Annotated in this window: 58 protein-coding genes, 2 tRNA genes and 8 pseudogenes (2 of these 68 only partly in view); 43 read left to right on the top strand and 25 right to left on the bottom strand. The window is 53.2% G+C overall.

The features are described 5' to 3' along the window. From BJF97_RS22480 to BJF97_RS22440, 9 genes are all read left to right on the top strand, one after another. Positions 1-20 carry the final stretch of a cytochrome c peroxidase gene (locus BJF97_RS22480; RefSeq protein ID WP_032694790.1) on the top strand. 1,375 nt of this gene lie to the left of the window's left edge, so 20 of the gene's 1,395 nt are visible here — the last part of the coding sequence; its start codon lies off the left edge, out of view; it ends in the stop codon at positions 18-20. A gap of 7 nt (positions 21-27) precedes the next feature. Beyond that, entirely contained in the window at positions 28-669 is a 642-nt protein-coding gene (ccmA, locus tag BJF97_RS22475; RefSeq protein WP_032694815.1) for a cytochrome c biogenesis heme-transporting ATPase CcmA, read from the top strand. Further along, complete coding sequence (gene ccmB, locus BJF97_RS22470) at positions 669-1,325, top strand: heme exporter protein CcmB (RefSeq protein ID WP_086074038.1); 657 nt, start codon at positions 669-671, stop codon at positions 1,323-1,325. The genes ccmA and ccmB overlap by 1 nt, the downstream gene beginning before the upstream one ends. 96 nt (positions 1,326-1,421) lie before the next feature. Next, positions 1,422-2,159, top strand: a complete 738-nt coding sequence (locus BJF97_RS22465; RefSeq protein ID WP_014839270.1) for a heme ABC transporter permease — start codon at positions 1,422-1,424, stop codon at positions 2,157-2,159. Beyond that, positions 2,156-2,359 (top strand): heme exporter protein CcmD, encoded by a 204-nt coding sequence (ccmD, locus tag BJF97_RS22460; RefSeq protein WP_014839269.1) that lies wholly within the window; start codon positions 2,156-2,158, stop codon positions 2,357-2,359. The genes BJF97_RS22465 and ccmD overlap by 4 nt, the downstream gene beginning before the upstream one ends. Next, on the top strand, positions 2,356-2,835 hold the full coding sequence (gene ccmE, locus BJF97_RS22455) for a cytochrome c maturation protein CcmE (protein WP_014839268.1): 480 nt from the start codon (positions 2,356-2,358) through the stop codon (positions 2,833-2,835). The genes ccmD and ccmE overlap by 4 nt, the downstream gene beginning before the upstream one ends. Continuing rightward, positions 2,832-4,769, top strand: coding sequence for a heme lyase CcmF/NrfE family subunit (locus BJF97_RS22450; RefSeq protein WP_032694791.1), 1,938 nt, complete (start codon positions 2,832-2,834; stop codon positions 4,767-4,769). Before ccmE ends, BJF97_RS22450 begins: the two co-directional genes overlap by 4 nt. Beyond that, complete coding sequence (dsbE, locus tag BJF97_RS22445; protein WP_032694792.1) at positions 4,766-5,323, top strand: thiol:disulfide interchange protein DsbE; 558 nt, start codon at positions 4,766-4,768, stop codon at positions 5,321-5,323. Before BJF97_RS22450 ends, dsbE begins: the two co-directional genes overlap by 4 nt. Continuing rightward, on the top strand, positions 5,320-6,375 hold the full coding sequence (locus BJF97_RS22440) for a cytochrome c-type biogenesis protein CcmH (protein WP_032694793.1): 1,056 nt from the start codon (positions 5,320-5,322) through the stop codon (positions 6,373-6,375). The genes dsbE and BJF97_RS22440 overlap by 4 nt, the downstream gene beginning before the upstream one ends. On the opposite strand, the gene BJF97_RS22435 is transcribed toward BJF97_RS22440, so the two are convergent. From BJF97_RS22435 to speB, 7 genes are read right to left on the bottom strand one after another with little or no spacing between them, the layout of a single operon-like run. Continuing rightward, the gene (locus tag BJF97_RS22435; protein ID WP_014839264.1) at positions 6,372-7,304 is read right to left on the bottom strand and encodes a 2-hydroxyacid dehydrogenase; all 933 of its coding nucleotides are present in this window, start codon (positions 7,302-7,304) and stop codon (positions 6,372-6,374) included. The two genes, BJF97_RS22440 and BJF97_RS22435, sit on opposite strands and share 4 nt — an antisense overlap. 5 nt (positions 7,305-7,309) lie before the next feature. After that, the gene (locus BJF97_RS22430) at positions 7,310-8,038 is read right to left on the bottom strand and encodes a class II aldolase/adducin family protein (RefSeq protein ID WP_014839263.1); all 729 of its coding nucleotides are present in this window, start codon (positions 8,036-8,038) and stop codon (positions 7,310-7,312) included. After that, positions 8,039-9,559, bottom strand: coding sequence for an amino acid ABC transporter permease/ATP-binding protein (locus tag BJF97_RS22425; protein ID WP_032694794.1), 1,521 nt, complete (start codon positions 9,557-9,559; stop codon positions 8,039-8,041). It lies immediately after the preceding gene. Positions 9,560-9,583: 24 nt separating this feature from the next. Further along, positions 9,584-10,387 (bottom strand): ABC transporter substrate-binding protein, encoded by an 804-nt coding sequence (locus BJF97_RS22420; RefSeq protein WP_025107316.1) that lies wholly within the window; start codon positions 10,385-10,387, stop codon positions 9,584-9,586. Positions 10,388-10,396: 9 nt separating this feature from the next. Continuing rightward, positions 10,397-11,473: an isopenicillin N synthase family dioxygenase gene (locus tag BJF97_RS22415; protein WP_009652534.1), complete on the bottom strand. Its 1,077-nt coding sequence runs from the start codon at positions 11,471-11,473 to the stop codon at positions 10,397-10,399. Between the two features lie 12 nt (positions 11,474-11,485). Next, positions 11,486-12,334 (bottom strand): sugar phosphate isomerase/epimerase family protein, encoded by an 849-nt coding sequence (locus BJF97_RS22410; RefSeq protein WP_032694795.1) that lies wholly within the window; start codon positions 12,332-12,334, stop codon positions 11,486-11,488. 10 nt (positions 12,335-12,344) lie between these two features. After that, entirely contained in the window at positions 12,345-13,295 is a 951-nt protein-coding gene (speB, locus tag BJF97_RS22405) for an agmatinase (RefSeq protein WP_014839259.1), read from the bottom strand. 116 nt (positions 13,296-13,411) lie between these two features. Between speB and BJF97_RS22400 the strand changes: the two genes are divergently transcribed. From BJF97_RS22400 to BJF97_RS22390, 3 genes are all read left to right on the top strand, one after another. Next, entirely contained in the window at positions 13,412-14,323 is a 912-nt protein-coding gene (locus BJF97_RS22400) for a LysR family transcriptional regulator (RefSeq protein ID WP_004135102.1), read from the top strand. A 296-nt stretch (positions 14,324-14,619) separates the two neighbouring features. After that, positions 14,620-15,024, top strand: a complete 405-nt coding sequence (locus tag BJF97_RS22395; RefSeq protein WP_014226465.1) for a hypothetical protein — start codon at positions 14,620-14,622, stop codon at positions 15,022-15,024. Continuing rightward, a complete protein-coding gene (locus BJF97_RS22390) occupies positions 15,021-16,784 on the top strand; it encodes a hypothetical protein (protein ID WP_032694796.1) in 1,764 nt (587 codons plus the stop codon). Before BJF97_RS22395 ends, BJF97_RS22390 begins: the two co-directional genes overlap by 4 nt. Positions 16,785-16,945: 161 nt before the next feature. Here the strand turns inward: BJF97_RS22390 and BJF97_RS35720 are convergent, their stop codons facing one another. Continuing rightward, the gene (locus tag BJF97_RS35720) at positions 16,946-17,092 is read right to left on the bottom strand and encodes a hypothetical protein (RefSeq protein WP_223226782.1); all 147 of its coding nucleotides are present in this window, start codon (positions 17,090-17,092) and stop codon (positions 16,946-16,948) included. Positions 17,093-17,159: 67 nt separating this feature from the next. Between BJF97_RS35720 and evgA the strand changes: the two genes are divergently transcribed. The 10 genes and pseudogenes from evgA to BJF97_RS22345 all read left to right on the top strand — a co-directional run bounded on the left by evgA (position 17,160) and on the right by BJF97_RS22345 (position 30,162). Beyond that, positions 17,160-17,789 carry an acid-sensing system DNA-binding response regulator EvgA gene (gene evgA / locus BJF97_RS22385; RefSeq protein ID WP_032694797.1) on the top strand — a complete coding sequence of 210 codons (630 nt, stop codon included), beginning with the start codon at positions 17,160-17,162 and terminating at the stop codon, positions 17,787-17,789. A gap of 2 nt (positions 17,790-17,791) precedes the next feature. Next, positions 17,792-20,971: a response regulator gene (locus BJF97_RS22380; RefSeq protein WP_032694798.1), complete on the top strand. Its 3,180-nt coding sequence runs from the start codon at positions 17,792-17,794 to the stop codon at positions 20,969-20,971. Between the two features lie 456 nt (positions 20,972-21,427). Then, complete coding sequence (locus tag BJF97_RS22375; protein ID WP_032694799.1) at positions 21,428-21,946, top strand: helix-turn-helix transcriptional regulator; 519 nt, start codon at positions 21,428-21,430, stop codon at positions 21,944-21,946. A gap of 102 nt (positions 21,947-22,048) precedes the next feature. Then, positions 22,049-22,567 (top strand): fimbrial protein, encoded by a 519-nt coding sequence (locus BJF97_RS22370; RefSeq protein ID WP_032694800.1) that lies wholly within the window; start codon positions 22,049-22,051, stop codon positions 22,565-22,567. 46 nt (positions 22,568-22,613) lie between these two features. Then, positions 22,614-23,291 (top strand): fimbrial biogenesis chaperone, encoded by a 678-nt coding sequence (locus BJF97_RS22365; RefSeq protein WP_032694801.1) that lies wholly within the window; start codon positions 22,614-22,616, stop codon positions 23,289-23,291. 11 nt (positions 23,292-23,302) lie between these two features. Then, positions 23,303-25,804 carry a fimbria/pilus outer membrane usher protein gene (locus BJF97_RS22360; protein ID WP_032694802.1) on the top strand — a complete coding sequence of 834 codons (2,502 nt, stop codon included), beginning with the start codon at positions 23,303-23,305 and terminating at the stop codon, positions 25,802-25,804. 17 nt (positions 25,805-25,821) lie between these two features. Next, complete coding sequence (locus tag BJF97_RS22355; RefSeq protein ID WP_032694803.1) at positions 25,822-26,835, top strand: fimbrial protein; 1,014 nt, start codon at positions 25,822-25,824, stop codon at positions 26,833-26,835. 967 nt (positions 26,836-27,802) lie between these two features. Further along, positions 27,803-27,889, top strand: a pseudogene (locus BJF97_RS34950) (type VI secretion system contractile sheath small subunit); the annotation flags it as partial. A 117-nt stretch (positions 27,890-28,006) separates the two neighbouring features. After that, positions 28,007-29,581, top strand: a complete 1,575-nt coding sequence (gene tssA, locus BJF97_RS22350; protein WP_032694804.1) for a type VI secretion system protein TssA — start codon at positions 28,007-28,009, stop codon at positions 29,579-29,581. 101 nt (positions 29,582-29,682) lie between these two features. Continuing rightward, complete coding sequence (locus BJF97_RS22345; RefSeq protein ID WP_032694806.1) at positions 29,683-30,162, top strand: hypothetical protein; 480 nt, start codon at positions 29,683-29,685, stop codon at positions 30,160-30,162. Between the two features lie 307 nt (positions 30,163-30,469). Here BJF97_RS22345 and BJF97_RS34390 read toward each other — a convergent pair. The 17 genes from BJF97_RS34390 to BJF97_RS22265 all read right to left on the bottom strand — a co-directional run bounded on the left by BJF97_RS34390 (position 30,470) and on the right by BJF97_RS22265 (position 40,816). Continuing rightward, a tRNA-Leu gene (locus BJF97_RS34390) sits at positions 30,470-30,572 on the bottom strand. Continuing rightward, complete coding sequence (locus BJF97_RS22340; RefSeq protein WP_070083006.1) at positions 30,563-31,753, bottom strand: site-specific integrase; 1,191 nt, start codon at positions 31,751-31,753, stop codon at positions 30,563-30,565. The genes BJF97_RS34390 and BJF97_RS22340 overlap by 10 nt, the downstream gene beginning before the upstream one ends. Next, a complete protein-coding gene (locus tag BJF97_RS35200; RefSeq protein ID WP_047683674.1) occupies positions 31,714-31,920 on the bottom strand; it encodes a hypothetical protein in 207 nt (68 codons plus the stop codon). Before BJF97_RS35200 ends, BJF97_RS22340 begins: the two co-directional genes overlap by 40 nt. Positions 31,921-31,962: 42 nt before the next feature. Continuing rightward, positions 31,963-32,529 carry a 3'-5' exonuclease gene (locus BJF97_RS22330; RefSeq protein WP_070083005.1) on the bottom strand — a complete coding sequence of 189 codons (567 nt, stop codon included), beginning with the start codon at positions 32,527-32,529 and terminating at the stop codon, positions 31,963-31,965. 1 nt (position 32,530) lies between these two features. After that, positions 32,531-33,388, bottom strand: a complete 858-nt coding sequence (locus BJF97_RS35715) for a hypothetical protein (RefSeq protein ID WP_406818086.1) — start codon at positions 33,386-33,388, stop codon at positions 32,531-32,533. Positions 33,389-33,668: 280 nt separating this feature from the next. After that, positions 33,669-34,355: a hypothetical protein gene (locus tag BJF97_RS22315; protein WP_070083004.1), complete on the bottom strand. Its 687-nt coding sequence runs from the start codon at positions 34,353-34,355 to the stop codon at positions 33,669-33,671. After that, positions 34,352-34,684 (bottom strand): hypothetical protein, encoded by a 333-nt coding sequence (locus BJF97_RS22310; protein WP_032693613.1) that lies wholly within the window; start codon positions 34,682-34,684, stop codon positions 34,352-34,354. Before BJF97_RS22310 ends, BJF97_RS22315 begins: the two co-directional genes overlap by 4 nt. Then, on the bottom strand, positions 34,685-35,476 hold the full coding sequence (locus BJF97_RS35190) for a hypothetical protein (protein WP_228706695.1): 792 nt from the start codon (positions 35,474-35,476) through the stop codon (positions 34,685-34,687). It lies immediately after the preceding gene. Further along, positions 35,469-35,693, bottom strand: coding sequence for a hypothetical protein (locus BJF97_RS22300; RefSeq protein WP_070083003.1), 225 nt, complete (start codon positions 35,691-35,693; stop codon positions 35,469-35,471). Before BJF97_RS22300 ends, BJF97_RS35190 begins: the two co-directional genes overlap by 8 nt. Next, a complete protein-coding gene (locus BJF97_RS22295; RefSeq protein ID WP_070083002.1) occupies positions 35,690-36,172 on the bottom strand; it encodes a class I SAM-dependent methyltransferase in 483 nt (160 codons plus the stop codon). The genes BJF97_RS22300 and BJF97_RS22295 overlap by 4 nt, the downstream gene beginning before the upstream one ends. After that, a complete protein-coding gene (locus BJF97_RS22290) occupies positions 36,169-36,366 on the bottom strand; it encodes a hypothetical protein (protein ID WP_070083001.1) in 198 nt (65 codons plus the stop codon). The genes BJF97_RS22295 and BJF97_RS22290 overlap by 4 nt, the downstream gene beginning before the upstream one ends. After that, complete coding sequence (locus BJF97_RS22285; protein ID WP_070083000.1) at positions 36,366-36,893, bottom strand: hypothetical protein; 528 nt, start codon at positions 36,891-36,893, stop codon at positions 36,366-36,368. Before BJF97_RS22285 ends, BJF97_RS22290 begins: the two co-directional genes overlap by 1 nt. Positions 36,894-37,025: 132 nt before the next feature. Next, positions 37,026-37,853 (bottom strand): YfdQ family protein, encoded by an 828-nt coding sequence (locus BJF97_RS22280; protein ID WP_070082999.1) that lies wholly within the window; start codon positions 37,851-37,853, stop codon positions 37,026-37,028. 56 nt (positions 37,854-37,909) lie between these two features. Continuing rightward, positions 37,910-38,281: a hypothetical protein gene (locus BJF97_RS22275; protein WP_001515608.1), complete on the bottom strand. Its 372-nt coding sequence runs from the start codon at positions 38,279-38,281 to the stop codon at positions 37,910-37,912. 486 nt (positions 38,282-38,767) lie between these two features. Beyond that, a tRNA-OTHER gene (locus tag BJF97_RS34380) sits at positions 38,768-38,893 on the bottom strand. A gap of 841 nt (positions 38,894-39,734) precedes the next feature. Next, positions 39,735-39,968 (bottom strand): hypothetical protein, encoded by a 234-nt coding sequence (locus BJF97_RS22270; protein ID WP_049099514.1) that lies wholly within the window; start codon positions 39,966-39,968, stop codon positions 39,735-39,737. A gap of 173 nt (positions 39,969-40,141) precedes the next feature. Further along, entirely contained in the window at positions 40,142-40,816 is a 675-nt protein-coding gene (locus BJF97_RS22265) for a LexA family protein (protein ID WP_049099515.1), read from the bottom strand. Positions 40,817-40,903: 87 nt separating this feature from the next. Between BJF97_RS22265 and BJF97_RS22260 the strand changes: the two genes are divergently transcribed. The 21 genes and pseudogenes from BJF97_RS22260 to BJF97_RS22165 form a co-directional block, all read left to right on the top strand. Beyond that, entirely contained in the window at positions 40,904-41,104 is a 201-nt protein-coding gene (locus tag BJF97_RS22260; protein WP_049099516.1) for a YdaS family helix-turn-helix protein, read from the top strand. A gap of 65 nt (positions 41,105-41,169) precedes the next feature. Further along, positions 41,170-41,601: a hypothetical protein gene (locus BJF97_RS34375; protein ID WP_139134449.1), complete on the top strand. Its 432-nt coding sequence runs from the start codon at positions 41,170-41,172 to the stop codon at positions 41,599-41,601. Between the two features lie 42 nt (positions 41,602-41,643). Continuing rightward, positions 41,644-42,192 carry a YmfL family putative regulatory protein gene (locus BJF97_RS22250; RefSeq protein ID WP_049099518.1) on the top strand — a complete coding sequence of 183 codons (549 nt, stop codon included), beginning with the start codon at positions 41,644-41,646 and terminating at the stop codon, positions 42,190-42,192. Positions 42,193-42,364: 172 nt separating this feature from the next. Continuing rightward, on the top strand, positions 42,365-42,544 hold the full coding sequence (locus BJF97_RS22245) for a DUF4222 domain-containing protein (RefSeq protein WP_064349867.1): 180 nt from the start codon (positions 42,365-42,367) through the stop codon (positions 42,542-42,544). Next, a pseudogene (locus BJF97_RS22240) lies at positions 42,534-43,444 on the top strand (conserved phage C-terminal domain-containing protein). Before BJF97_RS22245 ends, BJF97_RS22240 begins: the two are co-directional and overlap by 11 nt. Further along, positions 43,441-43,899, top strand: coding sequence for a hypothetical protein (locus tag BJF97_RS22235; RefSeq protein WP_048258063.1), 459 nt, complete (start codon positions 43,441-43,443; stop codon positions 43,897-43,899). Before BJF97_RS22240 ends, BJF97_RS22235 begins: the two are co-directional and overlap by 4 nt. A 178-nt stretch (positions 43,900-44,077) precedes the next feature. Beyond that, positions 44,078-45,031 carry a phage N-6-adenine-methyltransferase gene (locus BJF97_RS22230; RefSeq protein WP_070082998.1) on the top strand — a complete coding sequence of 318 codons (954 nt, stop codon included), beginning with the start codon at positions 44,078-44,080 and terminating at the stop codon, positions 45,029-45,031. Beyond that, on the top strand, positions 45,024-47,006 hold the full coding sequence (locus BJF97_RS22225) for a DNA cytosine methyltransferase (protein ID WP_070082997.1): 1,983 nt from the start codon (positions 45,024-45,026) through the stop codon (positions 47,004-47,006). The genes BJF97_RS22230 and BJF97_RS22225 overlap by 8 nt, the downstream gene beginning before the upstream one ends. Further along, positions 47,003-47,218, top strand: a pseudogene (locus BJF97_RS35525) (SOS-response repressor and protease LexA); the annotation flags it as partial. The gene BJF97_RS22225 and the pseudogene BJF97_RS35525, both read left to right, overlap by 4 nt. A 257-nt stretch (positions 47,219-47,475) precedes the next feature. Then, positions 47,476-47,874, top strand: coding sequence for a RusA family crossover junction endodeoxyribonuclease (locus tag BJF97_RS22215; protein WP_070082995.1), 399 nt, complete (start codon positions 47,476-47,478; stop codon positions 47,872-47,874). Positions 47,875-47,963: 89 nt separating this feature from the next. Next, complete coding sequence (locus BJF97_RS35185; RefSeq protein ID WP_228706694.1) at positions 47,964-48,740, top strand: antA/AntB antirepressor family protein; 777 nt, start codon at positions 47,964-47,966, stop codon at positions 48,738-48,740. A 72-nt stretch (positions 48,741-48,812) separates the two neighbouring features. Next, positions 48,813-49,866, top strand: a pseudogene (locus BJF97_RS22205) (DUF968 domain-containing protein). Between the two features lie 18 nt (positions 49,867-49,884). After that, positions 49,885-50,712: pseudogene (locus BJF97_RS35520) on the top strand (antitermination protein Q). 209 nt (positions 50,713-50,921) lie between these two features. Continuing rightward, positions 50,922-51,111, top strand: a pseudogene (locus tag BJF97_RS35515) (TrmB family transcriptional regulator). 149 nt (positions 51,112-51,260) lie between these two features. Continuing rightward, positions 51,261-52,332, top strand: a pseudogene (locus tag BJF97_RS22195) (DNA-methyltransferase). A 276-nt stretch (positions 52,333-52,608) separates the two neighbouring features. Then, positions 52,609-52,998 carry an HNH endonuclease signature motif containing protein gene (locus tag BJF97_RS22190; RefSeq protein WP_070082994.1) on the top strand — a complete coding sequence of 130 codons (390 nt, stop codon included), beginning with the start codon at positions 52,609-52,611 and terminating at the stop codon, positions 52,996-52,998. 241 nt (positions 52,999-53,239) lie between these two features. Next, positions 53,240-53,663: pseudogene (locus tag BJF97_RS35170) on the top strand (tellurite resistance TerB family protein). 67 nt (positions 53,664-53,730) lie between these two features. After that, a complete protein-coding gene (locus BJF97_RS35710; RefSeq protein WP_442910105.1) occupies positions 53,731-53,811 on the top strand; it encodes a DUF3927 family protein in 81 nt (26 codons plus the stop codon). A 1,125-nt stretch (positions 53,812-54,936) separates the two neighbouring features. Beyond that, complete coding sequence (locus BJF97_RS22175) at positions 54,937-55,326, top strand: phage holin family protein (RefSeq protein WP_004139418.1); 390 nt, start codon at positions 54,937-54,939, stop codon at positions 55,324-55,326. After that, the gene (locus BJF97_RS22170; protein ID WP_014228560.1) at positions 55,316-55,594 is read left to right on the top strand and encodes a phage holin family protein; all 279 of its coding nucleotides are present in this window, start codon (positions 55,316-55,318) and stop codon (positions 55,592-55,594) included. Before BJF97_RS22175 ends, BJF97_RS22170 begins: the two co-directional genes overlap by 11 nt. Further along, on the top strand, positions 55,594-56,020 hold the 5' portion of the coding sequence (locus BJF97_RS22165; RefSeq protein ID WP_025108061.1) for a glycoside hydrolase family 19 protein. It continues 200 nt past the right edge of the window; the window shows 427 of its 627 coding nt (coding positions 1-427); it begins with the start codon at positions 55,594-55,596; its stop codon lies beyond the right edge, outside the window. The genes BJF97_RS22170 and BJF97_RS22165 overlap by 1 nt, the downstream gene beginning before the upstream one ends.

Raw genomic sequence — 56,020 nt, 5'->3', positions numbered from 1 at the left:
CGTATCAGCCGGGGCAATAACGGGATGATGAGCGAAAGTTCCCGGAGCTGGCTCAGGGCCATTAAACTGCACTGCGAACGCGATGGTCGGACGCTGATGAAAGATTTTTCATTCAGCGTTTCGGCGGGCGATTGGGTGCAGATAGCCGGAGGCAACGGTGCGGGGAAAACCACTCTCCTGCGCCTGCTTACCGGGCTGGCCCGCGCTGATGCCGGAGAAATCTACTGGCAAGGCCGCCCTCTGCATCGCGTTCGCGATAGCTACCAGCAAAACCTGCTGTGGATTGGCCATAAGCCGGGAATCAAAGCCAGGCTGACCGCCATGGAAAACCTGCGCTTTCTTCATCAACACGATGATATCGCCCAGTGCCGGGAGGCCCTTAAGCAGGCCGGGCTTGCCGGCTTCGACGATATTCCTGTTAACCAGCTCTCCGCCGGTCAGCAGCAGCGCGTGGCGCTGTCGCGCCTCTGGCTGACCCGCGCCCGCCTGTGGATCCTCGACGAACCTTTTACCGCCGTCGATACGGAGGGCGTCGAACGCCTGATTCAGCGCATGGCGCAGCACACGGAGCAAGGCGGCATCGTCATTTTCACTGCCCATCAATCAATTAGCGCGGCATCCGACAGGATTCGACGCATTGCGCTGCGCGGCGAGAGGGCGGAACCGTGATGTGGCGGATTTTTTGCCTTGAACTGCGGGTCGCGTTTCGCCATCGCGCGGAAATCGCCAATCCGCTGTGGTTTTTTCTGATTGTCATTACGCTGTTTCCGCTCGCCGTTGGTCCGGAGCCGCAGCTGCTGGCGCGGCTGACGCCCGGCATTATTTGGGTCGCTGCGCTGCTCTCCTCGCTGCTGGCGCTCGAGCGCTTGTTTCGCGACGACTTACAGGACGGCAGCCTTGAACAGCTGATGCTGCTGCCTTTGCCGCTGCCGGCGGTGGTCGTGGCTAAAGTGATGGCTCACTGGGTGGTCACCGGTGTGCCCCTGCTGATCCTGTCGCCGCTGGTGGCTCTGCTGCTGGGCATGGACGTCTATGGCTGGAAAATTATGGCGCTGACCCTGCTATTAGGGACGCCGACGCTGGGGTTCCTTGGCGCGCCGGGCGTGGGGCTCACCGTCGGACTTAAGCGCGGCGGCGCGCTGTTAAGCATTCTGGTTCTGCCGCTGACTATTCCCTTACTTATTTTTGCTACCGCCGCGATGGATGCGGCCTCCATGCATCTGCCCGTGGCGGGGTATATGGCGATACTGGGCGCGCTGCTGGCGGGCAGCGCAACGTTAAGCCCCTTTGCGACGGCGGCGGCGCTACGCGTCAGTCTGCACTAGCGCGGTTTTTGATGGATGGCGCTTATCAGGTTTGCGGCGCCAGGGATTCAGCCCGGGCTTATCAATGGATTTAACTTTATTTCTAGTGACTGAAATATGAGGAAAACAGGGATTCAACTGACGAATCCGCCGCGGCTTTATCAGCTCTGCGGCAGGGTCGCTCCGTGGCTGGGCGGCGCCAGCGCGCTGGTACTGCTCGCGGGCTGGGTCTGGGGATTTGGCTTTGCGCCCGCGGACTATCAGCAGGGCGAGAGCTATCGCATTATCTATCTGCATGTTCCGGCGGCAATGTGGTCTATGGGCATTTATGCCCTGATGGCGGCCGCGGCGTTCTTCGGCGTGGTCTGGCAGATGAAAATGGCCAATCTGGCGCTGGCGGCGATGGCGCCCGTGGGGGCGGTGTTTACTTTTGTGGCGCTGGTGACTGGTTCCGCGTGGGGTAAGCCAATGTGGGGAACCTGGTGGGTTTGGGATGCCAGATTAACCTCTGAGCTGGTTCTGCTGTTTCTCTACGTCGGCGCGATAGCGCTGTGGCACGCTTTTGACGATCGCCGTCTGGCCGGGCGCGCGGCGGCTATTCTGGTGCTGATTGGCGTGGTGAATTTACCGATAGTTCACTACTCGGTTGAGTGGTGGAACACCCTGCATCAGGGCTCAACGAATATGCAGCAAAGCATCGCTCCGGCGATGCGCGCGCCGCTGCGGCTGGCGATTATCGGCTACCTGCTGCTGTTTATCACGCTGGCCCTAATGCGCATGCGGAATCTGATTTTGCTCATGGAAAAACGTCGCCCGTGGGTCAGTGAACTGATTTTAAAAAGAGGTCGTCGATGAGCAGCGCATTTACAAGCTGGAGTGATTTCCTGGCCATGGGCGGCTATGCCTTTTACGTCTGGCTGGCGGTGGCGTTGACCGTTCTTCCGCTGGCGGCGCTGGTCGCGCACAGCGCGACCCTGCATCGTGTCATTCTGCGCGATATCGCCCGGCAGCGCGCCCGTGAAGCCCGCAGGCGCGCGGCGCGGGAGGCGACATGAATATTCGCCGCAAAAACCGGCTGTGGGTCGCCCTTGCGGTGCTCGCCGGGCTAACGCTGACCACCGCGCTGGTGCTCTATGCGCTGCGTTCCAGTATCGACCTGTTCTATACGCCTGGCGAAATCCTCTACGGCAAGCGCGAAACGCAGCAGCGGCCCGAGCGGGGTCAGCGTCTGCGCGTCGGTGGGATGGTCGCGCCCGGCAGCGTGAAGCGGGATGCGAATTCGCTGCAGGTGAGTTTTAGCATCTATGACGCCGAAGGTTCGGTGGACGTCAGCTACGAAGGCATTCTGCCGGACCTGTTCCGCGAAGGGCAGGGCGTGGTGGTTCAGGGCGAGCTTGATGCGCACAACCGGATACAGGCGAAAGAAGTGCTCGCCAAACACGATGAGAACTACACTCCGCCAGACGTGGAAAAAGCGATGGAGAGCAACCATCGTCGCCCGGATAGCGCCTACAGGGACACATCCTTATGATGCCTGAAGTCGGCAACGGGCTGCTGTGCCTGGCGCTTGGCGTCGCGCTACTGCTTTCCGTCTATCCGCTGTGGGGCGCGGCGCGGGGGGACAGGCGAATGATGGCCTCTTCCCGGGTATTTGCCGTTCTGCTGTTCATCCTCATTATGGGCGCCTTTGTGGTGCTGATTAACGCCTTCATTACCAACGATTTTACGTTGAGCTACGTGGTCAGTAACGCCAATACTCAGCTGCCGGTCCGGTACCGCGTGGCCGCAGCCTGGGGCGCACATGAAGGTTCGCTGCTGCTATGGGTGCTGCTGATGAGCGGCTGGACAGTGGCGGTAGCGCTGCGCAGCAGGCGAATGCCGCTTGATATTGTCGCCCGGGCGCTGGCGGTAATGGGAACGATCAGCGTTGGCTTTCTGCTGTTTATTCTGTTCACCTCCAACCCGTTTGCCCGTACGCTGCCGGAATTTGCCATTGAAGGGCGCGACCTGAACCCGCTGTTGCAGGACCCCGGGCTCATTTTCCATCCGCCGCTGCTGTATATGGGCTATGTGGGCTTCTCGGTGAGTTTTGCCCTGGCGATAGCCGCGCTGTTGAGCGGGCGGCTGGATAGCACCTTCGCTCGCTTCTCTCGCCCGTGGACGCTGGCGGCGTGGGCCTTCCTGACGCTCGGTATTGTGCTGGGCTCCGCATGGGCTTACTACGAGCTCGGATGGGGAGGCTGGTGGTTCTGGGATCCGGTGGAAAACGCGTCGCTGATGCCATGGCTGGCCGGCACCGCGCTGCTGCATTCGCTGGCGGTCACTGAACAGCGCGCCAGCTTCAAGGCGTGGACGCTTCTGCTCGCTATCTGCGCATTTTCGCTCTGTCTGCTGGGGACCTTTCTGGTGCGTTCCGGCGTGCTGGTCTCGGTTCACGCTTTTACCTCCGACCCGGCGCGCGGCATGTTTATTCTGGCCTTTATGGTGCTGGTCATTGGCGGCTCTTTACTGCTGTTCGCCATGCGTGGCTATAAAGTCCGCTCTCGGGTAAATAATGCGCTCTGGTCGCGCGAGTCGCTGCTGCTCGGCAACAACGTTCTGCTGATGGCCGCTATGCTCACGGTGCTGCTGGGTACGCTGCTGCCGCTGGTGCATAAACAGCTGGGCCTCGGCAGTATTTCGATTGGCGAGCCGTTCTTTAATACGATGTTTAGCTGGCTGATGGCGCCGTTTGCGCTCCTGATGGGCATCGGCCCGCTGGTGCGCTGGGGGCGCGATCGCCCGCGTAAGCTCAGGGGGCTGCTGGTTATTGCCTGCGCAAGCACGCTGGCGCTGTCGCTTCTGTTGCCGTGGTGGTTGGGCGATAAGATTGTCGCCATGACGGTGGTCGGGCTGGCGATGGCCTGTTGGGTCTTTGTGCTGGCGGGAGTAGAGATCGCTTTGCGGGTTTCACGCGGCGCCAGGATGACCCTCAGCTACTGGGGAATGGTCGCAGGCCACCTCGGGCTGGCGGTCACCATCGTGGGTATCGCCTTTAGTCAAAATTACAGCGTGGAGCGCGACGTGCGCATGCGGGTGGGCGACAGCGTCGATGTCCATGAATATCGTTTTTCTTTCCGTGAGGTCAAAGAGGCGATCGGCCCAAACTATCGCTCCGCCGTCGCGGTGATTGGCGTCATGCGACGCGGCGAACCGCAGGCGATACTGAATGCGGAAAAGCGCTTTTACCACAGCAGCAGCGCCATGATGACCGAAGCGGCGGTTGACGGCGGATTTACCCGCGATCTCTATGCCGCGCTGGGCGAAGAGCTGGGCAACGGCGCCTGGGCCGTACGCCTTTATTATAAACCGTTCGTACGCTGGATTTGGGCCGGGGGAGTGCTGATGGCGCTGGGCGGGCTGTTGTGCCTGTGCGATCCGCGCTATCGCCCGCGCCGCGGATATCCTGGCGCGGAGGCCAGATGAAGCGCTGTACGTTGTTGATGCCGCTGGTCATTTTTATGGCTATCGCGATGCTGCTGCTGTGGCAGCTGGCGCGTAATGTGGAAGGGGACGATCCCAATAGCCTGGAGTCGGCGCTGATCGGAAAACCGGTACCGATTTTCCGTCTTGAGGCGCTGGAAGATCCCGGGCAGCATTTTCAGTCGGATGCGCTGGCCCAGGGCAAACCGCTGCTGCTTAACGTCTGGGCGACCTGGTGCCCGACCTGTCGCGCAGAGCATCAGTATTTGAATCAGCTTTCCGCGCGGGGGATCCGCGTGGTGGGCCTGAACTACAAAGACGATCGGCAGAAAGCAATTGGCTGGCTGAACACGCTGGGCAATCCCTACGCGATGAGCCTGTTTGACGGCGACGGGATGCTCGGGCTGGATCTCGGAGTCTACGGCGCGCCGGAGACGTTTTTGATCGATGGACAGGGGATCATTCGCTACCGCCACGCGGGGGATCTTAACGATCGGGTGTGGGAGCGCGAATTCAGGCCGCTGTGGGAGAAGTTTAGCCGGGAGGATGCGCCATGAGATTATTACTGAGCGCGCTGCTGCTGCTTTGCGCAAACGCGCTGGCCGCTATTGATGTCATGCCGTTTAAGGACGAGGAGCAGGAACAGCGGTTTCGCCTGCTCACGGAGCAGCTTCGGTGCCCGAAATGCCAGAACAATAGCATTGCGGATTCCAGTTCCGCGATCGCGGCCGACCTGCGGCAGAAAGTTTTTACGCTTATGCAGGAAGGAAAAAGCGACAGCGATATTGTGGACTACATGGTGGCGCGCTACGGCAACTTCGTCACCTACGATCCGCCATTAACCCCGCTGACGATGCTGCTGTGGGTCGTGCCGGCCGCTGCGATCGCCATGGGCGGTTGGGCTATATTGGCCCGCTCCCGCCGCCGCGTCAGGCCAGGGCTGGAGACGTTTTCTGACGGCCGGGCGCCGGAGGATAAATCCGCCGGGCCGTGGATTTTTATACCTGGCGCGGTGCTTGCGCTGGTGGTAGGTGCGGTCAGCTATAGCCAGACCGGCCACTATCAGCAGGTGCAACGCTGGCAGCAGGCGGTGGCTCAGACGCCGGCTCTGTTGGCGCGGGTGCAGGATCCAAAGGCGCAGCCGCTTGATGAAGACGAGCTGCGGCGTCTGGCCCTCGGGCTACGCACGACGCTGTGGCAAAATCCGGATGCTTCTATTGAGGACTGGCTTATGCTCGGGCGTCTCGGCAGGGTCCTGGATAACGCCGCTATGGCGACTCAGGCCTATGCTCGCGCTTACGCGCTGGCTCCGGATAACGATCGCGCGGCATTTGGCTATGCGGAGGCGCTGCTGCGGGTATCTGACCCGCGGGGCGGTGCGCTGGTGCGCCAGCTGATGGAGAGCCAGCGCGTTAACGACCGCCTGCTTAATCTGTACGCGCTCAGTGCATCAGAGCAGGCGCATTTCAGCGAGGCGCTGACGGCGTGGCGGTTGCTGCTAAAACGATTACCGCCAGACGATAGGCGCCGGGCGGTCATTGAGCATCATATCAACCAGACGGAGCAACGGTTAACCCACGGACATCCCGCCGTTGACGCGCAAGGTTAATAACCGCTCCGTTTGTTCACCAGGTTTTTCAGCGGCAGCGCTTGCTGCTGCCGCCGGATGTTGTCCAGCAGCTGGCGGGCAATCACCTCCGTCTGCGCGATGGAGGCCATATGCGGCGTGATCGCCACCTGCGGGTGTTGCCACAGCGGGTCTTCCTGGGGCAGGGGCTCGACGGGGAAGACGTCCAGCACCGCGCCGGACAGCTTGCCGCTATCCAGCGCCTCGAGCACGTCCTGATTCACCATATGCTCGCCGCGGCCGCAGTTAATCAGCGACGCGCCGTCGGGCAGCTGCTGCAGTAAAGGATGGGCGAGGATGCCTCGCGTCTGCCCGGTTAACGGCAGGACGTTGATCAGCGCATCCAGCTGGCCAAGGAATTCGCCAGCCTGCGCCTCTCCGTGGTAGCAGCGCACGCCGGCAAGGGATTTTTCGCTACGCGCCCAGCCGGAAACCCGATACCCCAGCGCGGCCAGCTGCGAGGCGATATAGCCGCCAATTTCGCCGAGGCCCATGACGCCAACGTGATAATCGGCCGCCGCTCGCTGCGGATACATCTTCCAGACGCGCTCGCGCTGGTGGGCCAGCGCCCGGTCAAAGCGACGCTGAAACCACAGCACGCCCCACAGCGCGTATTCAAACATACCGTGACGAAAATCTTCATCCACCACCCGGCAGAGCGGAACGTCGCTGGCGAAAACGCTGGCGGGCAAATGGTCTACGCCGGCAGACGCGGCCTGGATCAGCTTCAGCTGAGGCGAGCGCGCCAGCAGCTGCGGGTCGGGAAACCAGCAGCAGGCGTATTGCGCCTCGCGGGCGGCGGGGTCCTCGGGCAGAACCGCTTTCACTTCCGGGAATAGCGCGAACGCGGCGCAAAGCTCCCGGGTGTACTGAGGATCGTTACAATCCACGACGATGGTGAACTGGGTCATAGGCATTAGCTCTTATAAGAAGTATCAAGGCGGTCCAGGCGCCGCAGCCACGCCTGCCACACCAGCTGGCGTTCATGTTCAACCCCCATCAGCTGCTCACCGGCGTGCCGGCTCAGCGGTTCAGGTATCGTATGGATGGGGCCGAGCGGCGCCAGCTGCGCGGCGGCCATCTGGATCTCGCAGGCGCGGTTCAGGTAGTACATGATGTAAAACGCATCGGCGACGGTGCGCCCGACCGACAGCAGCCCGTGGCTTTGCAGGATCAGGGCGATGTTCTCGCCGAGCGAGCGCTGGATCCGCACGCGTTCATCGAGATCGAATGCGACGCCTTCATAAGGATGGTAGCCGACGCGTTGATAAAATTCGGTGCTGATTTGGTTAAGCTGCAGCAGCCCGTCTGCGCAGGCGGCAACGGCCATCCCCGGCAGCGTGTGGGTGTGGATCACGCAGTGGGCGTCTTCCCGGGCCATATGGACCGCGCTATGAATGGTAAATCCCGCCGAGTTTGCCGGGGCGCTGCCCTCGACGACCTTGCCCTGCATATCGACCACGATTAAGTTGCTGGCGGTGACTTCGTCAAACATCATGCCAAAGGGGTTAATTAAAAACCGCGGCTCGCCGTCGCCGGGCAGGCGCACGGAGAAGTGGGTATACAGCGTGTCTTCCCAGCCGAAGAGCGCCGCCAGACGATAGGCGGCGGCCAGCTGCTGGCGTAGTTCCCGTTCAGTTGCCATTTATTGCACTCCCATAAATTCACGAATGCGGGTGAGGGTCGGATCGGCGGCATCGCTGCGAATGCGCTGCGGCGGCATATCGCTCTGCACGACGCCGTTTTCCATCATCACCACCCGGTCAGAAATTGATAAGGCGAAGTCCATCTCGTGGGTCACGATAATCATCGTCATGCCTTCGCGGGCGAGGGACTGAATGACCTTCAGCACTTCGCCAACCAGTTCAGGGTCCAGCGCCGACGTGGGTTCATCAAACAGCATGATGTCCGGTTTCAGCGCCAGGGCGCGGGCGATGGCCACGCGCTGCTGCTGGCCGCCGGAGAGCTGGTACGGGTACTTTTCGGCGTGCGCCAGCAGACCGACGCGATCCAGCAGCCACAGCGCCTGCTCTCTGGCGGCGGCGCGGTCGAGCAGCTTGTGATAGAGCGGGGCGAGCATCACGTTATCCAGCACCGTGCGGTGGGGAAACAGGTTGAAGCCCTGGAACACCATGCCGATGCGGCGTACGCCCGCGCGCATTTGCTGTTTATCAACAATGGAGGCGCCCTTCAGGTAATCCTCGCCGTAAAGAATGATCTCGCCGCCGTCGATGCTTTCAAGGGCGTTAATGGTGCGGATCAGGGTGGTCTTGCCGGAGCCGGACGGGCCGATGATGCTGATTACCTCGCCGTTTTCCACTTTCAGGTCGATGCCTTTCAGCACGTGGTGCTGGCCCCAGGATTTTTCGATGGCGTGCAGATCCAGCGCCGGCGGGTTGCCGCTGGCGGCCTGCGCTTTTTGCGTCTGTACCGGCGGCTTCAGATTCTGGCGTAGGGTTTCGCATTCATGCTCGTTGAGCGTTTGCGGGCGCTTACGCTGAATATCCAGCAGGTTTTCCAGCGCCCGGAACAGCCAGCTAAACACCGTGACGACCATAACGTAGTAAATGGCGACCGCCAGCAGCGTCTCCATGACGAGAAAATTCTGCGCGTACAGGCGCTGGCCGGTCAGCAGCAGCTCCGGCAGCGAAATAACCGACAGAATCGAGCTGAGCTTGATGATGGTGATGTATTCGTTAATCAGCGTGGGCAGGGAAATACGAAACGCCTGCGGGATAATAATTAAGCGCTGAATCCCGATAAAGCTAAAGCTTAAGGCATGCCCGGCTTCGCTTTGCCCCCTGGCGACCGAAAGCAGGCCGCCGCGATGGATTTCCGCCATGTAGGCCGCTTCGGTCACCGTCATCGAGACCAGGCCGGCAATAAACGGAACGCCGAGCAGCGGTTGGGTGGCCGGAAACAGCTGCGGCAGGTTATAGACAAAGACCAGCAGGACCATCAGCGGTACGCTGCGGAAAAACCAAATATAGAGTTCGACGGGAACCTTCAGCCAGCGCGGGCCAGAGAGCTTCGCGCAGGCTAAAAGAAAACCTAATATCAGGCCAATAAACCAGGACAATGAACTGACGACAACCACGGTGACACACGCCTGCCAGAATGCCCCAACGCTAAATAATGAAAAAAAGTATCCCCAATCGAACTCCATAACGACTCCCGTTTAATTATTGTATTAATTGATGCTTTCTAAGTTGTATTTCTTGATGATGGCGTCATATTTGCCGTTGGCTTTAAGGGTGGCTAACGTTGATTTAATGGCCTCGGCCAGCTCGGTGTTGCCTTTGGCGACGTAAATTCCCAGCGGCAGCGGATAGACCAGACGGTTCGAGCTAATGGCCAGGCGGCCGCGGCTTTTCTCGACGATAATTTGCGCCGCCGGGGCGATTTCTAACTGGGCGTTGATATTTTTCGACAGCAGAGCCTGGGAGGCTTCCGGCGCGGTCGGGAATTCCTGAATACTAATGGCCGGTTTGCCGTTTTTCAGGCAGTACTCGTCGGAGTGCGTTTTCAGGCTGGAAACCCAGGCGGTACCCGCCTGCAGACCTACCTTCACGCCGCACAGTTCGTCTTCCGTTTTTGGCTGAATGGCGCTACTTTTCAGCGCAATAATGGACGCGCCGGACAGGGCGTAAGGGATGGCGTCCGCCTGCTTCTGGCGCTCGGGCGTCACGTACATCCCGGAGATCACCGCATCGTATTTCTTACCGATACCTAAGATCAGACTGGTGAATTTCGTGTCGATAAGCTGCGGTTTTGCCTTCAGCTGTTCGGCGATCAGCGCCGCGAACTCCGGGTCGATGCCGACAATATTGTTATTGCTGTCATAGGATTCAAAAGGCGGATAGGTCACCTCCATCCCGACTTTAAAGACGCCCTCGGTCAGCAGCTCAGCGGCCTGAGCCAGCGGGGAAAAACAAGCGGTGACGGCGATGGATAAAGCCACACGGCGCGAGATTTTTTTTAGCGTTTTGTTCATCATTTATCCTCACGGGTTATTTACGGTTTTTTGCTGTGCTTGTTTTTTCAGATGGCCAAAGGTGTTAGTGCCGCGGGCGCGTTCGGGGAGCTGGAGCTCGCCTCGGGTGACTTTCTCGCGCAGGTAGCGATAGGTCTGTAACGCCTGGCTCCACATATGCTCACCAATGCTCAGTTCTTGATACTCGCTGGCTTCGCCTGCCTCAAGGAAGCCCGGCAGCGGGCGAATCAGCGTGTGGTAGTCGCAGGCGAAAAACAGCGGGAAGGAGTAGCGTTCCTGCGGCACCTTGCGTACGCGGTGTGCGGTTGCAACAAATGTGCCAGCGCTCAGGACTTCCAGCATGTCGCCGATATTAATCACGAAAGCCTCTTCTCCGGTCGCGTTCTTCAGCGGCGGGGCGTCGATCCAGTCGCTATCTTCATTCAGCACTTCAAGACCCGGCTGGTCGGCGAGCAGCAGGGTGAAGCATTCATAGTCGGTGTGTGCACCAATACCGGGAACATCTTCGGCGCTGGCGTCAAAGGGGTAGTGGATCAGACGCAGCTTTGACGGCGGGCAGGTAACCATCGACCTGAAATAGCCCTCCGGCAGGCCAAGGGCGAGAGCGAAGGCGTCAAACAGGCGATGCCCAAGGGCGAAGACCGCGTCATAGTAGGCCAGCACGCGGGATTGAAATTCCGGCACGTCCGGCCACTCGTTGGCGCCAATCAGCGGCGTTTTCGCCACGACGAACGGGTGGTCGTCGGCGGCCTGAAAGCCGATATCAAACGCCTCTTTGTGATCCGGCTTGCCGGAGCCGTAAATCTCTTCCCCTTCGGGAACGTAGCCCTTATGGCTTTTCGACTGTCCGATGTAGTACGCCATCTTGCGCTCCATCGGCAGGGCGAAAATCTCTTTGGCCGCCGCGCGGATCCCGGCAATCAGTTCAGGCGCGATGCCGTGGCCGGTAACGTAGAAAAAGCCGACTTCGCGGGCCGCCTGGCCGATGGCGTCGGCTACCGCCTGGCGTCGGACGAGATCGTCGCAGGCCAGGTCGCTGATATCGATGGTCGGTAATTCAGTAAACGAACTTTTTGCAGCGGTCATTTCTTCCGTTCCTTATTCAGTTTGCGAGGTGAATTCAACAAAATGCTGCTGTTCACGCTGGGCCATCCAGGCGTTCAGCGACCACAGGTCGGCGACCGGAACGTTGGTAAACGGCAGGTGATGCAGGTAGCCATCGGGGCCAAATTCCGGCGTAAGCGTGGTGTACTGGTAGCCGCGCCGGCGCTGCGATTGCCAGATCTGTTCCCAGAAGCGCTGCTGAAACCGCAGGGCCGCCCGATATTCCGGCGCGGCGGGGTGCGGCACCTGCGGCCCCTGGTCGTACCCGGCGCGGGCCTGAATATGTTGGACCCGTTCGATAAAGGCGCTGAAGTCATCGCAGGGGTCATCCAGCAGGCGTTCGCTTACCACGATCCAGTGGCTGATATCGGCGGTAAAGCGCAGCTGCGGCAGCTGTTGAATTATCTCCAGCGTTAGCCACGGGCTATACAGCGACGTGGCGCGATGGGTTTCAAAGCTGCAGAACAGCTCATATTCGGTGGCGAGCTCATGCGCTCTGCCGAGAAAATCCACCTGCTGCGCCAGCGGCCAGCGGTCGTTACCGGCCAGCAGATTGACGAAGCGCGGATTAAGCGCTTTTGCCGCCGCAAAACGTTCTTTTAAGCGCTCCAGATGCTGCGCGGGCGTCTCGGCCTGGGCCGGAATAACGCCGCCGCCGCTGAACACAATGGCGATATACTCAAGCGCGGACGCTTCGATGCGTTGGGCCAGCGCCCGCTGCTCTTCTCGCGTCAGCGGAACCCGCGCTTCAATGCCGCAGCAGCCGACGCTCCGGAGTTCGCTGACTGTTTGCTGCCACGGAGTGGTTACGCCCCACAGCGTGCGAAAGACGTTAAGCTGCATGGTTTTTCCTCTATGGATATTTCACGCCCGGGAGAACGCAGAGCATTTCATACAGCAGGTTGGCGGCCAGCTGGGACGTGTTGCCGCTGACGTCGTAGGGGGGCGAGACCTCGACCAGGTCGCAGCCAATCAGGTTCAGGCCGCGGCAGCCGCGCACGATTTCCAGCGCCTGAATCGACGTCAGTCCGCCCACTTCCGGGGTTCCGGTGCCGGGGGCCCAGATCGGGTCGAGGCTATCAATATCGAAGCTGAGATAAACCGGGCCAGCCCCCATTTGCTGGCGCACTTCGGCCATTAGCGGGGTCAAAGATTTGTGCCAGCACTGCTCGGCCTGAACCAGACGAAAACCGCGATCGACGCCCCACTGGAAGTCACCGGCGGCGTAGCCCTGCGCGCGCTGGCCAATCTGCACGACGCGTTTAAGATCCAGCAGCCCCTCTTCGACGGCGCGGCGGAAGGTGGTGCCGTGGGCAATCTTTTCGCCGAACATCTCATCGTTGGTATCGGTGTGGGCATCGACGTGAATCAGCCCAACCGGACCGTGCTTTTTGGTCAGCGCGCGCAGGATCGGCAGGGTAATGGTGTGATCGCCCCCCAGCGTCAGGGGGATAAGCGGAAAACTATTTAAACCGGTGTAGTAATCCTCGATAATCTGCACCGATTTGAGCAGGTTGTAGGTATTGATCGGTACATCACCAATATCTGCCACCGACAATGAATCAAAAGGCGCGGCGCCGGTGGCCATGTTGTACGGGCGAATCATTACCGATTCGGTACGAATATAGCGCGGTCCGTAGCGCGTTCCGGAACGCTGTGAGGTTCCGATATCCAGCGGGATGCCGACAAACGCTGCATCAAGTCCCTGTAAATTTTCGATAAATGGCAGGCGCATCATCGTGGCGCGGCCACCAAAACGCGGCATCTCGTTGCCACCCTGCGGTTGATGAAAGACGTTATCCATTTCAGCTCCTGAATCTGACAAACAAAACTCAACAGCAGGGATAGTGCGAAAGATGTGCTGGACTTTAAATCGTCTGCCGCAAATACTTAGTTCATTTATTAGTGAACTAAGACGCTATGCTTAACGACGCGACGCTTAACATTCGACAGCTCCAGGTTTTTGAGGCGGTGGCCCGTCTTGAGAGCTATGGCCGGGCCCAGCAGGAGCTGGGGATTTCCGTTTCCGCGATCAGCAATGCGATGTCGCAGCTGGAAGGCCAGCTTGGCTTTAGCCTGTGTCAGCGCGGGCGCGGCGGCTTTGCGTTGACCGAAAAAGGGCAGCATTTTTTACAGCAGGCGATCCGCGTGCTGAGCGAACTGAATGAACTGGAGCGCCAGTCGGCGCTGCTGAAAGGCGAGCATAGCGGCACGATTTGTATCTCAACGCTCGATTCCATCGAGACGGAGACCGCGCTGTCGCTACCGGTCGTGCTGCGCAGCTTTAGCGATAAGTTTCCTAATGTGCATATCAAGCTGATTATCCGTACCCCGGCGGAACAGCTTAACGGCGTATTGAATAACCATATCGATCTCGCCATCGGCAGCTACAACTCGCGGGTGCATAACATCATCAGCGAACCGCTCTATCGCGAGCAGCACTGGCTCTACTGCAGCGACCTGCATCCCATGTTCTTCAGTCGACAGCTCGATAAAGAGCTGATCAGCCAGTGTCCGCTGGTGACGCGCAGCTACTGGAATACCAGCGATCTCCGGCGGCGCGGGTTCAGCAAGGGCAGCGCGACCGTTGAAACCGTCGATGCGCAGCTGCTGCTCATCCTCTCCGGGAAATATATCGGCTACCTTCCCGAGCACTACGCCTGGCCGTGGATTAAGGAGAATCGCCTGCGCGTACTGCTGCCCAATGAGTTTGGTTTTCAATCTCCCTTCTCGGCGATATGCAAGCGCGGGCGCAGCAACGAACCCTACCTGAAGGAGTTTCGCAATCTACTCAAGAAGAATACGGTGGCCAGACCGAAGTGGAGTGAATGAGATTCGTATTGAATGAGTAACAGCTTATGCCTGATTTGAATTGTAAAAAGACCGCTCAATATCAGGCATATAAAAGGTAATGTGTCATTAATCATATGGGTGTGAGAAAAAGCTTAGATAAAAATATCGTCCTGCACCTGGATAATTCCCATTCCCAATCTGGTTAAAAAATGACCTTTTTGTGTGTTTTTTCTGAATTAATGTTAAATCCAACGCCTGACGTTGTTTGTTAAAATTTTTTCTGCTGCAATCGACAAATATATTTTTGACGTATTTTTTTTCTAATGGATGGGAAGATGATAAGAAATAGCTTATTGGCATTGGTGTGCATTTCTGTAGGTTTATTACAGGGGTGTACTAATGGTAAAAAACCGCAGAGCGCACTCATAAAAAAAGATGTCATTCAAAATGAACAGCCCGCGCAGGTTCCTGCTTTACAGCAGTGTATCCAGGATGCCGACGCTTTAGTTAAGCTCGATAAAAAGTTTCAGCAGGATTCAAACGAGCTGTATGGTTTAATCAATGACGCTAAGTTTTATGCTTCTGTTTCAGACCAAACCTCCGCCAGCGTAAAATCAACGATTACACCGCTTTTTGAATACAAGATAAACGATAAGTGTAATAGCATTTCGCAGAAATTAATTAAAGAGTTTGAAAGCCGGGCAAGAAAAGCTGAACTCAAGGATGGGCTGGCCAGATGATGGACGCTAAGGGGAAACTGAATATATGCAATCTACGAGGTCCTGCGATTGTATTTGCTCTTTTTACCCTTATTGTTGTGTTTCCTGCTCGTGCTGAGCGGGGAGACTTCCTTGATAATATATCGAAACTCGAAATAAACAATCCGCCGGCCTCAGGCGCCGCCAGCGGGGAGTCGGTCTCGTCTAAGCAAAATAACGATAGCCCTGATAAAAAAACGCCTCAGAAGCAGGACGTCGTCAGAAAAAAAAGTCATCAGAATAAAACAGAGAGTACGATTAACGCTCTGCGGAAACAGAATGCGGAGCTGAGCGCTGCCGCCAAAGCGGCGGAGAAAAAGCGCGCTGAAACGACGCGCGAACTGTCGGCGCAGATCGCCGAGCTGAAGGCTCAGAGTGAACAGCGTGTACGGAAAGAGAGCGGCGAAACTGCCGCCGTGAGCGCGCTGAGCAAAAAGAACGCCGAGCTGGCCGCCGCTGCCGAAGCGGCGCAGAAAAAACTGGATGAGACCACCCGCTCGCTGACGGCGCAGATTGCCGCATTGACGGCACAGCGTGCACAGAACGAAAGCGGGCAGACCACCGCGCTTGATGCGCTGAGCAAAAAGAACGCCGAGCTGGCCGCCGCTGTCGAAGCGGCGCAGAAAAAACTGGATGAGACCTCCCGCACGCTATCTGTGCAGATTGCCGCGCTGAAAACGCAGAAGGAGCAGAGTGAGAACCTGCAGAAATCGACGATCAATACGCTGACGGGAAAGAATCTGGAACTGCGCGCCGCTGCCGAATCTGCACAGAAAAAGCAGGATGAGACCACCCGCGCGCTGTCGGCGCAGATCGCCATGCTGAACAAGCAGCGCGCGGAGAGAGAAGGTCAGCAGAAAACCGCGCTTGATGCGCTGAGCAAAAAGAACGCCGAGCTGGCCGCCGCCGCCGAAGCGGCGCAGAAAAAGCAGGATGAGACCACCCGTGCGCTGTCGGCGCAGATCGCCATGCTGAACAAGCAGCACGCGGAGAGGGAAGAGCAGCAGAAAACCGCGCTTGATGCGCTGACCAAAAAGAACGCCGAGCTGAACGCCGCCGCCGCAACCGCGCAGAAAGAAAATGATGTTTCAGTCGCTGCTTTAAACGATAAAAATAAAAAATTACAGTCTACGCTCGATAGCCTGGCCATCAAGCAAAGTGATTTAAGCCTTGCGGATAAAAGTCATAAAAATGCCTATGCGCTCGGCGTTTTCTACCTTACCCAGGCGCTATCCGATGTGAATAAAATGGCCGACAATAATGTCAAGCTGGCGCCTTCAGCGTTGGTTTCCGGGTTTAACGACGCTTATAATAAAAAACTTAAAATTAAAGAAAATGAAATAGAAAGTATCGTTAACATGCTTAACGAACAACTATCGTCTAAGTACGTCGATATTGAAAAAAGAATCATGGCTAAAATCAAAAACAAGAAATATGAGATTTTGCCTAATGGTGTCTATTTTGTGGTTGATAAAAAAGGAAAGGAGTCGTACAAGTCGAATGAGACTTTGTCTATGAATATCCTTGAGAAGAAGCTTGATGGTACGCCGATACTCAATACGATGAATTCAAAGATGGTTTACGATAAGCAAATCGATCCGCTAATGGCCAAAGTATTATCATCCGGATTAAAAGGCGGAACGGTCACGCTATATGGACAGGCCGGCTCGCTGTATAGCACCACGCCAGCGGACCTGAACCCGGATACCTTAATCTCCATTACCTTCGAACTCATTCCCTGAGCGATCGATAGCGGCTCCCCGCCGACTTGCGTATCCGCAAAGCCATCGCCCGCATACCAGGGGGGTAGTCAGATGTCCGGGACGGACATCATGGCTGCAACTATCGCCTGGCGGGCAGAATATTGCCCATCCCGCTTTCAAGCGATCGCTTCCGGCTGCAGTCAATCCAGCTGCATGAGGTTTGACTCAAAGACGGTGACGCCCGAGGCCTCCCCGGCGTAATGCGCCGCTTCGTCATACGGGGCGAGGTGTGAAAAGCAGGTGTGGTGAGAGAGGGCGGTACAATAATTACCAATTAATAAACCCACCGGCGGCACCTTTAGGATATCATCCTGTGTATGTCGTCTCCGCAAAATCACCGTTTTCAGGTAGCCTATGAGTGAGCATCTATCTCGTACCGCCGTTATTGTGGATGACCATCCCCTGGCGCGTATGGCCATACGTGGCGTGCTGGCAAAGCAGCACATTACCATTATCAAAGAGTATGAAGACGGGGCTACCGCCTTAAAGGCATTGACCAAAATGGCGGTGGATATTGTCGTTGTGGATGTTGACATTCCCGATATAAATGGCGTTGAGCTGGTGGAGAAACTCAGAGCGCAGCGCTTTAGCGGCACGTTGATCGTGGTGTCGGCAAAGAACGATCGCTATTACAGTAAACGCTGCGCGCAAGCCGGCGCGAATGCGTTTATTAGTAAAAAACAGGATATGGACAATATTCTCGCCGCGGTTAACGCGGCGCAAAACGGCTATAGCTATTTTCCCTTTTTCCTCGAAGAACCGTCGGCGGCGCTAACGGATAGCCAGCGTCTGGAGTCCCTTTCCGCGCAGGAGATGAAGGTCATGAGCTATATGCTCAGCGGCCTGGACAACTCGCAGATCGGCGAGGCGATGTTTATTAGCAGTAAAACGGTGAGCACATACAAGACGCGATTAATGGAAAAGTTAGGCTGTAAATCACTGATCGAACTACTCTCTTTTGCCCATCAGAATAAGCTGACCTGAAGATGGTACTACGGTTTGCGATCCTCCTTGTCCTCTGGGCCGTCAGCGCGCGCGCCGTATATGCCCAGAATGAGCCGCCCGTTGAGCTGGAACTATCGGGGTATAGTTATATTACGCCGGTACCGGTTTATTTGAGTGAGGATGACAAGCGCTGGCTGCTGCAGAAGAGAGCGCTACGCGTTGGGGTTTATCAACCGGGACAGCCTCCGCTGGTGCAAACCACCCTCAGCGGACGCTACCGGGGAATGAATGCGGACTATCTGACGTTGATTCATTCCTCGCTGAATATTCGTATTATCGTGCTGGGCTACGTAAATCGCGCCGATGCGATTCGCGCGCTACGGGCAGGCGAGATAGATACGGTGTTAACCGGTCTTGAAACGCTTCCCTTCGCTGAAGAGGGGATCCAGCTCTCCGGGTCACTGGTGCATTCATGGCCGGAACTGGTGACCTCTTTGGGCAACGTGATGGGCCCTTTGCAAAGCCCGCAAAGTACACGCGTTGCGGTTGTTGATGGCTATCCTGATGCCGATTTTATTCATCAGTCGTTCCCTAACGCCGAAATAGCCAGTTACGCCAGCTATCAGGAGGCGCTGAACTCCGTTGCTAACGGACAAAATAGATGGTTTATGGGTGATTCGCTGACCACCAGCACCTGGCTTTCCCAGGAGTTCAGTCTGGCGTTGAGTACGGTTAAATATTGGCCTTCGCCGCAGAAAACGAGCCACTTTTTATTCTCAGAGAAGCAAAAGCGTTTGCTGAACATCGTCAACAGAACTATCAGCGCAATAGATGAAAATCAGCACGGGCAAATTGCTCAGTCGATGATCGATAAAGGCAATCTCTCGTTTCTGCTCGAACCGCTCAATCTCACACCTCGTGAAAAACAGTGGCTAAAAAAGAACAAAACGCTGCGAGTCATTATTAATCCGTGGTTTGCGCCTTACACCATGGCCGACAATAATCAGGAAGTACGCGGGATAGTCGGGGATATACTGAATCTGATTAGTCTGCAAACCGGTATGCAGTACGAAACGGTTGTCGTCAACTCGCATGAAGATATGCTTTCGGAGATGAAAAAGGGCAACTGGCATATTGTCCAGGCGGCGACCTATGACCTGAGTCGCCAAAGCAATCTCTCCTTCACTCATCCTTTTATTACCACCCAGTTTGTTACCGTTGTCAGAAAAGAGGACGCTCAGGCGATAGCGCTAAAGGCGGGTGCGAACGTGGCCATCAGCGCCGATCATACGTTACTGATGCAAATGAAAGCCCGCCATCCGGATATCCATTGGCAAGAAGTGGAAAACTCCAGCGTGGCATTGAATCTTGTGGCAACGGGAAAGGTGGACGCGGCGATTTCTAATCAGCTAACCGCACGTTATCTCAGCGAGCATTATTATCCCGATCGGCTGACGTGGCTGCCGCTACCCGAGGCGCAGCCGGCGGCAATCAGCTTTAGCGTTCCCCGTTCGGAACCGGAATTACGGCAGATTCTTGATAAAGCGCTTGATGATATTCCACAGAAAGAAATTTTACAGATAGTCAGCAAATGGATACGTCTGCCGGACGTCAGAATAGACACCTGGGAGCTGTATAACCGGCCATTCTATCTGGTCGCGGCTCTCGCTTCACTGCTGGTGCTAAGTACCTTACTTTGGGTGGTCTATCTGGCGCGGGAAGTGCGGAGAAGAAAAGAGTCGCAGCGTTTGCTGGAAATGGAAAAGAATAAAGCGCAGAAAGCGAATCAAGAGAAACGGGAATTCCTCTCCCATATGAGCCATGAGATCCGCACCCCGGTCAGCGCCATTGTGGGATTTCTGGAGCTCCTGCAGCTTCCAACGACAAGCCTCAGCCCAGAGGATAAAACGTCGGTTGAACACGCTGCGATGGCTTCACGCTCGCTGTTGAAACTGATTGGCGAGATCCTCGATCTGGAAAAGATAGAGTCTGGTTTGCAGGATATAGTGCCGAAGTGGGTGCATGCTGATGCGCTGATAAGAGAAAAAATATTACTTTTTACCGCGCTTGCGGCGCAGAAAGGGATAGCGCTGCGCTACGACTCGCAGCTGGATCCAAAAGAAGCGATGCAGCTTGATCCGCAAATGTTGGGACAGGTTCTGACGAACCTTATCGGGAATGCGGTGAAATTTACTCATCATGGCCGCGTTCAGGTATCGGCCAGCAAGCGCGATCGCACGCTGACGATCTCCGTAAACGACACGGGGCCCGGCATCAGCGGTGAAGAACAACAGTCGCTATTTATGCCCTTTAGCCAGGGGAAAGCGGGGGAGCTTCATCGCGGCTCAGGACTGGGACTGGCTATCGCAAGGGCATTGATGAAGCAGATGGGCGGCTCGATAGTTCTGCAAAGTGAACGCAATCGGGGGACCAGCGTGACGCTGAGCCTTCCGGTGCAAACATCATATGATGCCATCCCTGAAGTCGTTGAAACCGGGCCCATGACTACCGTTATCGGCACAGCGCTGCGGGTATTAATTGCCGACGATCACCCCTCCAGCCGTCTGCTGCTAAAACGTCAGCTGGCCTCGCTTGGCGTTGCCGCGGATGAAGCGGAAAACGGTGAAGAGGCATTACGCTATCTTCAGCAGGACCGTTACGATTTATTGATTACTGACCTAAACATGCCCCTGATGGACGGTATTGCGTTGACCCGGGAGGTGAGAAGATTTGATAGCAATCTTCCCATTTGGGGGGTGACCGCGACCGCGCAGCAGCATGAGCGCGAGCGCTGTGTTGCGGCCGGAATGACCGATTGTCTTTTCAAGCCGATTACCCTCGCGCAGATCTCTCGGCTGCTGGCCGGAGTGAACCAGATTCAGGCGGCGGTATTCGATGAGAAGCGGCTGGCGGTGCTGGCGCATGGTAATCGGGCGCTTATGCTTGCGGCGCTGCATGATGCACAGCGGGAAAATCGTCTCGATTTAGCAGCAGCCCGAGCGGCCGCACGCGATGAGAACTATCCGGCAGTGGGGCAACATATTCATCGCCTCAACGGCACTGCCCAGCTGCTGGGGGGCAATGAATTAATCAATATCGTCCAGCCTCTCGAAGCGCGGCTGCCAGGCGCTATTTCAGCGGCGGAACTGTTCGATATTTTAGACCGCATCGAAAGCGCGCTCAATGAGCTGGATCGGGCCATCGATAACTTCCAGCCATAGCCACTTTTCCTACAGTTGTAGGCGCTTCCTGACAAAATATTAAGCCACCGCTGATGTTGCTCTGTTGTTAACCAAGTAAAATTAGCCCTGTTCGGATGCAATATATTTCGTTAACGGTTAACGGAATATTGTCTAAGAAAAATCTAAATAGATGATTATAACAAGTTCTGGCTATCAAAATCCACAGGTTATTAAGTTGTGCCTATGGTTGGTAGTAGCTTTAAATTCCGTATTTTGATTTCATGTTGGTGTTTTGATTTGATTTTTAAGCGTTGAGGTGGATTAATGATCTATGAATTATGAAAAGGTAGTAGAAACGATCGTTTTTAACGACTTAGACGAAATCCATTACTTTTGTGCTGTTATAAAAATTTAATTTCTGTAAATTTTACACCGAAACACGAGAGGGTTTCTGACGCTAAATAACAAAGAGGATTATGCCGAAAAGGTAAGTTTATGAATTTGTCAGATTCCGTTTTTTCTGATGATTACTTCTTTATCGTCGGCATCAGTGCGTTGTTAACGCCGGGGTTGATTGATGAAAATTACTCTATTATAGATATTGAGACGACAAGCCTGTCAGAGGTAAGAAAACATATCTTTCCCGGCAGGAAAGTTATTGTTTTTATCACCAACGATCTTGATTACTATGCATTAAAGCATATGGCAGATTTTGTTTTTATTGACAAGAAGTGTCGGTTGAATGAGATTCTATCAGGTTTACTGGTCAAGAACTCTCAATATAATTATAGAGTGAAATACTCGCTATCTCGTCGAGAGAAAGAAGTACTTTCTTGTATGCAAAAAGGACTTGATGTCAAAGAGATTAGCCGGCAGTTAGGGATGACGATGAAGACCTTTTATACACATCGGCGCAGCCTGATTTTTAAACTACAGCAAGGTAATCGTATTTCGCTGTATCAAAATATCGTGCGCAGCGAACTCTACAAGCAGAGTGTTTATGAATATGGCTAAATAGCCTGCTTCTTTCAGCATTTTTATGGAGGTAAAAGTCACAAGGATTTTTTATTACTTATTTATTTTTTTACAACTGGATTAACTACCTGGAATTTAAATATGAAAAAGATCGCACTGATTTCTGCTGTTATGTCTCTGGCCGTATTTCAGACGGCAAATGCCGCTGATGGGGTAATTAACTTTACCGGCAATATCACCGGTACCGCGTGCGTGGTTGATACCACGGCTATCTCTCAACCTGTTGATCTCGGCACCATCTCGACCGCGGCTTTCGCCGGAGGGAATGGCGCGACGGCGGCGGCGAAGCGTTTTAACATTGTGCTGAAATCCTGCCCGGACAGTATTTCCAGCGCCAGCGTCCGCTTTGATGGTACAACGAACGCGGCTAACCCCTCCATTCTGGCCCTGAACAATGGACAAACCGCAGCCAACGTCGGCGTCGCGCTCTATGAGCAGGACAGCGCAACGCTGATTCCGGTTGGTTCCGCCTCGACCAGCGTGAATCTGCAGGAAGATGTCAACAACACCCTGACTTACTTTGCTAAATATATGGCAACGGGCGCCGTTGGAGCAGGCACGGCAAACGCTTCGACATCGTTTACCGTGACTTACCAGTAAAAGCAGGGCCCTCTGTGGCCCTGATTTATTCTCTCAGGATCTTTTCATGTTTCAGAAAGTATTAAAAAAAATCGCCGTGAGTTTATTTCTCATTTCTACAGCAGCCATCAGTGGCGTGGAAATAGGCGGTACCCGGCTTATTTATAATGGTAGCAGTAGTCAGGCGGCCATCAGCGTGAGTAACCCGGATAATACGCCGTATTTAATTCAGTCATGGGTCAGTAACAGTGAAAATAGTGACGATGGTGACAGCGCTTTTATTACCACACCGCCTTTATTTAAACTCAACCCGCATGCGCAGAACTCCGTTCGCGTGATGTTAACCGGTAGTGCGCCGCCTCAGGATCGGGAAAGCGTGTATTGGCTGAATATTAAGTCAATACCCTCGTCGTCGGCGGATGCGAAAAACGAGTTGCTGATTGCGGTAAAAAGCAAGATGAAGGTTTTTTATCGCCCGACGGGATTAAAAGGCGACGCTTCGCTGGCGTATCAGCAACTCACTTTTTCAGCCGCCGGTGGGAAGCTGACCGTGCATAATCCGTCGCCTTATAGTGTGTCGCTTTACGATGTCAACGTTAATGGCAAAAAATTAGCAAAACCTCCAATGGTTTTACCATTTCAAACGCTATCGCTCTCTCAGTCTGCGGTAACGAGTAGCAAAGTATCGTGGCGTGCGATCAATGATTTCGGGGGCATCACGGCTGAACATAAATTCAACATTTAGGCTAACTATTCATGCTCCAGGTCAATACGCTGTCAGGTTGTGCGAAATTAACTCAGTTATCTTTGCTTTTTTATTTGTGTTTACGCATTCCGGCCGGGCTGGCTGACGATTATTTTGTACCAGATTTTATTGAGACTCGTGGACATATTCCTCGGGACATAGATATCTCCCGATTTAGCAAAGCCGACGGCCAGGTTCCCGGTGTTTATCATGTCGATATTTATCTCAACGGGAACTACGTCGACTCACGAGACATTACATTTATCGGTAATGAAAATGATTTATCGCCAGTTTTGACGAGAGCCGATCTTACCCAATGGGGCGTAAAGCTGAATGCGCAGCCCGGTTGGATGGCATTGGAAGACACGGCGACAGTTGAAAATATCAGCACGCTCCTGCCCGGCAGTCAGCTTAATTTTCAGTTTAATGGCATGCGGCTTGAACTCTCGATCCCGCAGGAGTATATCCGGCGGGATCCTCAGGGCTCGGTATCGCCGGAGCAGTGGGATGACGGGTTGAATATGCTGTTTGTGAATTACAACTTTTCTGCGGCGAATAACCGTGGCAACGGTGAGTCGCGCAACGACAGCTATTTAAACCTGCGTAGCGGTATTAATGTCGGTCCCTGGCGGCTGCGTAATTATTCAACGTATAACAACAGCAACGGGATGACCCGCTGGAACACCATTGGTACTTCGCTTGAGCGGGATATCAAGGCGTTGAGAAGCCAGTTTAGCGTGGGCGATGGTTATACCCAGTCCGGGGTCTTCGACAGCGTGAATTTTCGCGGCGCGCAGCTCTATTCAGATGACTCAATGCTGCCGGAAAGCGTGCGCGGATTTGCCCCCGTAGTACGTGGTATCGCGCAAAGCAACGCTCAGGTCACTATACGTCAGGGCGGGAATATTATCTGGCAGTCGTATGTTCCACCTGGGCCTTTCGTGATTGACGATCTTTACCCCACCGCCGCCAGCGGCGATCTCGACATCGCGGTACGTGAAGCGGACGGTTCCGTGCATCAGTTTATCCAGCCGTTTTCCGCGGTGCCGGTGATGCAGCGCGAAGGGCAGTTCAAATATGCGCTAGCTGTGGGGAAGTATCGTGCGGCAAGCCTCGGGGACAAGGAGCCGACGTTCCTGCAAAGCACCCTGAGCTATGGCTTGCCGAGGGATACGACGATATACGGCGGAACGTTGGCTTCTCAAGATTACTGGGCCGGCGCATTAGGGATGGGGAAGGGGTTTGGCGATTTTGGCTCGCTCTCTTTTGACTCCACGTTTGCTCGTTCACAGTTGCCTGAGAAAACGCAAGAAGGGGTGTCGCTGCGAGCGCAGTATGCCAAAGATTTCGCGACGACAGGTACGTCTTTGAGTTTGACCGGCTATCGCTACTCCTCATCGGGCTTTCGTGATTTTCAGGAAGCAAACGGCGATGTGAATCCGTTTCGCATCTCAAGTGATGCGGCCCGGCTTGATGACAGCTGGCGCTATCAGCGTAATAAACGCAGTAAGGCCCAGATAACGCTGAATCAGGGGCTTAGTGAATGGGGTAACATGAACCTTTCCGCCTGGCAGCAGTATTACTGGGGGGGCGATAGCGAGCGTAGCGTTAACGTGGGATACAACACCAGCGTAAACAATATTAATTACGGCCTGAACTACAGCTATTCGAAGGGACCATGGCGCAATGACAACGATCGTATCCTCGCGTTTACGATGCAGATCCCGCTTTCGCGTTTCCTGCCGGACAGCTGGATGACCGTTTCCGCTAACAGCAACAAGAGAGGCGATAGCGTTTCGCAGATGGGGTTATCCGGTTCAGCACTGGAAGATAAAAATCTGAGCTGGAACGTGCAGCAGGGCTATAACAGCAAAGATTCTGATGCGATGGGAAGCGCTTCTGCCACCTATAAAGGTCGTCACGGGGAATATCAGCTGGGCTACAGCTATTCCCGCGATAACCGGCAGGTTTCTGCTGGCGCGATGGGCGGGCTGGTGGTACATCCCTACGGCCTCGCCGCGACTCAGCCTCTCGGTGAAACGTTGGCGCTGGTAAAAGCCGATAACGCGGGCGGAGTGAAAGTGGCAAATAATAGTGGTATTTACACCGACAGCAAAGGTTTTGCCGTGGTGCCGTACGTTACGCCGTATCGGCAGAACAGCCTGTCGCTGGATACCGCGACGTTAAATCACAATACCGATGTGCTCGATGACACGCGTACGGTAGTGCCCACGAAAGGCGCTTTGGCGCTGGCGGATTATCCCACCGTCACGGGTTACAAAGTCATGCTGCAACTGAGCGGAAAAGCGATCCCGTTCGGGTCAACTGCCCAAATCAAAAACCGCGATAACGTCACCGAGGGCATTGTTGACGATCGCCAGCGGGTCTGGCTAAACGGCGCGCCGGATAACGGTACCGTGGAGGTTAGCTGGGCGGGTGAAAGCTGTCGCGCGACCTATCAGATAGCCCGACTCTCTGACACCGTGCACCACGTCACCGCACAATGCTATTGAGCCGGAGAGAAATTAGAATGAAACCTGTTTTAGCCACCCTGATTTTTGCTGCGCTGGGGCTGTTTTCCCGTACGGCCTGTGCCTGGGATTGCACCACGACGACGCCTTCAACGACCGTCTCGCCGCAGAATATTACGCTATCGCGCGATCTTCCCGTTGGCGCGGTTATCGGCACGCAGCTCGTGACGCCGACGATCAATGCGTTCAGCTGTTACAACTCCGCTGATGGTGTGATCTCCAATCAGACCTTAGGCGTGATGGCGAACGGCACATTTGATTCGATGGTGAACGGCCGGCGCGTGTATAAAACCAACGTTGCCGGTATTGGCTATGCCATTTCGGGTTCAACGACGAAATGCGCCGGCGGCAGCGCGGCGGTGACCGGGAGCAATACTATTCAGGGCGACGTAAATACCGCTAAGCTCTGCGGGAACAGCAGCGGAATGATCAGCCCGACGTTGAACGGCACCGTGACGGTGACGTTTTATAAAACCGCAACGGAAACCGGATCAGGAACGATAACGGCGCAGACGGTCGCTGCGCTGGTGTTGCTGAATAACTCAGTGCTGTGGCAATACCCCGAGGCTGAAGTCAGTATCAACGCATTCACGGTGACCACTCCGGCCTGTAAGCTGATGACGACATCAGTGCCCGTGGATATGAGAGAGGTGGATAAAAGCGCATTCAGGGGCAAAGGCTCCACGCCCGGGGATGCCTACACCCAGTCGTTCAACCTGCCGTTGACCTGCAACGCCGGCACGCAGGTTAGCGTTAAGATGGAGGGGAGTATTTTTGATGCCAGCAGAGGGGTCATCAATACGACCGGCGGCAATAACGCAGCCACGGGCGTGGGGATTCAGCTGCTTTATAACAATCTGCCAATGACCTTGGGTTCCGATGTCGCCGTTGGAGCTTCCTCTGCAGGCGGTGGGTTCAATGTGCCACTCAAGGCGCGCTATTACCAGACCGGGGATAAGATAACTACCGGTACCGCTAACGGGGTGCTGTCCTTTACCATGACGTATCAATAGCGATAGTGCCGCTTCAGACATCGTTGCGCCCTGTATAGGGGCGTGATTTCATCTTTGGCGTCGTGGCATAAATTCTTTCACCGGTTAATGCTTTTCCTGCCTGGCGTGGGTGAGAGGACGGCTTTCTGTTCCTGTTTATCGTTGTTATCCGCTGCTGAACTCCCTGGTGTTGGCTGCAAAATGCAGACCGGATGTCGTCGCGGGCGTCATCAGCGGCCAGGCTGTGATAAATTTCATTAAGGAATATTATTCCGGGAAGACGGCGAAGCAGATATGACATTATTGGTGACTCCATGACATCGATAGATCTACACTGGATCGCTTCCCGGTGAGCCACTGCTAGCAGCGCTGAAATGGTAGTGTAAAGGGAGGCGAAAAGTATACTTAAATCTTCTGACTTAAATGCCTATGTTTCTCTTGGTTAATATCAATACCTTTTCCGGGTTAACCATCGTTACCCATCATTGAAAATATATTATTTGTGAATTTTATATTAACCTTGTCAGTCATTAATTATAACCATATTAATGCCCTGAGCTGGGCGGCTTACAGCCTGTAAACCATAAAAAAATAATTTTTTTTCACACTTCGCTATTCGCGATTTTTTCAGTGTCAGGAGTGATCTTTATTTCCGCTGCACATTGATTTGCATCAATCAACTCTGTCTATTCAGATATGAATTTAATTCATATTCCTCTGCCAGGTATACACTCAGCCTTTATTGTAAGCAAAAGGTTGTTATTACATACCGGCTTTGTTTGTCTGATGCGTTTTATTTTTACATTTGCCTTAAGATATCTGAGGAAAGTCTTATAATGGACTTTGGGGCCGGCAGGTTGATATTTTTTGGCGCTTTGCTCTACTATATCCTGGTCATCACACGCCGTTATCTTTAACACATTATCCCTCACGGGAAGGGACCGCTATGGCTGATATGTTCCAGAATGAGGTGCCCAGGGCACGCATTTTCAGAAAAGAGTTCGAAAAAATCCTGAAAGACCCGGCGCTGACGCAGGAATTACGCGACGAAATCAGCGCGCTGGCCCCGCAATAAACGGCGTGCGTTATTTAATGGATTAACCGGGAATATGCTGGACGCGCAGGTGGCTGATTCCGTGGCCCGAACGGCGCTGGCAGCCGGCCCCGCGCTGACCGGAGAGGAGATGTACTGATGGCCAATGTTTATACTCTGATTTCAGTCTGTCAGGCCGCTGCTGATGCGCTGGCGGTACAAACGCAACAACGTCTGCTGTTGTGGAACAACTGGCTGCAGCCGCTGTCAGCCGATAAACCCGCGGGGGACGATCCCGGCTACGATGATGATTTCCAGCTGATGCGCGAAGAGGTGAACAAGATCACCGGTGCGGATAGCGATCTGATTTGTAGGTTGGCCGAAAAACTGCTCACCACCGTGACCAAAGATATTCGCGTTGCCTCATATTACGCGTGGGCGCGGCTGCACCGGGATGGCGAAAGCGGTCTTGCGGACGGACTGGAACTGCTGGCCGGGCTGATGCAGGGTTTTGGCGAACAGCTGCACCCGCTGCGGGAGCGCAGCCGAAGGGCCGCATTTGACTGGCTCGCCGGACAGCGGATGCTTGACAGCCTGTCGCTGTACCCCGAGGCCGGCAGTACTGATGCCTTGCGTATCAGCGGCGCATTATTGCTGATGGAGCAGGCGCAGGAGGGGACTGTCCCCGATGCGCTGTGCGGCGTCCTCGAGACCCGTCTGTTGAAATCGGGCGGGCCGGATGCCGTCGTGCCGCAGAACGTCAGCGATGTTTCGCCCTCTCAGACAAACAACTATACGCCGGCGCTGAGCCCTATCACCTCTGGCCAGGAACTGCTGACCCAGGCGCGTATCCTGGCGAAATATCTCGGTGACCAGCCGGAGGGCTGGCTGGCCGCTCACCATCTGATGAAAAGCATCCGCCACGACACGCTATATCAGCTGCCGCCGCTATCAGCAGAAGGCAGAACCCGTATTGAACCGCCGAAGCCGGACCAGCGGGCATTGCTGAAGCGGTTGTATCTCCAGCAGAGCTGGACGGAACTGCTGGAACAGGCTGACGGGATGTTTTCTCGTGGCGCGAATCATCTGTGGCTGGACCTGCAGTGGTATATCCACCAGGCTCTGCTGAAGGCTGGGCGGGAAGCGGAAGCCGCTATTATTCAGAATGACCTGAAAGGGCTGCTGACCCGGCTGACGGGGCTGGAAGGACTGGCATTTAACGACGGCACGCCGTTTGCCGATGAGGTCACGCTGAACTGGATACAACAGCAGGTGCTGGAGAACGCCGCAGGCTGGCGGGATGATACTGCCGCCAGCGCCGCTACCGCATCCGGCGATGACGATATTCTGCTGCTGGAGCCGGAGGCCCTCGCGGTTGCCGACAGCGACGGCCCGGAGGCGGCGCTGGCCTGGCTGCAGAACCGCCCGGGTATCACCAGCGTGCGCAGCCGCTGGCTGCTGCGCCTGCTGATGGCGCGTATTGCCGAGCAGACTGGCAAAAATGAGCTGGCGCAACACCTGCTGGCGGAACTGGGCGCGGATGCTGCCGGAATTCCGCTGGCACAATGGGAGACAGGTCTGCTGTTCGAAGTCAAAGCCCGCCACCTCAGGCTGCTACGCATGAAGGCCGGGCGCAGTGAAACCGACAAAAACCGCCTGCAGTCTGCTATGGATCGCCTGCTTGCCGAGCTGATTGCCATCGATCCCGCCCGTGCCGCAGTGCTGTGCGCTTAATCTGTTTACGAAAAATAAGGTGGCGGGAGAGGCGATGAAAAAAAGAGAATGCCGCTCAGCGCATATCTCACAACGTATTAAAAGTTAACGGGGGCGATAACGTGTCGGCCAGAGAACGTTTTTTTAAGAAAGTGCAGCAGAACTCCGAGAGCACACCGCCCGGCAATAAAACCGCTGAGGCAGAAATTCAGGCATTCCGCCGCCGGATGGATGCGCTGGTGCAGCAAATCAGCCAGTGGTTTGCGGGTTCCGGCATTGAGGTCATTCTATCAACAAAGCATATTCATGATCTGAGCACGATCGGCTATAGCCTGAACAGCGGTATATGCCGTTATGACATCACCACAATCCGGCTCCAGAACGGCGATCGTCACGTCAGCATCGTACCTGAACAGCTCTGTCGAGGTGCGGAAACGGGCTGCATGACAATGCGGGTTAATGCCCCCGGAATCACTCAGCTGTTTTACCTGAGCATGGCGCCGGAAACGGGCTGGTTTATCCGCCGCGAACAGCAGAGCGAAAAAGAGAATGTCATCATGACGGAAGAGCTCTTTTTCCATGCCGTTGATTGCCTTGCCTGAATAGTCGCAGCGGTTTCTCATATTGTGCAGGCAACCGTTGCCTGACCCATTACAGATATTCAGGCTGTCTGCTCTGAAGGCTTCATGCTTGTGCTTTTAGCCGCAATGAGCTTCTTAATGAGTTTTGCCATTTTAGGACCCGCGTTTTTTGGCTCTTTTCTCCTGGAGCCCAAAAAGGTACCACAAGGCTGCGGTTCTCAGTCATTCCCGCCAGACCGATACAGACACAAAAAAGCCCGCAGGGCTTGCGCCATGCGGGCTCTCAGGACTTCATCGGATGACTCTGGTAATCACCGATGGAGAATTTTGGTGGAGCTGGCGGGAGTTGAACCCGCGCCCGAAACTTTATAACCTCATGATAAACAATGATAAAAAAATTTAGCGTTTTGCTGCGGATCCTTTACGGCTCCTTTGAGGTTCCACCGCTGACCAGCTTGGGTCGTTTTTCAGTGTTGCCGTCATACTCCTTCAGATAGCGTCCATAATGCCTGAACAACATTTCTGGCCCTTTATGTCCCATCTGTGATGCCAGCCAGAACAGGTTAGCGCCTCGACTTATATGTCGGGTCGCGAACGTATGCCTGGTCTGGTATGGATTGCGGTACCTGATCCCAGCTTTACGTAAAGTTGGCACCCAGGCTTTCTTTCTTATCGCATCGGCACCCGCCCATGGTTTTTCTGTCTTAGGATCCTCAAAGATCGTTGCATCTTTCATAAAGGTGAAAGGCTTCTGAGAAGTCAGGGCATACAAGGCTTCTTCGGTTAACTCAACTTTACGTGTTCCAGCTTTAGTTTTCGTGCCCTTAATTATCCCCACTACGCTGGCATTTTGCACATGCGCTGTTTTGCCGATAAAGTCGATATCACGCCAACGGAGGGCGCAGAGTTCAGAACTACGTAGCCCGGTTTCAATTGCAAAGCGGAATATGTTTTCCCACTGCTTGTTACCTGCGGCATGCAAAAGCGCTTCAACCTCGGCCGGCGAAAGCGGATCAACAATATAATCACTTTCATCCTCGGTTTTACTGCTCTGGTAGCGCGAGGCTGTCACCAGTGAAACAGGGTTAATCTGCAATACACCATCAGTCACAGCTTCATCCAGTGCTGAGCGTAGGAATGAAAGTTGGTTCCTAATCGTCTTTAATGTCGTTTTCTGACTCTGGATCCATGTTTTTAAAGCAGCAGGTGTTAATTCGCTGGCAGGAAAAACGTGAAGTGATGCCAGAGCATTTAAACATTTCTTATATCCGCCGATTGTTGAGGGGGATAATTTTCTTGTTTCACAAATTACAAGATATTCATCGAGATAATTTTTTACCGTTTTTCCTGTTGAAGCATTACCAAATATTTTAAGTCGTGACGAACGGGGAAAGTGTTCACCATAATTGAATGTACCCCGCTCAATTTTATTGTGAATTTCGCCGAGTGTTCGCTCGGCGTATTTAATGTTTTTGCTATTAACTTCAAGGTTTGATAAAGGTTCCCGGCATTTCACCCCCTTATAGGTAAAGGTAATATTGATAGTTTCCCCAGTACTATGTTTCCTGATCGTTACGCCGCGCGGGAGTTTAGGCGATTTTGTCGAGCCCATTTTGCAACCTCACTAAGATCTATCCATCTTTCCTTAACGCCTTCGACCTTTAGCACCTGTACCCCTTCACGCCATACGCCGCGCTGGATGCGCTTATTTATGGCATCAGGGGTTTCGCCTGTCTCTTTGCAATAAGTTGAGATGGGAACACAATCGAGGCTCAGCATAGATTTCTCCATTGCCCGGCTGCACCCGGGCGATAAGGGTTGTTATTCGTCGCTTGTAGGCAATAGTTTCTGCCAGATTGCCGATACATATTTTGCTTGGTGGCGGGCATCGGCCAATGCGTTGTGGGCTACACCATCAAATGGCATATTGCTTTTGGGGTCAAAACCAAGTTGTGTACCGAGCAACACCATGGTGCGCACGTCGCTGTCGTTCCAGAATAACCACGGGCAGGTTTGGCCGGCGCGGTCGTAGGCTGAGCGTAAAATCACATTGTCGAAGTTGGAACCATTACCCCAGACTTTCATATAACGTGGGTTGTCAGAGTGGCGGCTGATAAATGAACTCAACTCGGAGAGAGCAAATGTAATGCTTCTGGTATCGTCGGTACAAATAGCTGCTCGGGCCTCTGATGATTGTTTGAGCCACCACAGGATAGTGTCACCGTCAGGTGTCGCACCCTGATCCATAGCGCTGGCGAGGTTAACGGCCACATAGAACTCTGCGCCCAACTCACTGCTTTGCGGGTCGAAGAATACAGCGCCGATCGCGACAATTGGCGCAGTAGGCTTGTTACCCATTGTTTCGAGGTCGATCATTAAATGGTTCACGTTAGTTATTCTCCTGCGGTGCGGCTGCAAAATACTCGACACCTTTAATCCAAATTTCTTTTATAGTCGTCCAACTGACTGGCACTTTTATTTCAATTCTGCCGCTGCCGTCGCATGTTTCGCACTCATCATCACCAAAACACTCCGGGCAGTTTACAAACTGTGTTTCTGAAAATTCACCAGATAGCACACCCTTTGCGCCGTTCTCAGCGGTTAGCCTCATCGGCACCATCACGTAACCACCCGGAATTACCGGAGAGTTGCCGCAGCGCGACTCGGTATTTTTTTTAAAGGAATCCAGTGCTGGCGCGGTCTGGATGCCGCAGCGCGACTCGGCATTTTCGGCACCCTGCAGCATGGCGGCGCGGCGGTTTACTACCTCGATTAACGCCTCTTCGGCATCACCCAGGCAATCAGCAATACCGCGGCGATCGCCGTCGAAGTCATTCATGTCGAGGCGTATACGAGCAACCTTCTGCAATGCGTCCAGCACATCATCCGGCACTAACGGCTGCTGCGCGTGGCGATAGAGCGGCGCTATGTTTCGCTCTAAGTCGGTAATGACGCTCCATATTGGGACTGACTCGACGCCTTGTTTCGCCATATCACGATAACTGTCGGCATACGCCAGCACAGGATTGCGATCCGGCTCGCTGCCCGCTACCGGCTGCGCTGGCGGCATATCTGGACCTTTGCGAATGGCTTTTGCCAGCTCGATAGGGTCATCGTAAAGCCAGTCTCCGGTCTGAGGGTGATTTGACTCCGCCAGTCTGGCTGACCACTCAAGACCATCTCTATGTCCCTGTAGGTAGTCGAGTGGCAAATACTCAGGCTCGCTGTCCATTGCGGCCAGCGCCATGCGGGCTACTCGCTTGAGAATCTCTACATCGGCGAGCCCCAATGTGTAGCCGGCTTTTAAATCAAAGACAGCCTGAACATTCTCTTCTCTGGTTAATTTGCTGGTCATTTCTTTGCTCTCCTGCGGCGCTTAGCGTTGCGACGCTCTGCCGCTTTTCCCGTATGCCGATTGGGGTCTGGGTAACGTTGCGGTTCAAGCTCTTTAATAGGGAGGGCCTCAGCAGGTTGGTAAGCTGCTATCGAGCCAAGAGCGATCGCGATTGATATTGATGATTTACGCATCACTCAGCCTCCCACTTGATGCCAGCGGCGGTGAGCGCCTCTTTGCACTTCTCGATAGCCTCATATGCTGATAGCGGGTCATCGAAATCAGTTTGATGCGGCAGCTTCACAGTGACAGTGCTGGATTCCAGGCCTTCAGCAGGCTTAGTGCTCCAGCCGTGCCACCACATGAAGGCGCAATATGCCGCTACGTCTCGCGGATCACCTTTTTCGATGTGTTCCCAAAGTGATTGCAGGCAGTCGTCATACCAGTCATCTTTCATCCAATCGGTTGAGCGGCCATACTTCTGCTCGGCCTTATACAACTTATCAGCCAGCGCACTTGCGAACCGCAAAACCAAATCGGTTGTTTCAGGGTTCACGCCCTCCGGCACTACCACCGGAACTGGCTGCGCGTGGCGATAGAGTGGCGTTATCTCGACCTTAATCCCATAGCCATTTCGGATGTTCTCTACACTTTGAGGGTTGGTTTCAACATAAGTCACCCCGGTTTCTGGCGTGTGGATTTGCCACGCCACCGGCTCGCTGTCCATTGCGGCTTTGCGGCGTTCCTGTAGCTCGCGCAATGGCTTTATCGCATCTGACATCAGGTAAGCAGAATTAGTCCCGTTAAGGCGGTAAGCGGTCTGCTGCAACTCGATGATTAACGTTTGCAGCTCTTCTTCTGTTAACTGGTTATTGGTCATTGGTTAGCTCCTTCAAACATCATGCCGCCATCGCAATCAGGGCACTTCCCCGAATCCACATCGTTATCGTCATAAAGGCGACCATATAAACAGTTACCTGTGCGGCACTTCAGCGCCTTCGTCTTTTCGGTGGCACGAATTACACTCCCAAGCCTCTCCAGATACCCCCTTTTAATCAGTGATTCAGCCATAGCTCCAACCTTTACTGGCAGTATCTTATCGCCATCCCAGACACCATCCTTGCGGCCTGGCCAAAGATGAATTTCCCAGTCATAAATGACAGCCGGTTTGATATATTCGCGTTCGCGCTTGTTAAGTGGCTTATCCATCTACTCAGCCTCCCACTTGATGCCAGCGGCGCGACGAATAACCATCCTGAGAGCATATTTAACTCTGTCGGTCAATGCATCATATTCATTGCGCCCATCCCATCGGACAGCTCTGCCGTCCCACTTGAATTTCTCAGATAAATACGCGGCTACAGGAGCCATAATGTCGTGCTCTGCATCATCTGGCAGCTTCACGGTGCGGGACTCCATCTCTGCCAGCCGGCGCTCAGCCAATTCCGCGCGAGCATCAAGCGTCACGTTAGCGGCACAGAGTTTTTGCTCTGCTTCTTCCAGCTCGGCTATGCGCTTCTTAGCTTCCAGCAAATCCGAAACACCCTGTTTAGTGGTGAACATAAGTTGAATAGCCAACGCCTTCCAGGTGACAGGCTGAAGCCGCCCACAACCATTTGGGCATGGCTCCGGTTCACTGTTACCAGTGGTAATTGTGTCTGCGGTAACACTGATGATGTTCTTCGTCTCAACGAACGAGCACTCACTGCAGCGCAATATGCCGGGAGCAATGCCAGAAGACTCCGACTCGGCGTTGCGCTTTTCAGCCGCATCCAGGTCTTCCCCTAATTTCTGTGCCATCTGGAACCAGTTAGCGCGCTGCTCTTCCTTAAACTGCAGCGCCTCTACCAAAGCAAGAACATTATCGGGACATACCGTAAGCTGATATTCATTGAGCGCAGAGATCCGAGTATCAAACGGCATTACTGGCGCTTCCCCTGCATGTTTTGCTTTTTCCGCCGCCGCTTTCATCTCCTGGGTAAGTCTGGTGATATCAGTCATGGCTGGTTTCCTCGAATAACACTTCCCCCTCAATTCCACCGACCTGATAAACGATCGAACAATCTTCCCGATATTCCATCGGTGCAGCGCTCCAGCCTTCCCCTTTGGGATCGTCATCGTCACCAACTTGAACAAAACCGCCAGTAACAATGCGGGCCGGGTACATTTCGCCCTCAGTCCAGTATCCCTCGGTGTCTTTGATGCATTTTATTTTCATATCGCAGCTCCTTTCGCGAAGATTACCCAGTGCGTTTTGTCCGCTTTCCCCGTGCGTTGCCAGATAGCTGGTTTCTCATTTGTCAGCGCCAGAATCTGGCTAACCGGTATCTGGGTTTCGTTCCATTTGAAAATAAGCACGCCTTGTGGCCGCAGTACGCGAAATGCCTCTTTGAAACCTTCGCGCAGGTCATCGCGCCAGGTGTCTTTGCTAAGACGACCGTATTTCTTACCCATCCAGGCGTTTTCGCCCACTCGTTCAAGATGTGGCGGGTCAAATACGACAATGGGGAAAGAGGCGTCAGCGAACGGCAGTGCGCGGAAATCGGCGATAATGTCCGGGGTGATAACCAGGCTACGACCGTCGCACAGAGTGTGCTGTTCGGCGCGAATATCGGCGAAAACTGCGCGCGAGTCCTGTTTGTCGAACCAGAACATACGGGAGCCACAGCACATGTCGAGAATGGTTTGCTCGGTCATTTTTTTATTACTCCGCATAACTTTTCTATTTCCGCCGACAGCGCTGTGTTCTGGTCCATTGCCTCTGTAAGAGCGACAAAGGTAACATCCAGCCTTGACGCTATGTCTTTCATCAATTGGGCCGCTGCTGGTGGTAGTTCAGGTGCCGCCGTGTATGCTGCAGCAACCAATTCTTTCACTTTCACATGTGCCATCAGCGCCGCTCCATCAGTTGGTTGAAGCGGTTCATGAACATGCCGTAAGACTGACCAGGGCGGACGGGATTAATTACAAATTGGTCGGTGGGAATAATGCCGTCGAGCATCGGCCAGTGGGTGCCGTCGTCGATCTCAAAGTCGCGACGTTCGCTGGCCAGCATCACAAGGTCGGCATACTTCACGGTCGGGTGCTGCTCAAATGGCAGGCCAAATTTTTGACGGATAGCAGCATCAACCCGATCCTCAATGGTGCGGTAGTCCGGGAGCAGGTGTTTAAGCGGTGCTGGAATATCCTGTAAATAAGCCTCTGCGGCATCGTGCAGCAGTGCTTCAAGTGCAAACTCCTGTGGTACCAGGTGACTGGTTAACACGCTGTGCTGACCGACGCTGTAGAACTCCGGAAGATGGCCAGCAAAGCGGCAAATATTCGAGAGCGCGTTAGCGATATCTTCGATCTCAATGGCATCCAGCTGGATATCGAGATAGTTAAAGTGCTTGCCTGTGAACGTTTGAATAAAGCTCATCGTATTTCTCCATTTAGTTGCGATCTGCACAGCGCTGATTTTTGGGTGTAGGAATCCCTCGCCAGGTGGCGATTAATTTCAGGATTACGCTTTAATAAATCCCCGCGGCGCCGGGGATTTAATGGAGTGCAATCAGGCTTTGAAGTTGCCGATAAAGGTTTCCACAGGCTTACCGTCGAACTTACCAGTCAGCAGGTCGCGGAACTCATTGGCGATCGCTTCTTCCTGGGCTTCCAGTTGGACAATACGCAGAACGAACACCGGGTCGCTACTTTTCAGCAGACTGTTGCGCAGACTGAAACGACGTTCGCCCAGGCCTTCATAGGGTACACACTTAAACTCAAACGCTACCGGCATAACCTCTTTACTGCTGGCTTCAATACTTTGCATCAGCGATTTCTTACCGCTAAAGTCACTATCTTCATGGTCGGCTTGAGTTGCCTGTTGGATAGTGACGCGGCGGACAGCTTGCGCAGCTTGGGCGATCGTCATCGTGTTGCCGCCAGCATCAAAGGCCAGCAGATAATCGCTCCAGTCTTCGAGCCACTCAGCGATTTGCTTCTGATTCAGGTGATCGCCGTTGATCGCCAGTAACGCGCGGAAGGGCGCTGTTTTCTTTAGCTTGATCGAGGCGACGTTATCAGCATGACCTGGCTTGTCCAGCGTGCCGATATTGAAGATAGAACGGGCCAGCATGTTATCGGCATCAATAAAGCAACGTGCTTTTTCTTCTTCCTGGGCATAAGCGACAGAATAGCGAACGAAATCATCAATGCTAGTCGTGTCCATGGCACCGCGGAAACGGAAACGCTCAAGAGCAAAACGCTCCAGGCTTTCAATGCTGGTATTCTGCGGTAGCAGGGCGGTCGGACAGGCCAGGCCGGGGATATCGTTCAGGTGATAACCGGAAAGCACCAGATCTTTAACCTGCTGAAAAGTACCGCTGTCTAACTGAGACATAAAAATTCCTTATTAACTGATTAGCGAAGTGGTATCAGTGAATTTGTACGTGCGGTTCACTGAGCCGCTTTAAGCTTTCCGTCCACCGCGCCGGTGATACCGAAGAGTTGCCCCTGATCCTCCTGCAGGATTGTGAGCTTGCCACCTTTGTTAACCCACATTGGTGTTTCGGTGGTGTCCTCCTCCGACGCTTTGCCGCGGGGAGTTGGGGTGCTGTAGTTCAGCTTGTGCTTAATCTTGACGCGCTTCTCTTCAACAGAGTTGCCCATACGCTCAAAATCAAAGGTGAGGACAACCTTGCCTTTGTTGCCGTTGTTCAGAACGCCGAGCGCGGTGGTATTAAGAGCCGCCGCAATCTTGTTCATGAATACGCCGGCGTCCAGTTCACCCAGGAAATCGGGCACTACTGTCATGCGATCATTACTCATGGTTTTACCCTCTCGAAAGGCGGCTGCCACCGCCGGGAATTTCTCCGTACACAACACAGAAGAGCACCTGCGGTTAGGACGCCGCCCGGGTGGATTGGGTAATGAGCCCGTCGCCCGGTGATGCTCTTTTGTATTGTGTAAAAAGGGCGGTTATCCATCAGAACGTTATCCTCTTCCTCCTTTGGATAGTGGAAAACTGGATAACCGCCAAGACTACACACAGCACAGTTAACTAGGTTGTGGCGGTGGTGCCTCCACCTGCCGGATTAAGCCATAACCGGCGACGTACACTGCCCGGAAACGCATTCCATGAACGGGTTGGCTCGCCACGTGCGCATAGCCGCAATTACCACAACGAAGAGAGCACTGCCGGTGTCCGAATCGAACGGACCTTTTCCCTGCCCATCACCAGATATAGAACTATCCTGGCGTCTGGAATCGAACCAGACTCTGTGCCTTGCTCGTCAATGCCCTCATCGTTGTGCGCTGTGGTGACGGGATTTGAACCCGCATAACGTCCGGCCGGCCGCATGAGATAACCTGTGTTGCGAACATTGGTTAGTGCTCAACTCCCCACATAAGGGGCGCTCTATCCATTTGAGCTACACCACAACGGAAAGAGCACTCCGATCTTCTACCAACGCCCCGTCGTAGCTTTTCGGCGCATCCACATGGCGCTTGGGTTGCAGCCTCGTGTGGCGGGAGTGCTCTTACCTGTTGTGCCCGGACTCTTCCCGGGGGTCACACCTTTTCGCCGCGCTGGTGGGGCGCACGTCGTGCCTGAAACACTTAGCTTGCACATTCCGGTTGTTCTGAGAGCGCATGGATCAAGGGAACTCTCAGGTCGCTAACGCTGCATGTGCCATACAACGGTCGTGAATATTGCCGTTCACAACTGGAAGCGCACTCCTTCAGTTACAAACCAGTCCCCACGACGGATGAAGATGGAATGCGCTTTCAGTTGTGTTGTGGTGGCCGGTACTGATCTCCGGCATTCGGTTTGGTTGTGCCAATATCCCGCGCGGATTAAATGTCCGTTGCACATCAGCCTGTGCATTCACCACGGTGATTACGATTCATCTACCCCGGTCCGGCGGCGCCACCTCGCCGGGGCAGATGCAAAGGACCGTTACGCGATCATTCGGCTTGTTGGTCTGGCCGGAAGTATCAAGTCCCGACATCGCGGATTCTGCTTCTCCGCCCCGATTTCACCCCCGCTATTGTTTAGCGCGCAAACCGAGAAAATCGCCTTCAACGCTGTCGGCTTTCGCCATGTTCGATCAGGAATCTTCGGGCGGGGCGCCGGCGACCAACCGGCACAACCCCTACAGTATTAATCCAGGGCTACTGGACCCCCGACGCCGTGGGCTAAACGGCTGCTGTATGTCGGGTGAGTTTCTGTTGCTGGTGGTCAATCCAGCTCCGTAACCCCTCCCGAAGACACCTGAGGTAATTAAATTGCCTTAGCCGGCAGGCCGAGGACGCTACGCATTTCTTTTTGAGTGCGAATGGCTATGGCGATCGTTAGGTCAATATCTCCGCGGTAAGCTGTGCCATCTTCACAAATAATAAGAGTGATTGATTTTTGGCCTTTCTTGCTTACCTCGAAGCGATGCGCTTTACGGACTACATGACAGCCGTTTGCTAATGCGTCCTTTATAAGGTTTTCAATGCCTTTGCTCGCCATGTTCTGTTCCTATTTGGTTTATCTGTTAGCGAATCATCCCGGTCTTCATATGCCCCGGGCGGCTACTTCGTGGGCGTCCTGCCTGTTCACTGTTTCTTTTAGGTACATTATGTACCGTTGAGGTACATTGTCAAGTGTAAAAAAACCCGCCGAAGCAGGTTTAATAGTCTTTGTTATGTTTTCGTTCGGTATCGTCTTGGTTTACCGGAAAAAATTACGGTACCAATGATAGAGCAATTACCATTGATTTTGATGTAAGGTTCTGGCCAGTTTGAGTTAAGTGCTTTTAGATAGCGTTGTCCTGCATCTTCAATCAACCGTTTAAATGTAGTCTCACCAGAATCGTGCATTAAGGCGATCACATCATCTCCATGCACTGCTGGAACTTCGGGATCAACAAAAATCATATCACCGGGCCTATATTCGTCGATCATTGAGTCGCCAATAACACGAAGAATATAAGTCATCGGCCCACAAGGAACAGGGCATGGATAGTTTTCAGTGCTATTCAAATCAACCTCAGCATAGCCAACTTCGGTCCATGCTCCTGCTTGTACCCAGGATATAACCGGAACCATGGTGATATTTCTATATGTATCAGAGACATCGGGCGTTTTAGCAACATTAGTGGTTTGATGTTCCTGATCTAACCACCCAGTAGGTAAGTCAAAACACTTTTCAATGTGCCTTGCCATTGCATCGCCGATGTTTTTAGTGGCGCCATCTCCCATGAACCGGCTGGTTTGAGTCGGCTCGCGATCAATCATATTGGCGAAGTAAATATTACCGCCAACACCATCACGCAATTTTCTGGCGTTTAACCGCCTGATTTCCTGGATTGTTTTCATATTGAAATTAAACCGTGTGTACCTCCTAGGTACAAGTACCTTGAAGGTTCATTTCTTTCGTGTAATATGTACACAGGAGGTACATATATGAAAGAGTTCTGGGATTCATTAACTAAAGAGCAACAAAGCAATTTAGCTGCAAACGTTGGCTCTACACCCGGTTATCTGCGTTTAGTTTTTAACGGCTACAAAAAAGCCGGATTTGATCTGGCAAAAAAACTGGAAAAAAGCACATCCGGTGCGATCACGAAGTTTGATCTCCGACCAGATATCTATTCCAAACAATAACATTTGGTTTTAGCAGCGTTAACCACAGACGTAGGGGGTAAGCAGTGGGGGACAAGCTTAAGAATATGTTTCAAGTGCTGGAAAATCTTGCACCCGGTTCGGTAAAGCATAGTCATGATGGCCGAACGGTTACCCTGATTGGCTGGCATTTAGAAGAGTTTAATCAGCCCTGTGATGATCAGTACGAATCCAATCAAATCAAAGATATTCCCAATAAGACAGGCGTTCCGTGGATGCCCAGATATCTTGCCAGTCGGACGGTTAAAGGGATCCAAGGTCAACACCTCCTGATAAGGGTGATTCATCCATTCGCCAAGACCCCAAAAGAAAAGTCCAGAGGATATGAAGCCTGTGACTGCTGTGGGGTACGCGGGAAGGAGTCCGGCACCGTTGAGAAGAAAAATAAAAGCGCCTATCAGGATCATAACTTTGTACCAGTAATCCAGGGAAAGTTTGGCGAGCGGGTTCTGCATTTTTTATCCCGTTTTTTTCGATAGGTCATTGATTTAGAAATCATACACCAACAGAGGTATAGAGCAATGATTGAACAACACTGGAAAGTCGAAAAGCAGCCAGCATGGCTGGTGGCGGCGATCCGTAAAACAATAGCCGCGTTACCTGGTGGCTATATCGAAGCCGCTGAGATTCTGGATACCACCCAGGACGCGATCTTTAACCGACTGCGTGCTGGTGGAGATCAGATATTCCCTATGGGCTGGGCAATGGTCTTGCAGAAGGCCGCAGGTGTTAGCTACATCGCCGATGTTTTTTCGCGTGAAACCGACAACGGAATCCATGTATCTGGCGCTGCTCATGAAGACGAGAACGAAGAGATTGGTTTGAAGCTGGCGGAGCTGGTGGGTCAGCTTGGCGAGTTGGTCAGCGCCTATCGGGAATATATCGATGATGGGGTGGTTACACATGGCGAGTGGCAAAGCCTGAATGATATCGCCTACCAGTTCCGGGTCACGTTGATGACGTTTCTCAACCTGATTTCTCGTGTTTATTGTCTGCCAGAAAAGAGTGACGCCCGCGAGTGTGCAGCTCCGGGCGTCGTGGCGAATAAATCTTTGTGTATGGAGAAATAATCCGCATGAGCAATTTAATCGTAAATCTTCAATTACCGCAACTACGGATGTACCCGATCCCGGGCGTTTCGTCGTTTCGGTATGAGCGCATGGTATGCGGTAAATGGGTCGAGTGTAACCACAGTCGGGCACGCGGAGTTGTGGGGGTCTTTAACCGGAGGGCTAAAGCGCTATGCGAGAAGTTAACCGGAAGTTCAAAGACCACTATGGCAATCCAGTCAGAGTTATCCGCTGGGAGCCTGAGACACGTCGCGTCATCTACCTGCGGGAAGGCTATTCCCACGAGTGCTTTAGCCCACTCGATCAGTTTCAACGCAAGTTCAGGGAAGTAGAGGGCAGCCATGAGCAGTAAATTACACGGCCTCGTATGGGAAGCATGCGCTTTCAAAGGGCTGATAATCTCTGAAATAGCGGTCATGGCTCGCCTGGCAGACTTCAGTAATGACGAAGGGGTGTCATGGCCAGCGGTTACCACTATTCAGCGACAGATCGGCGCCAAGAGCGAGAATACTGTCCGCAGCGCTATCAAAAAGCTTCAGGCTAAAGGCTGGCTGAAGAAGCAGGAACGGCGCGTGGGCGGAAAGAATAATTCGAACGTTTATAAACTCAATGTTGACATGCTGGAACGTGCAGCAGCTGAAGCAAAAATTTTCTACGCAACGCCACGTGAACAATCAAAATTTGATGCCTCAGAATTTGAGGGTTCAAAATTTGAGGGGTCAAATTCTGATGCCTCAAATAATGGGTCTGTACCCCCTCAAATATTGCGGGAGGACCCTCAATGGTTGAAGGCGATCCGTCATTAGATCCGTCATTAGATCCGTCATCTAAAAAACCTTCTTGTCGGGCTCCTGCGGAACCCGACGATAAGCCGGATCCTGAAGTTGTTATTACCGATAACGCGATCGAAGTTCTGGCACACCTGAATCTGGTCAGCGGTTCCCGTTACCAGAAATCTAAGACCTCGCTGGAGAACATTCGCGCCCGCCTCCGCGAAGGTCATACCGTTAGCGACTTGAAACTGGTAATTGACGTCAAGCATGAGCACTGGCATGGCAACGACGAGCAATACCAGTACATGCGACCCGAGACACTTTTCGGCCCTAAAAAATTCGAGGGATATCTGCAAAGCGCTATCCGTTGGAATGCTAAAGGCCGCCCGCCAAGGGAGTCGTGGGACAAAACCAGACCGCGGGATGTTAATTCAATTAGTCCAGTACAAACCACGATTCCACGGGGGTTCCGGGGATGAACATAGCCAAGTCGATCTTTGAATTTATTGAGAAGAATCCAGGCAAAATGCTGCGCGATATCACTGCGGCATTTCCTGAAACCAAACCGGTAACAGTGAAGAGCGCTGTTCATCGCCTTTACTACGACGGGGAACTTGCCAGCGTTGAAGTTACTGGTGGGTTTATCTACTTCGTAGCGGGATCCATCGATATTGAAGAGTACCTGCCTGGTGGGCTTTCGGGGGAGATTCTTGCCCTTGAAGCGACAGCCAAAAAGCTGGAAGAGAAACGCTATTACCGCCGTGCGGCGACGGTATGGCAGCAACTTTGTGACAGCAACTGTACGGCTAAAGCAAGAGAGCGATACCTGCGTCTTAAGAATGCTTCTGTTCGAAACGCCAGAAACATGAATGATTCCGCCGGGTCATGCTATCTGGCCGGAAACTACTGCGGAGGTGACCTGTGCTCCGATTGAAGAAGATTTTGATAAGTCTCCGGCGCCTTGTGCGTTTGCATCACTGGCGTTACTGGTGGCAGCACGACGTTATTTTTCGCAGAAAATATGCACTCCTCAGAAATGACCTTTTCAGCTTTGATCGCCGTTACTGGTTACTGAGAGCACTTGTTGATGCTGATCAGCGCAGGGGAAAACTATGAGTCAGGAAGTACAAGAAGCTATGACCGCAGAAGAGCAAACTTTAACAAAAACCGTCAGCCCTTATTGCCTGACACTTGAGGAACAGCGCCAGCGTAGTGCGCATTATTTAAAAGAAGTCGGGGATCAATGGCGTACCCCTGATCTGCTGTTCTGGGGCGTTAACGCTATGTTTGGCCCGCTTGTACTGGACCTGTTTGCAGACGACAGCAATGCAAAATGCCCCGCATGGTATACCGCTGAAGATAACGCATTAACACAGGACTGGTCCGCTCGCCTTGAAGAACTTGGTGGCGCAGGATTTGGTAATCCACCGTATAGCCGTTCTCAGTACCACGAAAAACAGGCAGTCACCGGCATGACTCACATCATGAGTTATGCATCTGAGCAGCGAGAAAAGGGTGGGCGCTATGTTTTCCTGCTGAAGTCAGCGACAAGTGAGACATGGTGGCCAGAAGATGCCGATCATGTCTGTTTTATCCGTGGTCGTATTGGTTTCGATCTCCCGACCTGGTTTATGCCCGCGGATGATAAACAGAAACCCACCAGCGCCTTCTTTGCTGGCGCAATCGTGATATTTGATAAGACATGGTGTGGGGAGCGCTTTAGCTATATCGATCGTATAGAGCTTGAGGCGAAAGGGCGCGCAAGTATGGCTTTGGCTAAGTTTGCTGCAGGAAAATTCCTGTCACCAGCTTCGCCAGTTCAGTCTCCTGAAGTGATCATCCCCGATGCGGTTGCGTCATTGGCTGAGGCTGAATCCCGGATCTGGCCACTGGAAGTTGGTCTCGTCTTCGGACAGGTACAAGGCGCAGAGGATCTGGAATTCTCCCAGCAGAACAAGCTGAAGGCCCACATTAACCAGTTGTGGCTGGAGCGGGTGCCCACCAGCGAAATCATCACCGTTGCTGGTGGGCTGGTCGGCAGCATGAGGGGGACCGCTCATGCGTGAGATTATTGTCGATAATTTCGCTGGCGGCGGTGGCGCTAGTACAGGTATTGAACTGGCAATAGGGCGTAGCGTTGATATTGCGATTAACCACGATGTTAACGCCGTTGCTATGCACCGCACTAACCATCCCGACACGCTTCACTATTGCGAAAGTGTGTTTGATGTATCCCCATTAGCCGCTACCAGTGGCAAGCCTGTCGGCCTGGCATGGTTCTCGCCTGACTGTCGTCACTTTTCTAAAGCGAAAGGTGCTAAACCAGTAGAGAAAGCTATTCGAGGGCTGGCATGGATCGTCATTCGTTGGGCGCTGGATGTTGGCCCACGAGTCATGATGCTGGAAAACGTCGAAGAGTTTAAAACGTGGGGACCGTTACTCGCGGCAGAAATGCGACCGGATCCGGCACGCATCGGTGAAACTTTCAATGCATTTGTCGGGATGCTTACCACCGGTATTCCAGCAGATCATCCAGCACTGGTGGAGTGTTGCGAGTTTCTGGAGTTTTCACCGGATAGCGAGCAGGCCAAGCGCTTAATTGCCGGGCTGGGTTATGTCGTCGATTTTCGCGAGCTGCGCGCCTGCGATTATGGCGCGCCGACCATCCGTAAGCGGTTCTTCATGGTGATGCGCCGGGACGGGAAACCGATAGTCTGGCCGGAAGCCACGCACGGGGATCCGAAGTCTGCCGCCGTGCTGGCGGGCCAGCTTGAGCCGTGGCGTACAGCTGCGGAATGCATAGACTGGTCAATCCCCGCGCCGAGCATCTTCGGTCGCAAAAAGTCACTGGCAGAGAATACGCTAAAACGGATTGCCCGCGGCATTCAGCGCTTTGTTATCGAAAGTGCTTCGCCATTCATCGTGAAGTGCAATCACACAACGACACGTGGCAAATATGACTGTTTCCGGGGACAGGCGCTGGACGATCCGCTACAGACGATTACGAAAACCCACGGCTACGCAATTGCGGTACCTCATCTGACAAAATTCCGAACCGGAGCTACCGGGCAGGAAGTCACCGATCCGTTGCCGACGGTGACGGCCGGTACCGCAAAACGCCCGGGCGGGAATGGTCACGCTATGGGTATTGTTGAAGCAGAGCTGGCTCCGTTCCTGGCTGGCAATGGCGGCAGCGAGTACCAGGCTAAACCACGCCCGCTCGATAAACCCGCTCACACCATCCTGAAAGAATCGCGCGCCTGTGTCGTCGCTCCGGTTATCGCCCGGCAGTTCGGCGCCAGCATCGGACACCGGGCGGATGAGCCTAGCGCAACAATCACCGCGGGCGGCGGAGGTAAATCGCAGCTGGTTGTGCCGACGCTCATTCAAATGGGATACGGGGAACGGCCAGGACAGGCACCTCGCGTGCCAGGACTGGATAAGCCGCTGGGCACCGTTGTGGCTGGTGGCGGGAAACATGCTGTAGTTGGTGCGTTCCTGGCAAAACACTACGGAGGGAATTATCAGGGCGCTGGCGTGGGGCTGGATGAGCCAGCGCATTCAGTAACGACTGCCGATCACCATGCATTAGTCGCTTCTCATCTGGTTAAGCTGCGCGGAACCTGCCGCGATGGCCAGCGCACTGACGAGCCGATGCCGACTATCACTGCTGGTGGCCAGCACGTAGGCGCGGTTAAAACGACTCTGGCGGTCGAGGACTATGACGAGGAGCGAGCGCAGCAGGTGCTGTCGTTCCTGCAGGAATACTGCGGAGAGGAATGCACCGGGCTGGTGGAAATCGGCGGAGTGACTTACCGCATCGTTGATATCGGCATGCGCATGCTGCAGCCACACGAACTTTACCGGGCGCAGGGCTTCCCCGAGTGGTACATCATTGACCAGGATTACCGCGGCGTGAAATACGCGAAAGATAAGCAGGTTGCGCGCTGTGGAAATGCCGTCCCGCCGCCGTTCGCCGAAGCGCTGGTACGCGCTAACTTACCCGAAATGTGCGTGAACAGAGAGGAGCAGGCAGCATGACTTCCTTGACCTTAAGGCAGCAGGAGGTCCTTGACCTCCTGATCGAATATCAGCGTAAACATGGTTTTCCGCCTACAACTTACGAACTGACCGGCATGCTGGGGTGCCGGTCCCCCAATGCAGCAGCAACGCACCTCAAGGCGTTAGAGAAAAAGGGTGTTATCACAATCAGCCGCGGGGTTTCTCGCGGTATCAGCATCACCCCTGCGCTGCTGGCCAGAGAAATATCGGTCAATCTCAACAGCATCGTAAAAGTGAAACTCAATGAAGTCTCCCTCAGACATTTGGAAAAACAACACGAGCAGAATCGAATCCAGCACCCGAGGCTCTTCGGGGACTTTTCGCCCCCGATAACAGACGAAAATGGCTATACGTCAATGACCTTGTGGAGCCTCATGTCTGACCTTGGCCCGCTCTGCTATTGCGGAGGAGATGTTCCGTTTGAGTTGAAAATAGTGCTGGAGGCAGAATGAAATTTATTCTTCCATTCCCACCCAGCGTGAACACCTACTGGCGGTCCCCAAATAAGGGGCCCGCAAAAGGTAAACACCTTGTCAGCGCAGCCGGCCGTAAATTCAAACATGCAGTACGTTCAGCGATCATTGAGCAACTGCGTGCAATACCAAAACCATCTACCGCGGCAGCAACTGTAGAAATTATTCTCTATCCGCCAGACTATCGCCGGCGTGACCTGGACAATTACAACAAGGCACTTCTTGATGCTTTGACTTATGCCGGTATCTGGGAGGACGACAACCAGGTTAAGCGTATGGCTATTGAATGGGGTGAAATCGTCAAAGGAGGCAGGGTAGAAATCACCATAGTCTGCTATCAAAAAGTGGTGGATGTATGTACAGCTGTGGGTTGAAAGATTTGCGAGTTGGCAGTAATGTCGAATGGTGCAAACGAAACGGGCGTGCAGGCCCTTTCGTCACTTCAGAGTGTATGGAGATAAATATGGCTAACCATGTTATGGGCGTAGCTACGCCTGTCGATAATCAATTGCATCAGGTAATTCCGGTAATGCAGGGCACAATGGGCGATCAGAGAGCTTCGTTGGTCAGCGCCAGGCGACTGCATAATTTTCTTGGGGTCGGTCGTGACTTCAGCAACTGGATAAAGTCTCGTATTAGCCAGTACGGTTTTGCTGAAAACATCGATTATACAGTTATCGCCAGTTCTGGCGAAAACCCACTCGGCGGGCGCCCGGCAGTGGATTACATGGTCACCATCGATATGGGTAAAGAGTTAGCGATGGTAGAACGCAATGAAAAAGGTCGTCAGGTAAGGCGTTATTTCATTAGTTGCGAGCAGCAGGCAAAATCAGCGATAAGCCATACGCATCCTGATTTTTCCAACCCGGCGCTAGCTGCCAGGGCGTGGGCTGATGAGTATGAAGCCAGGCAGAGGATTGAGGCTTTAAGTCACCGGCAGGCTCAATATATCGATCATCTTGAAAACCTGTTTACCGACGGCTTATCCCCAGTGCAGTTCTGCAAACGTCTGAATGGTGTCAACGTTAGTAAAGTCAGCGCCTTCCTACAGAGCTCTAACTGGCTTTACGATGACAATCCTAACGGCAATCACGCTCAATGGCGTGTCAGATCTCAGGTCAGGATAAGTATCTCACCGAGAAGAGCACAAAAGTTTCACCGAGCGCCGCCGCCAGTTTCACAACATACCAGCCCGTCCTCCTGCGCGATGGGGCTGTTTGGCTTTATCGTAAGTATCTGAAGGGACAACTGCCGATGAAGCGATCCTGGAATGGGGAATATACCCACGATAAAGAGCTTTCTGGGGCATTCAGTGAGAGCATTACTGACCCCTGAAGTCGTGTCTCGTCTCGGTGTTGTTCTTTTCAAACCCGGTCGTGAATTGATGCCTCTCTTTACCGGCGGCCGTGTCCTGATAGAGCGTCAGCCAGAGAAGATGAAAACACTGCCCACTGGCGGATCGCCGATGCACGTCAGCCTCTTGCAGAAATGGACATTCTGCGTTTTTTCATGAGGGATGAGAGGGTTATTAACGCAGCGGGTGGAATAAACGCTCTTGAGGCCTGGCTTCTACGACATGTCAGAGAGTGCCAGTACCCGCATTCCCATTATCACCACCATGAATTAGTGACTATGCGGCATCCGCCTGGCGCCATGGTTGTCTGCTGGCATTGTGATAATGAATTACGTGAGCAGACCACCGAAATGTTGTCAGAGCTGGCTTATCAGAATCTGGTGCATTGGGTGATTGAAAGGGTGCTGATCAGCCTTGGATACAATAAGGAGCGCGAATTATCGATGGCGGAGCTCTGCTGGTGGGCTGTGAAATCCGGCATTGCTGACGCAATAACCGAGACGATGGCGCAGCAGGCCTTAAGACTGCCTGAGGAACCTTTCCTGTCCGTTTATAAGGATAGCGATATTGTCCCGTCATTTGCTGCAGGTGAAATCCTTCAGGATCTTGTTGAGGGCATTGACCTGGCGGACGCCAGCGTACTCATTGAGCAACCTCAGATTGAAAGTAAACCCATTCTGAGGCTTAGTGTCGATCCGAACAGCCCCGAATCATTTATGCGCCGCCCAAAGCGCCGGCGCTGGACCTGCGAAGTTTACACTCGTTGGGTTAAAACTCAGCCATGTGAATGCTGTAGGCAACCATCAGACGATCCACACCATATAATAGGGAATGGTCTGGGGGAACTGGCACCAAGGCCCATGATCTCTTCGTGATACCACTGTGCAGAGTGCATCACGATGAATTACACGCCAATACATCAGAGTTCGAAAGGAAATATGGCACTCAGTTAGAGCTGTGGGCTCGTTTTCTGGATCGGGTAATGGGTATCGGCGTCATTGTAAAAGCTTGAGTGTATGGAGTACTGAGCATGAATATTGAATCAATTCCCAAATTTTTCGCTCCCAAAGGAATGCATATTTCTGATAGCGGCCGTGCAACCGCCAGCGAGCAACTTACTGTGACAGATGTAATGGCGGCTCTGGGATGACACAGGCAGAGGCAGGAATAGGCCTGTCGATGTTTTTGGGTAAAGCTGGAATCAGCGAACATGACAGAAAGGCATCCGTCAGTTGGTTGGCTGAATATGCAAAATCAAAAGCGCCTCGATCGATAAGAAAAGCAGCAGGGAAGAAGTTCCCGCTGTGTATGCTGATAATAGCTCGGTTCGCTTATAACGACTATGCCTCGTCTGCAGCTGACAGCGTAGATTGCAGGAAGTGTTCTGGTTCAGGCTTCATAAAAAAACCTCAATGGTGGAAAAAAGCCACTACAAAATGAGATTACGCAATGGGCAAAAGACCTCGGGCAGTCACCTTCGGATTTTGAAGTAAAACGTCAGGTGGAAGAGATTGACCATGTTCTCTGCTTCAAATGCGGCGGCACCGGGAAAATCAGCAAGCGATGCCAGTGTGGCGGTACGGGAAAAACCCTGGACCGTAAAGAGTCAGAGCTACAGGGAGTGCCTGTCTACAAAGTATGTAAACGTTGTGAAGGCCGCGGTTATAGTCGTCCTAAGTCTTCAAATGCTTACAGAGGTATGCTCTCTGAGCTGCCTGGTCTGCCAGAACGTACCTGGCGATACAGCTGGAAACCTTTCTATGAAAGTCTGGTTACAAAATGCTTTGAGGAAGAGAGTTATACCGACTCACAACTTAAACGTGTGACAAAGGTGTCTGATTTGATAAATATCGCATAATTTAGCGACGCGTTACTTGCAAAGTTGCCGCTTTTGTGTAATTTTATCTATAACGATGGGCTTTGTATGTTCAACGTTGATTAACCCGCCAGCAGCGGGTTTTTTTATGGGCTAAAATCGATAAAATCTTCTTCTCTTTCAATTAGTTCTTGCTGGATACCGTCACCAGAGTTATCTGTATGTCACACCACTTATTTGAGGTAAAAGACATGCTAAATCAGCAAGATATGACGGAAACAGCCAAGGCTGTTTTGATGAGTTGAGTGACAAACCGGCTACGGCTGGGGAGATTGCTCAGAATACTCACCTGAGCCGCGAACGCTGCCAGCTCATACTTACGCAGCTGGTAATGGCGGGTTATCTGATTATCAGTTCGGATGTTATAAGCGCCTCCAGTAATGGGGGCTTTTGCTGTGAAAATGGGCGGCTGGTGGGTGTTGTAGCACCCGACCAGCCATCAGCTCATGCTTTCAGGTCACAAGCTAACCACGGCCCACTGCTTTAGCGCAAAAGCAAAGTGAGCCTATCAGAGTTACGCTTACTGATCTATGAAAAATACTGTAAAAATATCCAGTATTGAATTAATCAATGCTGATTGCCTGCAATACCTCCCATCGCTACCCGATAACTCCATTGATCTTATTGTTACCGATCCGCCTTATTTTAAGGTGAAGCCAAACGGCTGGGATAACCAATGGAAGGGGACGAGGACTATTTACGTTGGCTGGATAGCTGTCTGGCACAGTTCTGGCGAGTGTTAAAACCTGCCGGCAGCATGTATCTGTTCTGTGGGCACCCTGGCAGGGATATTGAGCTGTTGGTGAGAGAGCGGTTTAACCTGCTCAACCATATCATCTGGCTAAACCATCAGGGCGATGGAACGGCTGCAATAAGGAGAGTTTACGCGCTTATTTCCCGGCCACTGAGCGTATCATTTTTGCCGACCATTATCAGGGGCCATACAGGCCAAAGACGATGGATATGCCGCAAAGTGTAATGAGTTAAAGCAACACGTCATGACGCCTTTAATTTCTTACTTCCGGGATGCCCGGAAATCTCTTGGCGTGACGTCGGCCCAGATTGCAGAAGCCACGGGTAAAAAAAATATGGTTTCCCACTGGTTTGGCCTTAGCCAGTGGCAACTGCCGAATGAAGCCGATTATTTGAAGTTGCAGGCTCTGTTTCAAAAAATCGCCATGGATAAGCACTCACGCAACGAACTGGGAAAACCTCACCACCAGCTTGTCGCTACCTGGCAATCACTTAACCGGAAGTATTCTGAACTTCAGCAGGAGTATTACGGTTACGGCGCCATTTAGCGTGTCGGTCACGGTGCCATATACCGACGTCTGGACACATAAGCCGGTTCAGTTTTATCCAGGTAAGCACCCATGCGAAAAACCTGCCGATATGCTTCAGCAGATCATTACTGCAAGCAGTCGGCCAGGGGATGTCGTAGCTGATTTCTTTGCTGGTTCGGGTTCCACAATAAAGCAAGCTGCTCTGCTCGGGCGGAGTGGAATCGGTGTTGAACTGGAAACCGAGCGGTTTGAACAGACGGTCAGTGAAATGCGTAATTTGCTGGAGCACCAGCCACCACAGCCAAATCCCTTACCTTAGGGCTTAACCGGGCGTAAGCCGCCGGATAAACGTAACCGGCACTTAAATGGCTGCGGGGCCAGCGTCTGAAGCGAATCCCGATCACGATGCGAAAACTACATGTCCCAGCTGTGCGCAAAGTGACTTAAAGGCAGGGCCACAATTTGAATCTGCGACAACTTAGGTTGGTAGCTCCGTATCAGTAAGCGGATCCATCAGGCTCGCATTCGCGGGCCTTTTTCGTATCTGCGCCACGCTCGGCGTTATTTAACCACAGGACCCTTACCAGGAGTAGGCATGAATCTATCTCTTGAAACGGTTAGGACCTTTTTTTCATACGATGAAACTACGGGCATCCTTTATTGCAAGTCACCTTTTGGGAGTAAAAGTCCTGGCGACACTCTTGGCGTCAAGACTGATACTGGGTATTTAAGGGTATTCTTCAATGGAAAGAATATACGTGTGCACCGAATAATTTGTGTCTTGAAATACGGTGAAATTCCGTCAACCCTTGTTGTTGATCATATTGATGGCGACAAGTTGAATAACCGTATTACAAATCTCAGGCTCTGCACACAAAACCAGAACACTCGCAATCGACGGATACACAGCAATAACGCAGCTGGACTTAAAGGGGTCTATTTCAACGATTCCCCCGCAATAGAAAAAAATGGATTGCGCAAATAAGTATTGCAAAGAAAAAAATTCGACTTGGTCGCTTCCACACTAAAGAAGAAGCGCACAGGGCGTATGTAGCTGCTTCCAGGCAGTACCATGGTGATTTTTCATCTATTTAAGCTCATAGCCGCCTCGCTCGGCGGAAAAATCAAAACCACAACTTTTCAGGGTGAGCCAGGAGGGACGGTATTACGTCGCCTTGTGGTTACCATCCCTGAGCGTTGGCTCACCACTAAAGAGAGACGTAATTATGTTCGGTATTTTTAAAAAGAAAGCCCGTAAAGCCGTTGTTGAAGTGAAAAAAATGGAAAACCGCGATGCCGTAGAAGCCACGGTCTGGGGAGCGTACTCGATTGCATACGCCGATGCACCTGCGATGCAAAAGAGATTGCAGTGCTTGAGAAGACTATTTCGGCCCTCCCTGCATTTGCGCCATTTGCTGGTGAAATTGCCCAGATGAGTTCGAATATTCGCGCTCGCTATGAAGCTCACCACGTTCAGCCAACGCTCAGGCGTTGCGCGAACTGGCTGACGTTGCCGGGACGGATGACGCTGTCGATGTTCTTTGCCTGTGTCTTGATGTAGCTGATAACGACGGCATCGGGGAAGAAGAAGAGAAACAGCTGAAGAAAATTGCCCAGGCTCTGCAACTTCCTCTGGACCAGTACCTGTGATCGGTAAACTTCGCTGGGCCGCAGCCGGGTGCTTTTGTTTCTGGTGTGCTATCGACTTCACCAGCAAATGATGTCAATCCTGGCTGATGGCGTGCTGGTAGCCGGGGTAATCGCTTTGCTCTGGCCCCTTATTAGATCCAGTGATTAGCACTGTGCAAAAGGCATCGTAATGATGCCTTTGACAGAGTGTCAGTTATTGACGCCGCCTATGACTACATCCTAAATTATTCCGTGTGGTGAATCCCCCTATGCGGAGGGGCATTGCCAGTCTGATATGTTTTTTGCGCATTGCGAGTCGTCTGTGGACTGGCGGCGACTTACCGGGAGGCACCCGGCACCACACCTAATAAAAAATGATGATAGCTGTAAGGCCCACTTCGGTGGGCTTTTTCTTTGGCCAAAAAAAAAGCCCGCATGGTTTCATGCAGGCAAGGCAGTTACATTTAGATTTTGTCCCGGTATATGTTTTTTTGTCCGGAAGTCGAAAGATACTGTCTCGAATACATTTTGTAAATAACGGATTCAAACCACAAGCCATGCATTTGCATGGCTTTTTTATTTGTGCCACCAGAGCATCATTCACTCTGTGCTTTGTCGTTAATCCATCTGGCGGCCATCCTAAAGGACTATCTGCTGAGTTCTTTTTCAGAGGTTGCATTTTCTTCAGTACCTCATCTGAATTAGTGACTGAGAAACCCGTCGGGAAAATAGCATTCCATCGGATGGATGTTCATCGTGCCAGTGCTTCGTGGCGGCCATCGTATGAGCGTCGAGATAACTGGTGTAAGCATCAAGGAGAGCGTTTTTCCTGCGCCTCGGGCGTAAGGTAGCAACTGGTTGAAATCAGCATCGCTGATAAGCCTGAATGGATAAGAGCCTCCTTCAATAGCCTCAATTTCGCTTAGCAACTTTCCCCGCAGTGGTGCGGAATGCTTCCTGAACTCTGCCTTACGTGACGAATGGTTACTGATTAGTGACGGAATAAAGAGCCCTAGCAGTGTCAGTATCACTCCGATTACTGAAATAATTTCCATGAGATTCCCTATGCCTGATTTTATTTATTCAGTATTACCCTGGTGGATTCGGTTTTTCTTGTTTTGGTCTTGGATACATCCTTGGCTTCGTACGCGGACGAGACTGAACAAGAAGAATAAATCCGTCTGAGAGGGTGGTGAATCCTGATATTTTTACAGTGATTTTTGGTGGCTGTCACCTGGCGGCCATCCTATTTTCCCCTCGTTCTGAGAGGATCCACAGCAATAGAGGGGGCTAAATGTCCGATCCTGTCTCTGGTACTTCAGTTGCGGCCGGCGGCCTGATGGGGGCTAGCATGTTCGGTCTGGCTACCGGAATAGATTACGGCGTGGTATTTGGTGCGTTCGCCGGGGCGGTTTTTTACGTGGCCACGGCAGCTAACATATCGCGCGGTAAGCTGGTGGCATACTTTATGACGTCATTCATTGTTGGTGTTCTGGGCGCCGGTCTGGTGGGTTCCAAGCTTTCAAGCTGGACTGGCTACAGCGACCGTCCGCTTGATGCGTTGGGAGCCGTATTAATATCAGCGCTTATCATCAAAGTTCTGACGTTTCTCAACAGCCAGGATCTAAATAGCTTGTTCAATATGCTGACCCGGTTCCGGGGAGGAGGTTCAAGTGGTAAATGATCCTTCAGCGCTGGCTAATGCAGTCATTTGCGCCGTCATTGTGCTGGCATTGATGTTCTACCAACGAGGTAGTGCGAGACACCGTCCGGGCATATCCGTTCTGGCTTATCTCATGGTGCTGGTTTATGCCAGTATCCCTTTCCGTTTCCTGTTTGGCCTGTACGAGTCATCCCACTGGCTGGTGGTGCTGGCTAACATTCTTATCTGCGGCGCGGTTCTCTGGTTCAGGGGGAATGTGGCGCGACTGGTTGATGCACTGAGGCACTGATGAACCAATCACAATTTCAAAGGGCGGCTGGTATTAGCGCCGGGTTAGCTGCGCGCTGGTTTCCGCACATTGATACTGCAATGAACGAATTCAGCATTACTAGTCCACTCGATCGAGCGATGTTCATAGCGCAGTGTGGACACGAAAGCACATCATTTACCCAGATGGTCGAAAGTTTTAACTATAGCGTTGCCGGCCTGGCTGGTTTTGTGAAGGCAAAGCGCATCACGCAGGACCAGGCGAACACCCTGGGGCGTAAAACTTACGAAAAGGTTTTACCGCTCGAACGTCAACGAGCGATCGCTAATCTCGTCTACAACAATCGTTTTGGCAATAAGGCTGCGGGCGATGGCTGGAAATACCGAGGGCGTGGAATTATCGGGATCACCTTCCTCGAAAATTATATGAAGTGCGGTAATGCACTGA

Origin of the sequence: Klebsiella sp. LTGPAF-6F (genome assembly GCF_001753185.1) — a bacterium.
GTDB classification, from domain to species: domain Bacteria; phylum Pseudomonadota; class Gammaproteobacteria; order Enterobacterales; family Enterobacteriaceae; genus Klebsiella; species Klebsiella michiganensis.
The sequence above is the reverse complement of the archived record's forward strand: the minus strand, read 5'-3'. Positions and strand labels throughout refer to the sequence as shown.

What these genes read in the sequence shown, in the direction of transcription:
- BJF97_RS22425 (WP_032694794.1), bottom strand. Translation starts at nt 9,559, where the DNA reads ATGGAGTTCGATTGGGGATACTTTTTTTCATTATTTAGCGTTGGGGCA.
- BJF97_RS22225 (WP_070082997.1), top strand. Translation starts at nt 45,024, where the DNA reads ATGCGTGAGATTATTGTCGATAATTTCGCTGGCGGCGGTGGCGCTAGT.
- BJF97_RS22395 (WP_014226465.1), top strand. Translation starts at nt 14,620, where the DNA reads ATGATAAGAAATAGCTTATTGGCATTGGTGTGCATTTCTGTAGGTTTA.
- BJF97_RS22260 (WP_049099516.1), top strand. Translation starts at nt 40,904, where the DNA reads ATGAAAGAGTTCTGGGATTCATTAACTAAAGAGCAACAAAGCAATTTA.
- BJF97_RS34375 (WP_139134449.1), top strand. Translation starts at nt 41,170, where the DNA reads ATGTTTCAAGTGCTGGAAAATCTTGCACCCGGTTCGGTAAAGCATAGT.
- BJF97_RS22465 (WP_014839270.1), top strand. Translation starts at nt 1,422, where the DNA reads ATGAGGAAAACAGGGATTCAACTGACGAATCCGCCGCGGCTTTATCAG.
- BJF97_RS22245 (WP_064349867.1), top strand. Translation starts at nt 42,365, where the DNA reads ATGCGAGAAGTTAACCGGAAGTTCAAAGACCACTATGGCAATCCAGTC.
- BJF97_RS22190 (WP_070082994.1), top strand. Translation starts at nt 52,609, where the DNA reads ATGAATCTATCTCTTGAAACGGTTAGGACCTTTTTTTCATACGATGAA.
- BJF97_RS22340 (WP_070083006.1), bottom strand. Translation starts at nt 31,753, where the DNA reads ATGGGCTCGACAAAATCGCCTAAACTCCCGCGCGGCGTAACGATCAGG.
- BJF97_RS22270 (WP_049099514.1), bottom strand. Translation starts at nt 39,968, where the DNA reads ATGGCGAGCAAAGGCATTGAAAACCTTATAAAGGACGCATTAGCAAAC.
- BJF97_RS22285 (WP_070083000.1), bottom strand. Translation starts at nt 36,893, where the DNA reads ATGAGCTTTATTCAAACGTTCACAGGCAAGCACTTTAACTATCTCGAT.
- BJF97_RS35185 (WP_228706694.1), top strand. Translation starts at nt 47,964, where the DNA reads ATGGCTAACCATGTTATGGGCGTAGCTACGCCTGTCGATAATCAATTG.
- BJF97_RS22265 (WP_049099515.1), bottom strand. Translation starts at nt 40,816, where the DNA reads ATGAAAACAATCCAGGAAATCAGGCGGTTAAACGCCAGAAAATTGCGT.
- ccmB (WP_086074038.1), top strand. Translation starts at nt 669, where the DNA reads ATGTGGCGGATTTTTTGCCTTGAACTGCGGGTCGCGTTTCGCCATCGC.
- evgA (WP_032694797.1), top strand. Translation starts at nt 17,160, where the DNA reads ATGAGTGAGCATCTATCTCGTACCGCCGTTATTGTGGATGACCATCCC.
- BJF97_RS22230 (WP_070082998.1), top strand. Translation starts at nt 44,078, where the DNA reads ATGAGTCAGGAAGTACAAGAAGCTATGACCGCAGAAGAGCAAACTTTA.
- BJF97_RS35200 (WP_047683674.1), bottom strand. Translation starts at nt 31,920, where the DNA reads ATGCTGAGCCTCGATTGTGTTCCCATCTCAACTTATTGCAAAGAGACA.
- BJF97_RS22250 (WP_049099518.1), top strand. Translation starts at nt 41,644, where the DNA reads ATGATTGAACAACACTGGAAAGTCGAAAAGCAGCCAGCATGGCTGGTG.
- speB (WP_014839259.1), bottom strand. Translation starts at nt 13,295, where the DNA reads ATGGATAACGTCTTTCATCAACCGCAGGGTGGCAACGAGATGCCGCGT.
- BJF97_RS22355 (WP_032694803.1), top strand. Translation starts at nt 25,822, where the DNA reads ATGAAACCTGTTTTAGCCACCCTGATTTTTGCTGCGCTGGGGCTGTTT.
- BJF97_RS22450 (WP_032694791.1), top strand. Translation starts at nt 2,832, where the DNA reads ATGATGCCTGAAGTCGGCAACGGGCTGCTGTGCCTGGCGCTTGGCGTC.
- BJF97_RS22410 (WP_032694795.1), bottom strand. Translation starts at nt 12,334, where the DNA reads ATGCAGCTTAACGTCTTTCGCACGCTGTGGGGCGTAACCACTCCGTGG.
- BJF97_RS22440 (WP_032694793.1), top strand. Translation starts at nt 5,320, where the DNA reads ATGAGATTATTACTGAGCGCGCTGCTGCTGCTTTGCGCAAACGCGCTG.
- BJF97_RS22380 (WP_032694798.1), top strand. Translation starts at nt 17,792, where the DNA reads ATGGTACTACGGTTTGCGATCCTCCTTGTCCTCTGGGCCGTCAGCGCG.
- BJF97_RS22295 (WP_070083002.1), bottom strand. Translation starts at nt 36,172, where the DNA reads ATGACCGAGCAAACCATTCTCGACATGTGCTGTGGCTCCCGTATGTTC.
- BJF97_RS22400 (WP_004135102.1), top strand. Translation starts at nt 13,412, where the DNA reads ATGCTTAACGACGCGACGCTTAACATTCGACAGCTCCAGGTTTTTGAG.
- BJF97_RS22370 (WP_032694800.1), top strand. Translation starts at nt 22,049, where the DNA reads ATGAAAAAGATCGCACTGATTTCTGCTGTTATGTCTCTGGCCGTATTT.
- BJF97_RS22420 (WP_025107316.1), bottom strand. Translation starts at nt 10,387, where the DNA reads ATGAACAAAACGCTAAAAAAAATCTCGCGCCGTGTGGCTTTATCCATC.
- ccmA (WP_032694815.1), top strand. Translation starts at nt 28, where the DNA reads ATGAGCGAAAGTTCCCGGAGCTGGCTCAGGGCCATTAAACTGCACTGC.
- BJF97_RS22390 (WP_032694796.1), top strand. Translation starts at nt 15,021, where the DNA reads ATGATGGACGCTAAGGGGAAACTGAATATATGCAATCTACGAGGTCCT.
- BJF97_RS22435 (WP_014839264.1), bottom strand. Translation starts at nt 7,304, where the DNA reads ATGACCCAGTTCACCATCGTCGTGGATTGTAACGATCCTCAGTACACC.
- BJF97_RS35715 (WP_406818086.1), bottom strand. Translation starts at nt 33,388, where the DNA reads ATGGCGCTGGCCGCAATGGACAGCGAGCCTGAGTATTTGCCACTCGAC.
- BJF97_RS22315 (WP_070083004.1), bottom strand. Translation starts at nt 34,355, where the DNA reads ATGACCAATAACCAGTTAACAGAAGAAGAGCTGCAAACGTTAATCATC.
- BJF97_RS22310 (WP_032693613.1), bottom strand. Translation starts at nt 34,684, where the DNA reads ATGGATAAGCCACTTAACAAGCGCGAACGCGAATATATCAAACCGGCT.
- ccmE (WP_014839268.1), top strand. Translation starts at nt 2,356, where the DNA reads ATGAATATTCGCCGCAAAAACCGGCTGTGGGTCGCCCTTGCGGTGCTC.
- BJF97_RS22280 (WP_070082999.1), bottom strand. Translation starts at nt 37,853, where the DNA reads ATGTCTCAGTTAGACAGCGGTACTTTTCAGCAGGTTAAAGATCTGGTG.
- ccmD (WP_014839269.1), top strand. Translation starts at nt 2,156, where the DNA reads ATGAGCAGCGCATTTACAAGCTGGAGTGATTTCCTGGCCATGGGCGGC.
- tssA (WP_032694804.1), top strand. Translation starts at nt 28,007, where the DNA reads ATGGCCAATGTTTATACTCTGATTTCAGTCTGTCAGGCCGCTGCTGAT.
- BJF97_RS22290 (WP_070083001.1), bottom strand. Translation starts at nt 36,366, where the DNA reads ATGGCACATGTGAAAGTGAAAGAATTGGTTGCTGCAGCATACACGGCG.
- BJF97_RS35710 (WP_442910105.1), top strand. Translation starts at nt 53,731, where the DNA reads ATGATGTCAATCCTGGCTGATGGCGTGCTGGTAGCCGGGGTAATCGCT.
- BJF97_RS22415 (WP_009652534.1), bottom strand. Translation starts at nt 11,473, where the DNA reads ATGACCGCTGCAAAAAGTTCGTTTACTGAATTACCGACCATCGATATC.
- BJF97_RS22235 (WP_048258063.1), top strand. Translation starts at nt 43,441, where the DNA reads ATGAACATAGCCAAGTCGATCTTTGAATTTATTGAGAAGAATCCAGGC.
- BJF97_RS22275 (WP_001515608.1), bottom strand. Translation starts at nt 38,281, where the DNA reads ATGAGTAATGATCGCATGACAGTAGTGCCCGATTTCCTGGGTGAACTG.
- BJF97_RS35190 (WP_228706695.1), bottom strand. Translation starts at nt 35,476, where the DNA reads ATGACTGATATCACCAGACTTACCCAGGAGATGAAAGCGGCGGCGGAA.
- BJF97_RS22360 (WP_032694802.1), top strand. Translation starts at nt 23,303, where the DNA reads ATGCTCCAGGTCAATACGCTGTCAGGTTGTGCGAAATTAACTCAGTTA.
- dsbE (WP_032694792.1), top strand. Translation starts at nt 4,766, where the DNA reads ATGAAGCGCTGTACGTTGTTGATGCCGCTGGTCATTTTTATGGCTATC.
- BJF97_RS22215 (WP_070082995.1), top strand. Translation starts at nt 47,476, where the DNA reads ATGAAATTTATTCTTCCATTCCCACCCAGCGTGAACACCTACTGGCGG.
- BJF97_RS22375 (WP_032694799.1), top strand. Translation starts at nt 21,428, where the DNA reads ATGAATTTGTCAGATTCCGTTTTTTCTGATGATTACTTCTTTATCGTC.
- BJF97_RS22365 (WP_032694801.1), top strand. Translation starts at nt 22,614, where the DNA reads ATGTTTCAGAAAGTATTAAAAAAAATCGCCGTGAGTTTATTTCTCATT.
- BJF97_RS22175 (WP_004139418.1), top strand. Translation starts at nt 54,937, where the DNA reads ATGTCCGATCCTGTCTCTGGTACTTCAGTTGCGGCCGGCGGCCTGATG.
- BJF97_RS22300 (WP_070083003.1), bottom strand. Translation starts at nt 35,693, where the DNA reads ATGAAAATAAAATGCATCAAAGACACCGAGGGATACTGGACTGAGGGC.
- BJF97_RS22430 (WP_014839263.1), bottom strand. Translation starts at nt 8,038, where the DNA reads ATGGCAACTGAACGGGAACTACGCCAGCAGCTGGCCGCCGCCTATCGT.